The 57,671-nt window shown below is 51.6% G+C and carries 49 protein-coding genes and 1 riboswitch (2 of these 50 running past the window's edge); of the genes, 18 read left to right on the top strand and 31 right to left on the bottom strand.

What is annotated here, in order from left to right; translation table 11 throughout:
- Both F6V30_RS14470 and F6V30_RS14465 read left to right on the top strand, forming a co-directional pair.
- On the top strand, positions 1-346 hold the 3' portion of the coding sequence (locus F6V30_RS14470) for a DUF6088 family protein (RefSeq protein ID WP_151157666.1). 269 nt of this gene lie to the left of the window's left edge; the window shows 346 of its 615 coding nt (coding positions 270-615); its start codon lies beyond the left edge, outside the window; its stop codon occupies positions 344-346.
- Positions 339-1,322, top strand: a complete 984-nt coding sequence (locus tag F6V30_RS14465; RefSeq protein ID WP_151157665.1) for a nucleotidyl transferase AbiEii/AbiGii toxin family protein — start codon at positions 339-341, stop codon at positions 1,320-1,322. Before F6V30_RS14470 ends, F6V30_RS14465 begins: the two co-directional genes overlap by 8 nt.
- Before the next feature lie 411 nt (positions 1,323-1,733).
- Here F6V30_RS14465 and F6V30_RS14460 read toward each other — a convergent pair whose 3' ends face one another.
- The 3 genes from F6V30_RS14460 to F6V30_RS14450 all read right to left on the bottom strand — a co-directional run bounded on the left by F6V30_RS14460 (position 1,734) and on the right by F6V30_RS14450 (position 4,286).
- Positions 1,734-2,357 carry an NYN domain-containing protein gene (locus tag F6V30_RS14460; RefSeq protein WP_151157664.1) on the bottom strand — a complete coding sequence of 208 codons (624 nt, stop codon included), beginning with the start codon at positions 2,355-2,357 and terminating at the stop codon, positions 1,734-1,736.
- Positions 2,358-2,951: 594 nt separating this feature from the next.
- The gene (locus F6V30_RS14455; protein ID WP_151157663.1) at positions 2,952-3,608 is read right to left on the bottom strand and encodes a tetratricopeptide repeat protein; all 657 of its coding nucleotides are present in this window, start codon (positions 3,606-3,608) and stop codon (positions 2,952-2,954) included.
- A 33-nt stretch (positions 3,609-3,641) separates the two neighbouring features.
- Positions 3,642-4,286 carry a DUF4136 domain-containing protein gene (locus F6V30_RS14450; protein WP_151157662.1) on the bottom strand — a complete coding sequence of 215 codons (645 nt, stop codon included), beginning with the start codon at positions 4,284-4,286 and terminating at the stop codon, positions 3,642-3,644.
- 218 nt (positions 4,287-4,504) lie between these two features.
- On the opposite strand from F6V30_RS14450, the gene F6V30_RS14445 reads away from it, so the two are divergent.
- The 3 genes from F6V30_RS14445 to F6V30_RS14435 all read left to right on the top strand — a co-directional run bounded on the left by F6V30_RS14445 (position 4,505) and on the right by F6V30_RS14435 (position 13,005).
- Entirely contained in the window at positions 4,505-8,827 is a 4,323-nt protein-coding gene (locus tag F6V30_RS14445) for an NACHT domain-containing protein (RefSeq protein WP_151157661.1), read from the top strand.
- A 94-nt stretch (positions 8,828-8,921) separates the two neighbouring features.
- On the top strand, positions 8,922-9,455 hold the full coding sequence (locus tag F6V30_RS14440; RefSeq protein ID WP_151157660.1) for a Ros/MucR family transcriptional regulator: 534 nt from the start codon (positions 8,922-8,924) through the stop codon (positions 9,453-9,455).
- Between the two features lie 375 nt (positions 9,456-9,830).
- Positions 9,831-9,913, top strand: a riboswitch (cyclic di-GMP riboswitch).
- 242 nt (positions 9,914-10,155) lie between these two features.
- The gene (locus F6V30_RS14435) at positions 10,156-13,005 is read left to right on the top strand and encodes a C39 family peptidase (protein ID WP_151157659.1); all 2,850 of its coding nucleotides are present in this window, start codon (positions 10,156-10,158) and stop codon (positions 13,003-13,005) included.
- A gap of 144 nt (positions 13,006-13,149) precedes the next feature.
- Here the strand turns inward: F6V30_RS14435 and F6V30_RS14430 are convergent, their stop codons facing one another.
- From F6V30_RS14430 to F6V30_RS14355, 16 genes are all read right to left on the bottom strand, one after another.
- Positions 13,150-13,581 (bottom strand): DUF7673 family protein, encoded by a 432-nt coding sequence (locus F6V30_RS14430; protein WP_151157658.1) that lies wholly within the window; start codon positions 13,579-13,581, stop codon positions 13,150-13,152.
- Positions 13,582-13,614: 33 nt separating this feature from the next.
- A complete protein-coding gene (locus F6V30_RS14425) occupies positions 13,615-13,974 on the bottom strand; it encodes a hypothetical protein (protein WP_151157657.1) in 360 nt (119 codons plus the stop codon).
- Positions 13,971-14,174 (bottom strand): hypothetical protein, encoded by a 204-nt coding sequence (locus F6V30_RS14420; RefSeq protein WP_151157656.1) that lies wholly within the window; start codon positions 14,172-14,174, stop codon positions 13,971-13,973. Before F6V30_RS14420 ends, F6V30_RS14425 begins: the two co-directional genes overlap by 4 nt.
- Positions 14,175-14,791: 617 nt before the next feature.
- Complete coding sequence (locus tag F6V30_RS14415) at positions 14,792-16,228, bottom strand: outer membrane protein assembly factor BamB family protein (RefSeq protein WP_191965716.1); 1,437 nt, start codon at positions 16,226-16,228, stop codon at positions 14,792-14,794.
- A gap of 82 nt (positions 16,229-16,310) precedes the next feature.
- Positions 16,311-17,057, bottom strand: coding sequence for an Ig-like domain-containing protein (locus F6V30_RS14410; protein ID WP_151157654.1), 747 nt, complete (start codon positions 17,055-17,057; stop codon positions 16,311-16,313).
- A gap of 50 nt (positions 17,058-17,107) precedes the next feature.
- Positions 17,108-17,554, bottom strand: a complete 447-nt coding sequence (locus F6V30_RS14405) for a hypothetical protein (RefSeq protein WP_151157653.1) — start codon at positions 17,552-17,554, stop codon at positions 17,108-17,110.
- A gap of 30 nt (positions 17,555-17,584) precedes the next feature.
- Positions 17,585-18,004 carry a hypothetical protein gene (locus tag F6V30_RS14400; RefSeq protein WP_151157652.1) on the bottom strand — a complete coding sequence of 140 codons (420 nt, stop codon included), beginning with the start codon at positions 18,002-18,004 and terminating at the stop codon, positions 17,585-17,587.
- Positions 18,005-18,420: 416 nt separating this feature from the next.
- Entirely contained in the window at positions 18,421-19,287 is an 867-nt protein-coding gene (locus tag F6V30_RS14395) for a hypothetical protein (protein WP_151157651.1), read from the bottom strand.
- 19 nt (positions 19,288-19,306) lie between these two features.
- Complete coding sequence (locus F6V30_RS14390; protein ID WP_151157650.1) at positions 19,307-20,014, bottom strand: hypothetical protein; 708 nt, start codon at positions 20,012-20,014, stop codon at positions 19,307-19,309.
- Between the two features lie 27 nt (positions 20,015-20,041).
- Positions 20,042-21,058, bottom strand: a complete 1,017-nt coding sequence (locus tag F6V30_RS14385) for a hypothetical protein (protein WP_151157649.1) — start codon at positions 21,056-21,058, stop codon at positions 20,042-20,044.
- Positions 21,055-21,372: a hypothetical protein gene (locus F6V30_RS14380; protein WP_151157648.1), complete on the bottom strand. Its 318-nt coding sequence runs from the start codon at positions 21,370-21,372 to the stop codon at positions 21,055-21,057. Before F6V30_RS14380 ends, F6V30_RS14385 begins: the two co-directional genes overlap by 4 nt.
- Entirely contained in the window at positions 21,369-21,836 is a 468-nt protein-coding gene (locus tag F6V30_RS14375; RefSeq protein WP_151157647.1) for a hypothetical protein, read from the bottom strand. Before F6V30_RS14375 ends, F6V30_RS14380 begins: the two co-directional genes overlap by 4 nt.
- Positions 21,837-22,045: 209 nt before the next feature.
- The gene (gene mobF / locus F6V30_RS14370; protein ID WP_151157646.1) at positions 22,046-27,559 is read right to left on the bottom strand and encodes a MobF family relaxase; all 5,514 of its coding nucleotides are present in this window, start codon (positions 27,557-27,559) and stop codon (positions 22,046-22,048) included.
- Between the two features lie 12 nt (positions 27,560-27,571).
- Positions 27,572-28,879, bottom strand: a complete 1,308-nt coding sequence (locus F6V30_RS14365; protein WP_151157645.1) for a hypothetical protein — start codon at positions 28,877-28,879, stop codon at positions 27,572-27,574.
- On the bottom strand, positions 28,879-29,481 hold the full coding sequence (locus tag F6V30_RS14360; protein ID WP_151157644.1) for a hypothetical protein: 603 nt from the start codon (positions 29,479-29,481) through the stop codon (positions 28,879-28,881). The genes F6V30_RS14365 and F6V30_RS14360 overlap by 1 nt, the downstream gene beginning before the upstream one ends.
- Positions 29,482-29,928: 447 nt before the next feature.
- A complete protein-coding gene (locus F6V30_RS14355) occupies positions 29,929-30,729 on the bottom strand; it encodes a helix-turn-helix domain-containing protein (RefSeq protein ID WP_151157643.1) in 801 nt (266 codons plus the stop codon).
- A 365-nt stretch (positions 30,730-31,094) separates the two neighbouring features.
- On the opposite strand from F6V30_RS14355, the gene F6V30_RS14350 reads away from it, so the two are divergent.
- The 8 genes from F6V30_RS14350 (at position 31,095) to F6V30_RS14315 (ending at position 37,389) form a co-directional block, all read left to right on the top strand.
- Complete coding sequence (locus tag F6V30_RS14350) at positions 31,095-32,003, top strand: ParM/StbA family protein (protein ID WP_151157642.1); 909 nt, start codon at positions 31,095-31,097, stop codon at positions 32,001-32,003.
- A 384-nt stretch (positions 32,004-32,387) separates the two neighbouring features.
- Entirely contained in the window at positions 32,388-32,645 is a 258-nt protein-coding gene (locus F6V30_RS14345; protein ID WP_151157641.1) for a hypothetical protein, read from the top strand.
- A 252-nt stretch (positions 32,646-32,897) separates the two neighbouring features.
- Positions 32,898-33,146, top strand: coding sequence for a hypothetical protein (locus F6V30_RS14340; RefSeq protein ID WP_151157640.1), 249 nt, complete (start codon positions 32,898-32,900; stop codon positions 33,144-33,146).
- The gene (locus F6V30_RS14335; protein ID WP_151157639.1) at positions 33,139-33,570 is read left to right on the top strand and encodes a hypothetical protein; all 432 of its coding nucleotides are present in this window, start codon (positions 33,139-33,141) and stop codon (positions 33,568-33,570) included. Before F6V30_RS14340 ends, F6V30_RS14335 begins: the two co-directional genes overlap by 8 nt.
- A 27-nt stretch (positions 33,571-33,597) precedes the next feature.
- On the top strand, positions 33,598-35,493 hold the full coding sequence (locus F6V30_RS14330) for a type IV secretion system DNA-binding domain-containing protein (protein WP_151157638.1): 1,896 nt from the start codon (positions 33,598-33,600) through the stop codon (positions 35,491-35,493).
- Positions 35,494-35,948: 455 nt separating this feature from the next.
- Positions 35,949-36,512 (top strand): pilus assembly FimT family protein, encoded by a 564-nt coding sequence (locus F6V30_RS14325; RefSeq protein ID WP_151157637.1) that lies wholly within the window; start codon positions 35,949-35,951, stop codon positions 36,510-36,512.
- Positions 36,512-36,982, top strand: a complete 471-nt coding sequence (locus F6V30_RS14320; RefSeq protein ID WP_151157636.1) for a hypothetical protein — start codon at positions 36,512-36,514, stop codon at positions 36,980-36,982. Before F6V30_RS14325 ends, F6V30_RS14320 begins: the two co-directional genes overlap by 1 nt.
- A gap of 17 nt (positions 36,983-36,999) precedes the next feature.
- Entirely contained in the window at positions 37,000-37,389 is a 390-nt protein-coding gene (locus tag F6V30_RS14315) for a hypothetical protein (protein ID WP_151157635.1), read from the top strand.
- Between the two features lie 24 nt (positions 37,390-37,413).
- Here F6V30_RS14315 and F6V30_RS14310 read toward each other — a convergent pair whose 3' ends face one another.
- The 4 genes from F6V30_RS14310 to F6V30_RS14290 all read right to left on the bottom strand — a co-directional run bounded on the left by F6V30_RS14310 (position 37,414) and on the right by F6V30_RS14290 (position 42,587).
- Entirely contained in the window at positions 37,414-38,367 is a 954-nt protein-coding gene (locus tag F6V30_RS14310; RefSeq protein WP_191965715.1) for a PDDEXK family nuclease, read from the bottom strand.
- A gap of 857 nt (positions 38,368-39,224) precedes the next feature.
- Positions 39,225-39,521, bottom strand: coding sequence for an integration host factor subunit alpha (locus tag F6V30_RS14300; RefSeq protein WP_151157632.1), 297 nt, complete (start codon positions 39,519-39,521; stop codon positions 39,225-39,227).
- A gap of 14 nt (positions 39,522-39,535) precedes the next feature.
- Positions 39,536-42,289: a class I SAM-dependent DNA methyltransferase gene (locus F6V30_RS14295; protein ID WP_151157631.1), complete on the bottom strand. Its 2,754-nt coding sequence runs from the start codon at positions 42,287-42,289 to the stop codon at positions 39,536-39,538.
- Positions 42,290-42,389: 100 nt separating this feature from the next.
- A complete protein-coding gene (locus tag F6V30_RS14290; protein ID WP_275938147.1) occupies positions 42,390-42,587 on the bottom strand; it encodes a helix-turn-helix domain-containing protein in 198 nt (65 codons plus the stop codon).
- 248 nt (positions 42,588-42,835) lie between these two features.
- Between F6V30_RS14290 and F6V30_RS14285 the strand changes: the two genes are divergently transcribed.
- Positions 42,836-43,570, top strand: coding sequence for a helix-turn-helix domain-containing protein (locus F6V30_RS14285; protein ID WP_151157629.1), 735 nt, complete (start codon positions 42,836-42,838; stop codon positions 43,568-43,570).
- Between the two features lie 271 nt (positions 43,571-43,841).
- Here F6V30_RS14285 and thrC read toward each other — a convergent pair whose 3' ends face one another.
- On the bottom strand, positions 43,842-45,227 hold the full coding sequence (thrC, locus tag F6V30_RS14280) for a threonine synthase (RefSeq protein WP_151157628.1): 1,386 nt from the start codon (positions 45,225-45,227) through the stop codon (positions 43,842-43,844).
- Between the two features lie 73 nt (positions 45,228-45,300).
- Positions 45,301-45,915: a YdcF family protein gene (locus tag F6V30_RS14275; RefSeq protein WP_151157627.1), complete on the bottom strand. Its 615-nt coding sequence runs from the start codon at positions 45,913-45,915 to the stop codon at positions 45,301-45,303.
- Between the two features lie 81 nt (positions 45,916-45,996).
- On the opposite strand from F6V30_RS14275, the gene rpmB reads away from it, so the two are divergent.
- On the top strand, positions 45,997-46,188 hold the full coding sequence (gene rpmB, locus F6V30_RS14270) for a 50S ribosomal protein L28 (RefSeq protein ID WP_149309415.1): 192 nt from the start codon (positions 45,997-45,999) through the stop codon (positions 46,186-46,188).
- 115 nt (positions 46,189-46,303) lie between these two features.
- Here rpmB and F6V30_RS14265 read toward each other — a convergent pair whose 3' ends face one another.
- The 5 genes from F6V30_RS14265 to F6V30_RS14245 all read right to left on the bottom strand — a co-directional run bounded on the left by F6V30_RS14265 (position 46,304) and on the right by F6V30_RS14245 (position 50,957).
- Positions 46,304-46,684 carry a Rid family detoxifying hydrolase gene (locus F6V30_RS14265; protein ID WP_151157626.1) on the bottom strand — a complete coding sequence of 127 codons (381 nt, stop codon included), beginning with the start codon at positions 46,682-46,684 and terminating at the stop codon, positions 46,304-46,306.
- The gene (locus F6V30_RS14260; protein WP_151157625.1) at positions 46,681-48,831 is read right to left on the bottom strand and encodes a RelA/SpoT family protein; all 2,151 of its coding nucleotides are present in this window, start codon (positions 48,829-48,831) and stop codon (positions 46,681-46,683) included. The genes F6V30_RS14265 and F6V30_RS14260 overlap by 4 nt, the downstream gene beginning before the upstream one ends.
- A 103-nt stretch (positions 48,832-48,934) precedes the next feature.
- Positions 48,935-49,144 (bottom strand): DNA-directed RNA polymerase subunit omega, encoded by a 210-nt coding sequence (rpoZ, locus tag F6V30_RS14255; RefSeq protein WP_149309409.1) that lies wholly within the window; start codon positions 49,142-49,144, stop codon positions 48,935-48,937.
- 60 nt (positions 49,145-49,204) lie between these two features.
- On the bottom strand, positions 49,205-49,813 hold the full coding sequence (gene gmk / locus F6V30_RS14250) for a guanylate kinase (protein WP_151157624.1): 609 nt from the start codon (positions 49,811-49,813) through the stop codon (positions 49,205-49,207).
- 265 nt (positions 49,814-50,078) lie between these two features.
- A complete protein-coding gene (locus F6V30_RS14245; protein ID WP_151157623.1) occupies positions 50,079-50,957 on the bottom strand; it encodes a YicC/YloC family endoribonuclease in 879 nt (292 codons plus the stop codon).
- Between the two features lie 228 nt (positions 50,958-51,185).
- On the opposite strand from F6V30_RS14245, the gene F6V30_RS14240 reads away from it, so the two are divergent.
- On the top strand, positions 51,186-52,490 hold the full coding sequence (locus F6V30_RS14240) for an aminotransferase class I/II-fold pyridoxal phosphate-dependent enzyme (protein ID WP_151157622.1): 1,305 nt from the start codon (positions 51,186-51,188) through the stop codon (positions 52,488-52,490).
- Between the two features lie 108 nt (positions 52,491-52,598).
- Here the strand turns inward: F6V30_RS14240 and F6V30_RS14235 are convergent, their stop codons facing one another.
- On the bottom strand, positions 52,599-53,918 hold the full coding sequence (locus tag F6V30_RS14235) for a DEAD/DEAH box helicase (protein ID WP_151157621.1): 1,320 nt from the start codon (positions 53,916-53,918) through the stop codon (positions 52,599-52,601).
- 290 nt (positions 53,919-54,208) lie between these two features.
- On the opposite strand from F6V30_RS14235, the gene recC reads away from it, so the two are divergent.
- Together recC and recB are read left to right on the top strand one after the other, a co-directional pair.
- The gene (gene recC / locus F6V30_RS14230) at positions 54,209-57,421 is read left to right on the top strand and encodes an exodeoxyribonuclease V subunit gamma (RefSeq protein ID WP_151157620.1); all 3,213 of its coding nucleotides are present in this window, start codon (positions 54,209-54,211) and stop codon (positions 57,419-57,421) included.
- Positions 57,418-57,671 carry the start of an exodeoxyribonuclease V subunit beta gene (recB, locus tag F6V30_RS14225; RefSeq protein ID WP_151157619.1) on the top strand. Its footprint extends 3,418 nt past the window's final position, so only the first 254 of its 3,672 coding nucleotides appear in the window; it begins with the start codon at positions 57,418-57,420; its stop codon lies off the right edge, out of view. Before recC ends, recB begins: the two co-directional genes overlap by 4 nt.

Genomic DNA, 57,671 nt, shown 5'->3' with positions numbered 1-57,671 from the left:
CTCTGGAGATGCTGCTCTAAATCTCCTTGGCTTGTCTACCCAGGTCCTGGGCAAATATATTTATCTCTCTGATGGCCCGAATCGCACTTATAAAATTCTCAATTACACCCTGGAGTTCAAAAAAACCGCTCTTAAAGAAATTGGTTTTAAACACCGGGAAAGTGGAATCATTGTTCAAGCGCTTAAAGCACTTGGTAAGCAGCGGGTTAGCCCAGAAATAATGGATAAAATCCGTAAGCAGTTTAGCTCAGATATGTGTCCCAAAATTTTGAAAGATACTAAAACAGCCACTGGCTGGGTCTACGACTGCATCAAGGAAATTTGTCGGGAGAAGCCGAATGGATAAGGTTGCCAATTTATCTGCAAAACAGCGTAGCGATCTCTTTTCTGAAACGGCTGCCCGACGGGACATGACCCCAGCTATCGTGGAAAAGGATTTCTGGGTCACGTGGACTCTTGATAAGTTATTTGCTCACACGGACCTGTCCCGTATCTTGATGTTTAAAGGTGGAACGAGTCTCTCCAAGGTGTTTAGTCTCATTGACCGCTTTTCGGAGGACATTGATTTAATTCTCGATTGGACCACCCTCACGGGTGAAGACCCAAAAGCGGCCAGATCTAAATCGAAACAACAAAAGCTGAATAAGGATATAGACGAGCGGGGGCAGGCTTATATCGCCACAGAATTGCTGCGACAAGTGTCTGAATGTGTCGGTCCGATTTGTCGATGTGAAGTAGATGGGGGCGATCCTAATGTATTGAACATTAGCTACCCCGCCGCCTTCGACCATGACTATTTAAGACCAGAGGTGCGCTTGGAGATTGGGCCTCTGGCGTCATGGCTTCCCTATGCAAATTATACAATTCACCCTTATACTGCAGAGGTATTCCCCGCAGTTTTCGAGCGGAGTGAGTGTCCGGTTAAAGCCATCAAGGCTGAACGCACGTTCTGGGAAAAGGCAACAATTCTTCATCACGAAGCGTATCGGCCGGCCGGCAGTCCCCAACCACTGAGATACTCTCGGCACTACTATGACCTAGCAAAAATGGCGACCTCGTCGGTCAAAAATACTGCTCTGGCCGATTTGGATCTGTTGTCAGACGTGGTAGAGTTCAAGGACAGATTTTATCCGAGGGGTTGGGCCAGATATGATTTGGCCAAGCCGGGTACTTTACGTCTTGTGCCAAAGGGGCATGTCCTGGAATCGGTTACGGCAGATTACCGCGATATGCGCTCAATGATTTTTGGTGAATATCCTGACATTGGCACAATAATGTCTGCACTGGTGGCATTAGAGGGTGAAATTAATGGATCGATCTGATTTTTTCATACCGACCAGGCGCATCCAGGTAGGCACGAATCCGCCAATTAATGATGTCATGGCAAAAAAGCTTTCTGAGATGAAAGTCTCTACTGCTATCGTTGCGCGTGCAAAAGCCACAATCGAAAACAGCAGGATTCCTCGCAAACGTGCCCCTCTCGCTTAGCCTTAATCATATGCACTATGTACCCAATATAGGTACGTACTGCAAATACTTCTTCGGCGCTACCACATCATCCTGCCCAATGTAGATACTCTTAACCTGACAAACAACCCCCGGTTCCCGGCCGTCCCCCTCAACACAGACCTGACGAAAACCTGACAGAGTCCAAGATTGAGGGGTGGTTCTGGGCGCTGGGGTGGTCGAGAGTGTCAGACTTTGGGGAATGGTGTGATGAGGAAGAGAGAGATTTACCAGGAAGCGGGCTTACTGAAAGATGTCCCTGGGACTGGATTCGGCAATTGCGAATTGGCAAGGACGCCATTACGAATTTTCTTTACGTATGTCGCGTGTTTTTTTAATTCATTAGAGGGCATTTCGACAGGGCTCAAGAGACCAATTGTTTTCGTAGGATGGTGAAGCCTGACGAGTCTAAGGGCTTCTGCAATGTCGCTATCGTTTGAGATTAGGACTGCTGAATCGTATGCGTCCAGCCAAGCATCGTTAAGAAGGTGGACCGACAGATTTACATCGGAACCTTTTTCCTCGGTTTTCAGCACTTCAGCGTAATTTTTCCCATTGATAGGCGTGACTAGGCGAGCTATTTTGGGGTGGGTCTGAAAGCTGCCGTAGTAGAGTGTCATCTCAGGAATATAGTGCTGCATAGCGCGGAAATAAGTTTCCTGGCGAATGGGCTGATTTGGGTCAGTTCGACCGGAGACGAGGGCAGTAAAATATTTGATTGCCACTATCTGGTTGTAAGGTTTGAGGAGCTGTTCGCAGAGGCGTTTAACGTCAAGCCATTTATATGGTGAATTGTAAAGGAGGCGGTGGTATAGGTTGAAACCATCGATGTAGACGTAGGTTCTTACCAATGATGAACACCTCAGAAAATAGCAGGGGCGCCATTTTACTGGCGCCCCGCGCCCATGCTCGAAAGCGATGGGGTAGTAAGATGGTAGGGAAAATACCCAACGTCGGTTAGGATGTCAAGCATTTAATCCCTATCTCTGTGAATATTATAGCACAAAATATGGAATTCAATCCCCCTCAAGTACCATATAACTCCGATTGCCCGGCTGTCTGTCCACTTCTGTTTGTCCGCCCCTCCTCTCCATAAAACTCACACGGCGCGCCCGCATTTCTCCCGGCCATGTTGGCAGCCTAACCCATAACCCCCGGTCCCCGTTCCCCGTCCGTCCCCCGCATCACAGTCCCGACGAAAACCTAACAGAGTCCTAACAACAACCTGGCAGATCCCAGGGATCATTGGCCCTCGCGGCGGCCGGCGCCGGATCACGAGGATATCAGTCCGCAGACCGCAGATTTGGAGGGCGGTTTTGAGGGGTAATGGTTGCAGATGAAAGCAGATGGTTGCAAATGATATAATGTGGTTGCAATAGATTGCTGATGATTTCTGATGGTATATGTGTTATTTAAGGTTGCTGAACATTACAATATATAAGTTGCTATTTTTTAGAACTTGTTTCTTCCATAATTCTCAACTTCATCACTTCAACTTCTTGCTGAGCGTCACGATCACCCAGATCCGCGGCTCTCTGATACCACACAAGGGCTTCTTTGTAGCTCTGTTTTACACCATCGCCTCTACTATACATAGACCCTATTACATACATTGACCCGGCGTCACCTTGATTTGCTGCTTTAACAAACCATTTCAACGCCTCCTGTTTGTCCTGTGTTACTCCTTCGCCGTAGCTGTAACGTCCACCCAAGTTTCTTTGAGCGTCCCTATCACCCTGGTCTGCAGCTTTTCGATACCATTTCACAGCCTCAGCATAGTTTTGAGGGAGTCCTGTACCATCAGAATATAAATACCCCAACTTGAATTGTGCCACTGCATCGCCTTGGTCTGCGGCCATTCGGTACCACTTGGCTGCTTCAGCATAGTCTTGAGTAACGCCCCTCCCTTTTTCATACAAAAGCCCCATGTTGAATTGGGCGTTAATATTTCCTAAAATCGCGATTGGCTGCCATTTCTGTTTGGCGGTGACAAAATCCCCTCGTTTGGCGGCTGCAAGGCCTTCGCTAAAATAGTTTTCATCAGAAAATGCAGTAGTAGCCATAGTTGAAATCATAATGAGGGCGGTAATAAATATCTTCACAATGGCTCCTTTGGATTGTATTTTGCCAGTATCTCAGCAGTCCCCTTTCGATTGCACCGTGATAGTACGTACCTTGCCATTCTCGCCAGGGAATTCGGTGAAGAGCGCCTCTAGCATCTCCTCAAAGACACCCGCTATAACACTGCACATTCCGTTACTCTTTGCCCGGGCCTCGTAGACCTTTACGGCATGGCCTGCTTTCAGACTGGCAGCGTCCACAATATCCAGTGCGATAGACCTGGTATAGACAGTTTCTGAACTGTTCATCGAACCCACAATGCCGTAGGTTGGCATCGAATAGGAAGTGCCGGTAAATGAGGTCCCTCCTACTGATCCGTACGAATAGCTTGTGCCTCCACCTGTCTGGCCAAAGATAGGTGTCGAGACATTGGCGTTTTTGCCGGTGTCGATGCCGTATGACACAAATGCGATATATTGGGCTTCTGCCGGATTGCTCGCTATACTGTAGCCTTTGGACGCGAGCTTTTCCTCAAACTGCATTTTGTAGCGCGCAAATTCAAGTGAACTGTTTACCGCCGCTTCAGCAGCAACTACGGAGATTGACCCTCTAATTTTGAAATCCGGTGTGTAAAAGGCTGTTGTCTTGGTTTCTACCGAGAGGGGCGCGCAGCCGGCGAGGAATAGTGCTGCCAGCAGTAACCACAGAAGCTTTTTCATGACACCTCCTGATTTTCAGATGTAGCATCACACACTTCTAATATCACACGCCGGCGGGCATTTGAATTATTTTCCTTTTACGAGGTCAGCTCACGATTCAGATAAAAAATTGGTAGAGCCCCGAAATACGTTTTCTACGGCTACTCATTGTTGACCATCACCTTTCCTTCACGTATTGTTTAAATGCGTTTAAATTCCCGGAAAATGAAGGAACAACAATGCAATTTATCGAACTTAATCGATGCTTTGCGGTAATCAGCAAAGAACAAGAAAGCAACCTAGAGATCGGTATGGCATGGGGTCACAAGGTCGCTGGGTGGCTTAGATGGGAAGATTCACTGAAATATGACCGTGTAGTTCTGCTAGCGGAGGCATCAAGCGGTAAAACTGAGGAATTTAAAAATCAGGCCAGAGCACTTGCCGCTCAGGGGAAGGCGGCTTTTTTTATTCGAATTGAGGATCTCGCTGATGAAGGGTTTGAAGAGGCATTGGACCCGTCGGAAGCTGCGGCATTCGAGGTATGGAAGGAGAATCAAACAGGAGAAACTGGGTGGTTTTTCCTGGACTCAGTTGATGAAGCTCGCCTCAACCGGAAGAGCGTTGAGAGAGCTCTACGCCACTTAGCAAAAGAACTAGGCAGAGGGTTAGAAAGAGCACACGTCTATATATCATGCAGAGCAAGTGATTGGAAATGCGGAGAAGACCGCACTGAAGTTGAGCGCCTTCTCCCTGTATATCAGAAACCAGAGCCACCCGCACAACCAGAGGGTGAACACGAACGGCTGTTAAACCCAATTTTCAACAAAGAAAATCGGAAGAACCGACAAACCTATGAAGAAGAAGAGGAACCAGTACAAAAGCTTGGATACCTTTTGGTTGTGCAGCTCACTCCTCTAAGCGCCGCGCAACAACATAAACTTGCTGTTGCAGCAAGTGTTGATGATCCTGAAGATTTTGTAGCTGCTATTGTTCAGCATGGTCTTGATGCTTATGCTGAACGACCAGGTGACCTGTTAGACCTGGCTGAATATTGGAAGTGCCACAAGTCTTTTGGGTCATTGGTAGAAATGACAGAGAATAGCATTTGCAGAAAGCTTTCCGAAAGAGACAAATTCCGCGGAGACAATAACGATCTGACTTATGAAAAATCACGGACTGGTGGGGAAAGGCTGGCGGCAGCACTAACACTTGGTAAATCCTACACTCTGAGAGCAGCCGGCCATGAACCTGATCCATCTCTAGCCCAAAACGCACTTGACCCTACTAATATCCTGAATGATTGGACCGACGCTGAGCGCAATGCACTGACGCGTAGAGGAATTTTTGCGCCAGCCACCTATGGACGTATCCGGTTTCATCATCGTGGCACCCAAGAATACCTCACAGCTTGCTGGTTTGATAAGCTGCTACAGTCTGGCTGTCCTGAGCAGGTAATTTGGGATCTTATATTCAAGGAAGCCTACGGTGTTAAGACACTTGTACCCTCTTTACATGCACCAGCAGCTTGGCTTGCTATCAAACATCCATCATTCCGTGATGAGATTATTCAACGTGAACCCATTGTTCTTTTGCGTTATGGGGATTCGCGTTCTTTTCCATTGGAGGCTAAAGAACGCCTTTTGTTGAACTACGCCACACGTCACGCGGCCGGCGAAATATCAAATGATTCATTGGACCACAGATCAATATGGATGTTTGCTACACCTGAATTGAGCGTAGCCATACGACGAGCTTGGGAGCTGAATCATCGCGAGGATTTCAGATCCAACCTCCTGGGGTTGATAAGAGAAGCAAAAATCCTGGAATGCATCGATTTAGCACGCCTAACTGCCTTGGAGGAAAATGCAGATGACTATTTTCGGACTGTTGCCCTTCAAGCTCTTGTTAGCTGCGATGACCAGGATGGTTTGAGTGCTGCAGCAACCTGGACCAGGGGAGCTACTGGCCGGATTAGTCCGCGTCTCTGCCCGTATTTCGCAACAATACTCTTCCCATCTCACCTTTTAGTTGACGATTTGCTCAATATGATTCGTCACACACCGAAGGCCAGAGAAGAATCTCTCAGAGATATTGATCACGAGATTTATAGCTTATGGGAGCTGTGCCCTGCCGCAAGCAGGGAACAGCTAATGGATGGACTCTCAAATCTGGTTCTTTCACCACCATTCAAAGACTCATATAGACGAACATCCGCACAGCACCATGGTCTTGCGGTCGATTTCACCTTAATTGCAAAAGAAGTATTGGTCAATCAAGATAAAGTTGATGCGACCGATGGGCTGATTCATTTACTTATGGCAATAGAACGTTCTGATCAAAACATGTCGAAAAATGAAGATATGTTGGATATAAGAAAGTCCATTAATAGCAACAGATTTCTCAAACGAAAGCTGTTTTGGGCTGATGTTGGGGAAATCCGTCAGAACACTGACCATGAAGATACTCGTCCAGTCCTCGTAAATGAGATTTTCTTTTATGGGGATTCGTTGTGGGCTCTCGAACCTGATGATCTTGCCTGGTTATATGATGATATTTCTGGTCGAGACAACGAGCTGGAGCAACAAACGGCTTTAAGTGCTGCATTCAGAATTATTGCCTTTGCTGGTATACATGACGTCGAGCTGCCCAAATTGCGTGAACTTATTTTTGGGAACTCCATACTTGAGAGCGATCTCAATAAATACCTCACACCTGTTGCAATGATTGAAACCGAAGAGCACCGCAAGTTAATGGAAAAGCACCAAAAATATGTACTTGAAGCAGAAGAGAGGGAACGTAAAGATAAAGATTCTTGGGTCGCATTTTGTAGTGATCTGGAGAAAGACCCATCTGTCCTCTATGATTCTGAAAAATTGGCTTCTTGGTCTGCTGGAGCGTACAGATTACATAATCTTTGTACCTGGCTGCAACATCGGGCCTATGAAAGTCACCTAAAGGCTTGCATGCAATGGAGGCTAATTGAAGAGGGATTCAGTAGGCCGATCGCTGAGGCTTATCGGGATGGTTTAAAAGTTATTTGGCGCGTCACACTACCGGAAAGACCTACACATAAAGGGAATAACCAAATTACGGTGAAACACACAACAATTCTTTCGATTGCCGGCCTGGGAGTGGAAGCCGAAGGTAATGCTGATTGGGCCCAACGGTTAAGCGCCTCGGAGGCTGAACGAGCTGTACAGCATGCCTGCATATCAGAACAGGGATATCAAAACTGGTTTGATGACCTTGTACAAAGCCATCCTTCTATAGCCCTACCGATACTAAGAAAGACCATACAAAACGAATGGTCAGGAAACCACAAAGGACGTTGCGACTTTTTATCACATTATGCTGGGAAGGACGTCCAGATTCAGGAAGCGGTCAACCAAATACTATTTGAGACCATCACTGGTAAAAAACCTAGAAATATCGAAATACTTGGCAACGGAATAAGAATTTTACCTCGTCTGAAACTTGAAGAATTTCAGCAGCGTAAAATTGTTTCGCTTGCACGGCGGAGGCTGCAAGCGGCTCAATCCACAAGCGATGACAAGCTTATGATTCTATACATTACGATGATGTACCTGATTGATGCTGACGCTGCTACGCAAGAATTTTTTGCCTGGATTTCTAATCCTGCTATTATCCCTAATGATTCCCGAGTGGCTGGAGTTCTCGTTGCCCTTTTCGGCCGGTACAACTTTTCCGCTCCAAATCTTCTGGGAAAAGCCTCCGTAGCCTCCCTTGAATCCCTCCTCCGCTTAGCTCACAACTTGCAGATTCCAGTTGATGATTCGGATAATTTAGATGGAGCTTGCAATACCATCCTCAGCACATTGATCAATAGACCTGGCGCCGACGCTTACCGCGCTTTGCGTACTTTGGCTGATGATCCAGCTTTCAGAGATTTAAAGATCCGCTTCAAAGAGCTTGCGCGAGGTAAGGCCGAAATAGATTCTGAACCGTCCGCTTGGAATCCCTCAGAAGTAATCACATTGGAAAGCGAACATGTTGAGCCTGCAAAGACAGGTGATGCTCTTTTGAAAATTGTGATGGGAATCCTCTCGGACATAAAATTAAGTTTTTCCACTAGTGACGCCACTTCCCGGGCCTTGCTCGAACGGGCTCAGGATGAAGATGAAGTCCAAAAGTGGCTAGCAGAGCAAATGAGCCTGCGCTCACAAGGGCGTTTTCATGCTCACAGGGAGGCTCATATCGCTCTTGGAGACAAACCAGACATCATCATCTCATCCACTGCAGCTCAGTTCGAGGTTGCCGTAGAGATCAAAAACGCAAACATGGGCTGGTCGGTGCGATATCTCGAAAAAGCCTTGAAAAAGCAACTTGCGGAGGACTACTTGAAACCATCAACACGGCGACACGGTGTTCTGGTGATCTCATATCATAGGTCTCGGTCATGGCGTGATCCAGACACAAATGAAAAACTAGGATTTCGTGACTTGATCGACAGACTGCAACAGCTTGCATCATCGATTAATATGAATAAGCTTGGGGCTATAGAGCTGAGAGTGTTTGGCGTCGATACTACTGTTTCAAATTAGCAAGATTTTTTACTTAAATAATCTTGATATATATCAGACATAGTATATATTATAAACATAAGTATCATAATAGATCACTGAAAGGACTAAATTAATGGCCTCTTTAATGGAAATGGTAGCAGATATCGTATCGGCTCACGCATCCGCAAATCAAATGAGTAGTGATGATCTTCTCGCAGAACTCCAGAAGGTTCATTCAACTCTGAAAGCTCTTGAATCCGGGACACCCGCAGAAGGCATATCTGCTGAGGCAAAGCCGGCGCTCACCATAAAACAAGCATTCAAGAAGGACGAAGTGATCTGCATGATCTGCGGAAAAGGTGGTTTTAAAACCCTTACCCGCCACCTGAACATGGCTCACGGACTGAAGCCTGGACAATACCGCAAGCAATTCAATATCCCCTCGTCTCAGTCCTTGTCAGCCAAAAACTACAGTGAATCCAGGCGACAGGCAGCGCTAGACAGGGGGCTCGGTGATAACCTGGCAAAAGCTCGTAAGGTGCGGGCTGAGAAGATCGCTGCGGCGAAGGCGCCTGCGAAAACTGCTAAGGCCGTAAAGGCTGCGAAACCTGCTAAACCGGTAAAGGTAACTACCGCTGTGCGTAAATCTGCGGTGAAGGCAAAGTAACGTAGACTGTGCTGCTTAGGATTTGGTTGAGGGGGGGGACCTGGTTATTAGGTCCCCCTTTTTATCACTTCATTTTTCAATGTGGCCGGCCAGGGCCGATGCTTATCAATCGTGCTCAGTTCGCCGTCGGTCAAAACCACCTTCATAATCACTGACCGCGGTTTTCTTTGCAGAAGCCCAGGGGTTTCCCTCGCGTCCGATCCGAAACCTGCAAAAAACTAAATAGTGCAAAAAAGGTGCATAAAAATTGCGGTTTCAACTATCTAATATAATTATGATAAATTTGATAGTGTTAATTTTTTTAACAGCAATACAGTGTAACATATCAATATATAACTTGATTTCACCGATACTAAGGAGTATTTGAACAACAATTCCGATCTAGGGTAACCCTATCGCAAGGTAGGCACACAAAGCCACAGGTCCAGTTCATTATAATGGACAGCTGGGCTGCCGGATTTTTCATCTGGGGGCTTTTGTGCGCCTTTTAAGTCTTTCCAAATACAGTGATCTGATTTTAAAGGCCGGCACTACGGATTATTTCCGTGTGCCGGCATTTTATATTTTCGACCAGAAGCTATCCAAAAATACTGATGAATAGATAAAGGGCAACATCATTTTCTTCTACCGTGTCTTGTCTCATCGGATTAGAACTACCAAACCTATAAGCTTTTCAAATTTAATTGTTTAGGAGGCTGGAATGAAATATCGCCATTTCGTATATCTGGTGATTTCGCTTGTTTCATTTGTCGCAATGACAAGCTGTGGAGGCTCAGGTTCCAGCCCCAGTTCATCTGCTTCGGATGGACCCACTCTTGCGGGAGCAACCGCTAGTAACGAAGATAAGTTTATAGGGGTGATTGGCTCAGACAAAAGCAATTCCGTTGCAAAGAAAATTCTAGCAGCAAATAGTGCTGCGCCTACTACACTTACTGTGCCTTGGATCCCTCAAGTGCCTCCTGGTGATTGGGATCATACGGTAAACTGTGGTCCAGCATGTTATTTAATGGTAGCGTCCTTTTTAAATAACACACCTCTGACCTCGGATTCAAAGGATTCTAATGGGAATACTGTAAAAGGGAATGCTGAAAATAGTATTAAAGCCATTATCGATTTCATGGCGTCACATTATAGTAATTACAAGCCATCAGGCAATCCAGGGTCTTCGGAATATTATAATGGTCAATTGACTAATGATTCAATGTTGTTAGCATTGCTCAAAGATAAAGGTTTTGATGCTATGGTGGTCACAACTGACGATTTATCAGGAATTGAAGATGAAATCGACAAAGGGCACCCCGTTATTGTTTTGACTCTTACTCAAAAAGGTAACTTCAGTAACATAATGAGAAATGGGGCAGACCATTGGATGGTAGTAGTTGGATATGACGATTCAAATATTATCGTAAATGATCCCGGACAAGGATTATCACACGAGTCTAACGGGCATAATAAGGCTTACACGAGGAAGAGCTTTGAAGATACATGGGGTGGGTCGAAACATAAAAAAATAGGAATTGCTGTAAGACGCAAAGGCGAACCCTTGCCCTTGGCAATTTCAGACAAAAGTTTGTCTATGTGTCCTACATTAACTGTGGGTACATGGTATAGCCAGACACTTTCAGCTGTTAATGGCACAACCCCATATTCATGGAGCATAATTAACGGCAATTTGCCTGACGGTTTAAGCATATCAAAAGACGGAATTATATCAGGGACGCCAACCAAAGAAGGGACATTTACTTTTTCCGTCAAGGTGATTGATTTAGCAGGTGAGAACGTAAAAAGAGACTCTGCTATTACTGTTACAAGTGCACCAGGGAGCTCTACGTTGATAATATCTTCACCAAAGCAACTTCCTTCTGCGAGAGTTAATCAGAATTATTATTACAAATTCTCCAGCATTGGAAGCGTAATTCAATGTTTTTGGAATATTATAACCGGCAATCTACCCAGTGGTTTATCGCTTAATTTACAAGGTGAGCTCACTGGAAAACCAACTACGGCTGGTACATATGGATTTTCACTTTCTGCCGGGCCTAATGCTGTTGGAAAAACAGCTGCAGCCCAAGTCCGTAATGTGGCTGCTACCCCTGTGTCAAAAGATTTTAGTCTCGATGTTTTACCTGATCAAATCATCGCCCCCATAATCGCACAAAGCCCGATGTCGGTAGCGCAAGATGGCTTAATCACTCAATGGGGAACAGGATTTACCCCAAACAGTACAGCTGCCTTGCATTTCCGCAAACCAGACGGAAGCGAATTCACTCCATCGCAGCAAGTAATTAAATCAGACGGCAGTTTTTCAGTTGACTACACCGTGCCAAGCGACAGGATACCAGGTTCGTACACTTGGTGGGGAGTCGATGGCCCAACCGGGAATATCAGCAACATTGTCGTCTATACTGTAACTCAAACCGGAAATATCACACCAGCCGTAGCTCAAACGCCAATGACAGCTAAACAAGGAGATACGGTCTCACAATGGGGTACTGGTTTCAGTCCAAACAGCACGGCCGTTCTGCATTTTAAGAAGCCTGATGGAACAGAGTTCTCACCATCATCGCAAACTATCAAATCTGATGGTTCATTTTCTATAACCTACACAATTCCTCTGGACAGAACTCCTGGCACTTATACGTGGTGGGGGGTCGATGGCCCAACCGGGAAAGTCAGTAACACCGTTAGCTACACTGTGAATCAGGGCGTGAGCGTGAACCCGACGGTCGCTCAAACACCAATGACGGCAAAGCAAGGAGATACTGTCTCACAGTGGGGAACTGGTTTCAGTCCAAATAGCACTGCCGTCCTGCACTTCAAAAAACCTGATGGAACAGAGTTCCCGCCGTCATCGCAAACTATCAAGTCAGATGGATCATTTTCTATAACCTATACAATTCCTCTGGACAGGACACTAGGCACTTACACGTGGTGGGGAGTCGATGGGCCAACCGGGAAAATCAGCAACCCGGTGAGCTACACGGTGACCCAGGCAATAAATCCACAGATTTCTCAGACACCCTCGTCAGGCCCAGGTGGAACAACTTTCCAACAGTCAGGATCTGGATTTTCACCAAGCAGCACTGCGACTCTGAATGTGCAAAAACCAGATGGAACTGAATATACGCCACAGTCGCAAGCAATAAATGCTAATGGAGCTTTTTCAATCTCATACCCATCTACGACGTCCAAAGCACCAGGAACCTATACATGGTGGGTAGTAGACGGTCCAACTGGGAAAGCTAGTAATTCTCTAAGGTATACCATTACTTTGAACCCAACAATAGCACAATCGCCTATGTCAGGCCCTGCAGGGACAACCTTTACCGACTGGGGGACAGGATTCAGCCCAAATAGTAATGCTACACTACACTTCCAAAAACCAGACGGAACAGAGTATCCAACATCATCGCAACTTATAGATACAAATGGCACTTTTAGTGTGCCATATCCGTCCTCAACAAGCAAACCTTCTGGGACATATAGTTGGTGGGCAGTGGACGGCCCAAGTGGATTAAGGAGCAATACGGTGAGCTATAAGATAAATTGAAAGTAATTGTTTTGCAATTTAGCAAAAAGATAAAATATATTTAGTACATTAACGCCAATTATATATGTTGCCATATGGATCACTGTTAGCATTTCCTGCTTTTTAACAAGCCGATGGCCCAAGAGGTACATGTGCGGTTTTTGATCATGCACATCTACAAATTCTACCGGTTCCCGCACACCTCTCACACGGCTTTGTAGTCATATCGTCGTCATCATTCGTGTTTAGGAAAATTGCTCCGCGGCCATTGCAGTCAGGACACTCACGTTTTGCCCGTTCGACAAGCTCCAAACGCTCCCACTGTGTCCACAGCGCCCGGAAAATTTTGCCGCCATCCGAGACCATTTCATGCGGTTCACGGCCCACCTCAAAGCGCCCGCGGATTACTTTGAGGACGGTTTCATAATTGTCGTTGTCAAGGTTGCAGAGGCCGGACACGTCCAATTGAAACGAATCGCCGTTGTACGCGCTGAGTATTGCCTGGGCTGCGACACGGCCGCCGCCAGTTGATTGCCTTGCCAAATTGATACAGTCCACAACAGCTTTTGCATATTCTTCCGGGCTAATTCTATTCATGCTCACTCCCCTTCCCTATCGTAAGTATATTTCTCAGAAGATGAATACAAGTGAGTAGATTGCATGTTTGCTTGCTGCAGTACCGCCCCAGCGCCTGACCTGGAACCTGAAATCAAATTTATTCTCTGCCTCTGCAGCCTCGGCCATCAACAGCAGTTTCCTCGAATCAACGGGCGCCAGGTAAATCCTCATCTCCGTCCTCCAGTCGTCGCTGGAGTATGCCGGCACCCATGGTGGCCTCGGTGTTGGAGTTTGAGCTGTCGCTTGAATCTGCACAGTATCATGCCCCAGCACCATCCCCACAGCCTCGGTCTCCGTCTCCGCCCGCGCGGTGACCGCACAACAGCCGGCGAGGAGCCAGGTAATTACCAGTGTCCACACAAAAATACTCACGCTGCCATCCTCTCCGGTTCTGATTCCTCAAACTCTCGCAGATCTATCTCTTCCTCCAGGTCGACAAAATAAGCCTGCTCGGGCTCCAGATCGCAGGAATATGGCCAGCCGAGCTCTGCAAATAGCGCCAGCCAATAGCCATCGTCAAAGACAGACGGTTCGGTGTTGGTATCGATTTCGTATATTGTCTGTGTGGTCACGGATTGCCTCGAAAATGTTAAGCTACAGCCGACTGCCACACATCCGCAGTTGGGTGATTTATGTGCATTGCAGGCTCATGCTCCACGAGGGCGTACATCTGTTCCTCGACAAACGCCACTGCCACTACGGGCCCTGGAAGGTGAGGATTCAACTCCTGCCGCATTTCGCGGAGACGTGGCCCCTCGACAAGCATTCCCTTTGACTGAAAATAGAGATGAGCCTGTGTGTAACTCATTACCAGGACAAGTAATTTTGTTCCAGAAACCCGAAGGGTGCGGGATTTGTTGTCCCTATTGATTTCATACACATCGATCATATTGATTAACTCCCCAAAATGTTGTTGCGAGGCTTGGCCGGGTTTCACCGGCCGCCTCACATGGGACCTTGAACGCTCCGCGCAGGCCCCGCCCCTTTTTGAACTCGCCTCTGGTCTATGATAAACCTGGCCGGTGCCAGTGGCGGTCGTATTCGGGCATTCCTCAAGGAGATCACCGGCCGGTAAACGTTAATTTTTGAGCAACCTCTTTTCCGCCTCTGACAGTCGAAATTCAGCGGCATAAAACATGTGCCGGGATTTTACCGTCCCGGCGGCGGTGCAGCGGATGGTTCATTGCAACTACTCAATGTCGTTTAATCGGAATACTCCTGCCACCCCGCCGGTGCTATTATAGATAATACCCGCCGCATAAACAGCCGAACCGGAAACAGCAATTTGTGGAAGATTTAAATTGGAAATTTGAGACGTCCAAAGCAGGCTGCCGTTAGGATTATATTTGTTTATTACGGCCGCACCGGGGCCGTCAGACCCCACCGCGAAGTAGCCGCTGCCATCCGTAGCTGCAAACATGCCCTGGATATCTATCTGCGTGCCATTTGCCCAGAGCAATTGGCCGCCCAGATCTATTTTTGCAGCATAGCTTTGGTATGAACCTGGTACCAGGGGGTTAAGCATAACTCCAGCAAAATAGACGCCTGAACCATCAGTGGATATTGCATTAACAACTCCGGATCCGGGATTGCCATATTGATCTGTCATACTGGCGGGCGGAGAGAACGTTTTTTCGAACACTAAATTGCCAGAGGATTTATCATATTTGCTGACGAAATAATTCACCCCATCAGCTGACGTACCTCCGGCAAAAACCGAACCACCGTAGCAGGTGACGACATTGATATAATCCATGGTCGTCTGAGTAGTCCATTTCGAACTGCCATCAACGGTGTTGATAGCTACGATATTTCCTGCGTTAGTCCCATCACGGTTCATCCAATTTTCGAGCAAATACAGCGTTTTTCCGTCAACCGGGTCACTGGCCATTCCGATGCCCATTGCTGGATTATTATATATCCATCTCTGAGTGCCCGTTGTCACGTCATATGCCACTACCGCCGAACCATCATCAGAGTTACCAGAAAACATAATGTAGACATTGGACAAATCTACCTGCAGTGCACCATGAGTGCCGCTGGGTGCCATGTTTGCCGGAGAAACGATCACATGATCATACCGCAACGTCCCATCAGAGTTGTTCGCAGCAAGATGATAAATTGGCAGGTCGTTAGTAGTTTCGGCGTAGATCGAAAATGATCCGGCTGCCGAGGCAGTCATACTGACTGACCACGTTGACCCGATTGCAGCGGCGCTGGTCGCAGTCTGCGACATAGTCCACGATACCGGAACGGTACTCACCGTAGTTTCACCGGTGATCTGGCTCCCATCCGCGGCCGGCGCCGCAACCTTGACTTTATACACGCCGGTGCCGATAACCTTGGTTACAGCTGTTTTGGTGGTGGCGGACGTATCCACCGGTACAGCCGCTTGCGACAACGTCCCGCCGGAGGTCGAAAAAGTCGCCGTCCCGGTGGCCGACGCCGGTAGAACGGCAGTCAACTGGGCACTACCAGAGGAGGCCGATATTTTCCATTTCACGGCGGACGACTGGTTCGCGAACGTTGCATTTAAGGCCCCCGGCGTCCCGTCGGTCTTTCTTCCGCACCCCGCAAACACCACCAGGGTGGTGACCATCAATATCCAAACAAAAATCTTTTGCATGTTCGTTACTCCTTCTCCGCCCACGCGGGTTTGCATAGTTAATCCCCCCCGGCCGGAGCCGGGGGTTGAGGTGATAGTTGGGCTATTGTGCAGTTGCCGATTTCAGTGCGCTTTCGACCACCGTTACCGTCACCGAATTTGACGTAATCGCCCCGACGGCTGCAGTAATAGTCGCCGTCCCGAGCCCAGTGCCCGTCACCTGGCCGGTGGCACCAGTCGCCACCTGATGCGCCGGGAATCCGCTTATGACCGTGTTTGCTGCTGCAATGGACTGATCAGACGACGACCAGACAACACTGTTTGTGATATCGCCCATCGAGCCGTCCGCAAACGTACCCACCGCGGCAAACTGCTGGGTTGTGTTCTGGCCAATACTGGCGGTTGGTGAGGGTGTAATCGATATTGCCGTCAGCGTCCCGACATGCATCACAAATGGAGACGATGTAATCGCCCCGGACGTCACAGTGATAGTCGCCGTACCTGTGGCTACTCCGCTGATCTCCCCAGTTGTACCCGCGTGAGGGGGGAAACCTACGGTTGATTGCGCCGGCAGGGCAATTGTCGGATCCGAGGATACCCAATTTGCGTCGCGCGATATATCCGCAGTCGTGCCGTCTGAGTACGTTCCGATGGCGGTCAGCTGTTGGGTTGCACCGACCGCGAGATTGTTGGTGGCAGGGGTAATCGTGATTGCCGTCAGTGTCGGCGTTTGCTTTTGCGCTGTTGTAGATGCGGAGGTTTTTGCAGCATCCGACCCGCACCCCGCCAATGCTGCCATTCCGATCATCATCAAAAACCCTACTAAAACCTGTGCAAATCCTTTGTTCATGATGTTTTCTCCATTCGTTGAATGATTTGTTTACCGGAGCGTGTTGAGGGTCACTGGTACACCCCCTGATCGTAAGCAGTGCCAGCATGAGTTTTGGCCGCCTCCAGTGCCGCTGCCGCGGGGGCTGGCTGGTATCGGCTCCGGAAACCGATGTGTTCGCGATCGTAAGCGAGATGAATTACATCGCCGGCGGGACCAGTGCAGGTAACTTGAGCGGCCCGAATTTGAGATGCATCCAGTTTCATTGCCTCCGTGGCGAGTATCTTTTGGGCGTCCATCGCCTCTTCGATATCGCGGCCAGACACGGTGACGGGAACCAGGAACTGCGTGTCGATGTTAATGGTCTGTTCACTTGCCAGCCCCAGGGTTGCAATCTTTTTCCAGACGGGCGGGTCGACAGCCTGCACGCCGAAGCATTTGTACACATTGGACTGCTCCGCATGCGCCGCAGCTGCTATTGTGATGATTGCAACGATTGTTACGATGATTTTCCGCATGGTTTGTGTTCCTTTCTCGATTGGCGTGCGTTACCGCTTCTCTTCTCTTGCCACATCAGTCAACAGCCTTCCCGAAAATACCGGTTTCTCTCCGTTCCCATAAAAATCGATATACAGAACGTTTTTGCTACCATCTTCTGTGCAAAAAAGCCTGCCCTGCTCGATCTCCGATAAATTTTGTGACAGTATTTTATCGGCAAAAGAGGAAGCAAAGTCCTCTGCCCTCTCAACAGTCAAAAGTCCGAAAGTCTCAACAAATTCTGTTTTCCTCACAACTTTTGTCTCACTGATGATAAATGCAGTGGCCAGCCGCTGCCAAATCGGTGTCTTGATGACTGCCACCGCATCGCACCTAGTAAGGTGAGGAGTAATATCTGTTGCACCGGTGCCGGCATGCGCTGCCATTGCCGTCATTGTTAGAATTGCTACGATCATGATGATTTTCCGCATGGTCTTTGGGCTCCTTTTTGTTTAGTTTCCGATGCGAGACTGCAGATGCTTGATGAGCGCGTCATATCCGGCAACAATTTGTGCTGATTGCTCGTCCCCGGTTTCCAGGGCCCGCCGGCGGAGGCTGTGATATGCGTGGACGTGAGCGTCGTAATAGCGCTGGGTGTTGTCCCCTCTAGATATCCTGGGTATTTTGCAACCCCCGACGACAGCGCGGCGGGGATGTTCTATTTTTCTTACGGCCTTTAGCATCTTGAGACCTCCTTCAGATATTTTTTCCCTCTACATACAAAGAGGTTTTTCGACCCCTTCAATTTGCAAAAAATCTTTAGTGGTGCAAAAATAGAAATGAAAAAAGCCCCGGTGGAAGGCCGGGGCTTGAGTAGTTTTCTTTGTAGCTCTCTAGTTTACTGAGTTTATCGTGTGTTTTTTGCTTTTGCAAACTGGATCAGATTATCAATAGTGAATTGTCTCGTTTTATCATCAGGGTATTTAAGCATTATTCCGAACCATGACAGGGCACTGTGGCATCTATTTTTATCAATATCCAATATCGGGCAATCCCTCTCTATTACATTGAAATAGTCAACGAGCTCATTGCCAGAAGCTGTAAATGAACCATATCTGCTTGTATACGATTGCGTTATTGGGTCCAATTTGAGAAAGTCGAAATTAACCGATCTGACAATGAACGGCTCATTTTCTGAATTCTTGACGCCAGTCAGCGCATTATTCCGTCCGTCTGACACCGTTATCTGCACGGGATATTTGTGATTTGGACCGTAAGTGGCATCAAAACGGCCCCAGCCTGTTATTTCCTCACTTCGCAGTAACTTGCCGTCAGACATTGTAAAAGATCCGGTCTTAGTCGGCATAGTCCCAGAACAAACCTGTGGGTTGAAACCCGAAGGCCAGCTCCCCTGAACCGACTGCCATTGCGACTGTACTTGCCCGCCGAACCTTTTGTGCTGCATATTCATGTATTCCTCGGCGGCTATATTCTCACCAGGAGAATTGTGCCTCGACTGCCCTGAACCATTGAACTGAATATAATCGTTGTATGCAGTTTTGAAATTATCACATTGGTTGTTTATATTTTTTTCGTTGGCCCGGGCATCAGCTACAAATACTGACGGGAGATCAGTGCCTCTTAATGGCCCCGAAGATAAAGGTTTAGACTGTTTCGGAACCTGGTCTAATGTAAAAAAATTCGGCGGAGCTGCGAAAGTAGAAAAAGCCGTTGTGATGATTACGGCAATTATCGATAAAATATACAGTTTCATTTAAGCGCCTCCTTTTCTGTTATGGCTTCTCAGCTTCAAAAATCAATCCATTTTTGATGATTTTTATAGTATTCCCGTTTTTATCAACCTCAATATGAAAATCGCAATACAACTGAGTGCACATTGCGTTTCTGAGGGAATATCCAATATCATATCCTGATATATTGGCGCTTAAAACAGCAATCCGGGTAGGCCTTATCGTAGTTTGAGACATAAAATACGTTGAGTTATCCGAGTTTAACACTGATATCTGGAATTCTTTTTCAGGGACCCCCTCATGCATTAACAGGTATAATGCTATAGCTGATAACGGATACAGTTTATCCGTGATCTGTAAATTGTCCTCCAGGGATCTTTTGCCTTTTTCTTCTGTTATTTCTTCTCTTACATTCAGTATGTTACCTTTTATTGTTCCACCAAAATAGATCAAAGCATTGCTTTTTATATAAATATCAAACGATTTCAAAGCCAATGATTTATCGGTATTAAAATTTTCCTGCGTCTGCCTGCCATCGTCATACTTGTAGTCAATGGTAATATTGTATCCAGATTCCGATGATTTAATCGACTGATGCATGTTGCCAATTTTGGTTTTTCCAGTCTGATATTCTTCGGATTTTTCTTTATAAATACCGAAACTCTGATCAGAAACCGGAACGGTGAAGCCAGCAAAAGCGGCGGAAGAAATGGCAATGGCAAGAAGAATAGCGAAAATTGTGGTTTTCAATGGTCACCTCCAGTGACGGACTGAGTTTTAGTGTGAAGGCCCGGGCACAAATTTGCCAACCCCCATGTTTATTTTATTCCCTTTGCTCTTATTCAGCGTTTCACGGCGGCTCATAGCAGCTTCAAAGGCATTTCCGTTGCTTTCCATATCATCTGTTGACCGCCTATCCGCGTCAGACACGACTTTTGACCGCTCGTAGGCATCATGCAGGCTGACGCTCGAGGACACCCGCACATCGCCTGTCACACCAGCGAACGTGGACCCGTTGTAGAGAGGGATGTTCCCCAAGGCGAGCCGCGGCGGGTTGTCCAGCTCGATTATGATGTTGCCGCAGGAAATCCCATGATTCCCGGACAGGCGACAATTCCCGCCCGCCATCTCTTTCTGGTATCTCTCCCATATTCCCAAGAGATACGGCGCAGACACATTTTTTTCCGCGTCTGCGTAAGCCTGAGCGGCCAGGGGAGGGAGATCATTGATGCCAACCAGCACCGACGCATCAAGGGTTTTCCGGCCGTTCTTTGTGACGGCTTTTTTCCCGGCCAGGCGGCCGAGCCGATCCATGAGGTAGAGTTGCGCTTGAGCGGCAATCAGGGACTTGCGTGCCACCAGATCAATGTAGGCTTTGACCGGCGCCGGGTCTGTGACGGTCTCTACAGGGGCGTAGGAGGCCCACGCTTTGGCGTAGTACTCCTGTACATGTACTGTGATCCAGCCGCCCTTTTCAATCGGGGCGGCGAGCCCGAGATCCACGGGAAGCAGGGGTTTAAAGCCCAGATCCGGGAGCAGGGCTATCATGGGGATTGATACCGTATTGGAGGTGTCCCGGTTGATGTTGCGCGCACGGCGGTTTGTCGTGCTGTTGCTCGTGTCGTGGGAGTGGCTTGTGGTATCGGAGTGCCGATCCTCCAGGCTTTTCCGGATTGATAAGGCCCGTTCCCGCGAGATCGACTTGTCCTTACTGCTGTCAACCGAGAGATCCAGGGCGGAGGCCGCCAGGGGCACCGCCAGGGCCAGTAGGACAAAAAGGATGATATTTTTCACTTCCCACCCCCGTTCTCTTTTTTGAGATCATCCAGGGCATCGTTAAGGTTATCCCCTGCATTATCAACCCTTTGCTTATGCTTGGCCCCCTCCGCTCTGGCAGAGCTATAATCGCTTTGCGCCATGGTTGCCCTTGCCGCATATTTTTTCTTTTCGCCCGGAGATTTTGCAAAATGCTGCATACTCTCGTTCCAATCCCGGTCAAATTTCGCACTATCCTGAGTCATTTCGTTGTCGTTTTTTTGATACGAAAAATAAACGATGGCCAAAATTACAATCAGTGACGGGGCCAGTATTTTGGTTAGCCAGTTCATTGTTCAACTTCTCCCTTCATTCCGTCTTTAGTCACTTCCATAGCTGCTTTCCCACTCACCCACCCCCCGAAAATTGGGTTTTGGACAGCGGCGTCTGCAAATGTTTCATCCAACAGCTCACCGGAAACCCCATAGTGTCCAATCAGGCATTCGGCAGCGCCGCCGATTTCGCTAAAATCATCGCTACCGGCGGCGGCTTCGCAGGAAATCAACGAAATCAGATAACTCTTCAGAGCTTCTCTGATTCTTTTGACCGGATATTTTTTGCGGAGAGAGAGTGAATAAATAAGCCCGAAAAAAGTTGAGGACAAGCGCATTGAAGCTTGCAAATCTTCGCACGCCAGGGCCAGACCGAGGCGGAACAGGTGACGACCGACAAGGTGATCAAAAACCATCATGTCTCCGTCCGAGCCGACAGATATCCCGGCGCCGGCTGCAAAGTTTGAGTTACGTGTAGCTGCCATAAATTTCTCCTCCGAAATTTTGTCCTCTATATTCAAAGAGGTTTTTCGACCCCTTCAATTTGCAAAAAATCTTTATGGAATGAAAAAGAATGAAATATTGCGAAAAGCAATGGAGAGAAAAGTGAACAAATCATGACCGCAGAAAGAAGAAGCCCCGGCGGACGGCCGGGGCTGGGTAAAGTTGGTAATGTGGAAGGAAGTACGAAAGGTTATATCTCGAAATCCATTTCCCTCTCAACATCTCGTTCCCGGGCCTCATGTTGTTCGTGCTGCTGTTCAGCCTGCTGTACCTCGGGACCGAGTTTGTCAGCAACATCAGAGAGAGTCGCCTGGGCCTGGTTGCTGGAAATTTCTGTGTTAAGCTTTTCAATCGCTTCTTCAAGCAGCTTAGCCATTCCAGCTTCTGCAGACTGCGCAATTTCCTCGGTTAGCTGTCCTATCTCACCGGTGAGGATCTCGGCTTGAATGTGTGCAATTGTGTCCAGGGCAGCGTCGATAGCCTCTGGGATACTAAGGGTCACAGTCTCTTGGCTGTTGCCGTCAATCTCCAACTCAGATTCTTGCAATGACAGATTTTCGGTCGTGTGTTGTTCGTCGAGGTCATGTTCATTCTCGTCCTCCAGGTCATTCCCAGGGGCTTCAACCTGGGCAAAATCCTTGTCTACGGCCACCCCTTCGGCCGGTGGAATCTCAGGAGAGGAGACAATATCGGCTGCAGCGGCAACCTCGTTGTCTATCTCGGCCAAGGGAGGGGGTTCAGGCTGATCCTGGTCTATCTCGTGGGTCTGCTCGTGTGACTGCTCTGGGGTTTCCAGGGCAGCGGTTTTATCAGGCTCCGGCCGCACCTCTTTCCCGGCATTTTCCTCCGCATCCTTGAAAAATCCCGGAAGGTACGATTCAGAGAAATCCACCTCAAATTTTCCATCTTCGCCCAGATCCCGCGTCCATGCAGAGAATGACCGCAGTTCATCGTTGGCGTAGCGGCGGGTTTCGCCCGCCATTTCCGTGTCATCTTTCGCCCAGGCAGTCTCTTTGTTCAACTCGCCATTCTCGGCGAAATGCTGAGTTTTCCCGCTCATGTTGTCATCAGCATCTTTTTCCCAGGAGGATGTCTTAGTGGCGGCCCCATCTTCATTCAGGTGTTTTGTTTCACCCTTCATGGCATTGTCAGTGTTTTTCATCCATTCCGATTCTTTCGTAGCGTAATTCACCGTCAGCTTGTCGCCATTGTAGTCTTCCCGGACAAAATGCTTCGTATCACCCTTCATTTCCCCGGCGGCATCCTTTTCCCAGGTGGTATCCTTTGTGAGCTTCCCCACGCCGTCAAAGTGCTGGGTATGGCCCTTCATGGCGTCGTTGGCGAACTTTTGCCAATCAGTAGTTTTGTCAACTCTCCCGGCCTCAGTGATATATTTTGCAGTGCCGCTTGCATTCCCCTCAGGGTCCCGTACGAAATTGGCAATCTTGAATACCTTAGTGTCAGCATCATATTCCCTGGTCAGGCACGACATACTTTTATCTGTACTTCTGGCCCAGGCCTTGTCGGCACGGAGCTGGGATTTTGTAAATATCTCCGTTTTTCCCAGGACAGAGCCGTTTTGCTGATACCGCTGAGTTGTGATCTTGAGAGCATGGTCTCTTGTCAGTTGATTGCGGAGATCCCTGTATTCATTGGGGTCTTTGAGGAAAGTGATTGTTTGGATTATCGCGCGGACTCCTATATCGAGGAAATTACCGGTTTCCATTTTCGTCTTGGAGGCATCAAATTTAGTTTTTGTGGTCGACTCGTTGATCTGGAGATCCCCGTTTTCCCGCCTGGTGCCGGTCCACTCCGTCTCTACGATCCGGCCATCTTTATGATAAGTGGTTGTGGTGCCCTTGACCTTGTTGCCCCAGGAAGTTGACTTGATTAGCCGCTTTGAGCCGTCATGCAGCCTTTCCGTGCGCGTGCTGGACCGATACAGGCCCCCGAAGAGTTGTTGCGACCGCTCGGAAAACCGGACGGTTTCGGCTTGAATGACATTGCCCTGTTCATCCCTGGTTTTGTGGCGGTGAACCGCGCCGGAGGATTCAGACGACCGCGAAATCCAGTCTCCCCGGGAATGGGTGGTTTTCACAGTTTTTCCATGATCGCCGCGGATAATCTCTGTTGAGCGCTTCGACAGGGCGGTGTCGACGGTGGACCGGGTTGACGTAGAGAACCCGAAATCCCCAGCGTATTTAATCGAATATTCGTGACCGTCCCGGCCCTGGTGAGTAAAGAAGTCAAGAGGGGCGGCGGAGGCCCGGTGTCCGAACCGTTCACCAACGCCGGTCCAGCGGCCTGCCTCGCCGGAAAAGTCCGGCATGGCATTAATCACCCGTTCGGCGGTTTGCTCAGGGACGGCGACGGTCTGAGGAGGGTCGGCCTGCTTGTCAGTGTATTGTCTCCCAGGTTCTTCTACACCAGGGCCAGGCGGTTCAGTGGGGCCAGTGGCCCCTGCGTGGTCTTTGACTTCGGCAGAAGAGACCGAATCTATTGCGGCATCAGGTTGAGACTTTTCAGGCGGCTCCGCTTTGCCGGCAGCGGCAGGCTCCGCCTGTTGAGGCTCCACGGCCGCCGATATCTGCTCATCCAGATTCTCAAGCCGTTCAACCTCTTTCAGTATCTTTTCAAGAGCTGCTTCCTGGTGCTCGATGGACTGTTCAAAGATGTGATTCTCCCGGGCCACTTCGGCAACATCGTTACCGATAGACGCGGCGGCGGCTTCCACTTCGGCGGCTTCTGCAACCCCAGGGGGCAGTTCCTTTTCAGTTCCCTTTTCAGCGGCCCGGGCCTTTTCCGGCCAGACCATTTGGTTCTCTTTATAATCCAGGGTAGATGTTTTTTTCAGCTCGGTTTTGATTTCATCTTTGAGGCCCTTGAGGCTATTTGTGAGCAGTTTCAGATCATGGCGGAAGCGCGTCAGGGCGACGTTTTCCCCCTGGTAACTGAGCATGCTCTTGACGCCTTCTTTTATTGCGGCGAATATAACGCCAAAATCCAACGTTGCCCCTTGTAGTTTCGCGTCAGTCGCCGCGTAGGCGTGGTCGATATGCGCCCGTGAGAGGGCCATTTTGACGGTTCTTTGGCTTGACTCGCCTTCGTTAAAGAGTATCGTTGCCACTCCGTCATTGACAGCCTTTATAGTGCCGATATCGCCGTTTTTGACCTCGTGCGCCTGTTTATCAGTCGTAGGGATAATTTCTCCATTCCGGAACCGGCCGTTAAGCAGGTTCATTACCCTATCGCCTACGGCAAACAATTTTTCGTTGAGGTTGTATACTGACACATTCAGGGCCAGGTCAGCCGCAGAGAATTCTTCGGCAACAATCTTTGACCCGCCACGCCCGGTCATTTCGTACTGGATAGTCACCATGTTCTTTTCAGCGTTAATCTCTTTGACCAGGCCAGGGGTATTCAGGGGGATATTCCGGAACTGAGTTTGCTTGCGGGTATCGTCGTCACGGTACCCTGAGAACATGACTTTTTGGCCGGTCCTATAAGAACTTGCCATGACGTTGACGGAGGCCGTGTTGTATACCTTGAACTTGCTGCCCTCTTCGAGTTTCCCGGAGGCGACCAGCTCTTGTCGAATGGCTTTATTGAGTTCCTGCACTTCTGCGTTTGTGGTGCAGACGACAATGGAGGTAGCTTTTTGACCGGGTTTATCCGGGTTGTCCATTTGGCTATAGTTCAGGTATTCGGCGACCGTCGCTTTCACCAGACCCGCCCGGTCTTTTATCTCCACAATGCGGTTTTGATTTTCAATCATCCCCAGGGCTTCAAGGGTACGTTGTGCGATAGGGAGGGAGGTATCGTTCAGCTTAGTGGCAACCGGCCGGAGGCCGGAGGCAATGGACTGGCGTATAATCTCTTTCATCTCAATATAAGCGCCGAACTTATGGGTTATCTCTTTCATTTGCTGAAATGCCCGGCCGGCGGCGATAGACAGGCGTTGTTTGAGATCCCCTTGCAGGGACATTTTTATGGTAGCCCCATTCCCTTGAGCATCCTTCACAACCCGGAGCAGATGATTTATCTGGCGGGCGCTTTCGTAGGAGGCTTCATCGACCCGGATTACCTCTTGCCGGCGGACGCCATCTTTCTGTTCGCCGAGCTTAATCTTCCCGGACTCCAGGCGATTAAGGAAAGAATCCGTTGTATAACTTTCGCCGCCTGTCTTGGCCGCCATCTCCGCCGCAGCACGCCCGGTGAAACCGACATTCCAGACGACGTGTTCACGGCCGGAAGGCAGGAGGACTTCTTTATCAAATCGCGTGATGATCCCGAGGGCATAAGTCTTGCCGGTCCCAGGGTCACCATTGGCTACATTGAGGCCGTTCCCGTTCGTAAGTTCCTGCACAACCATATCCCGTTGACCTTTTGACAGGTCTATATGTTCCGTAGCTTTCAGGTGATCAAGATATTGCTCCACTTCCTCTTTCGAGGTGATTGATTTAAAGGTGCCCCCGAGGGACTCAGCCATGGTCTTATTGTTTTGCTCAATTTGGATCATTTCCGGAGTGGTATATTTCACACGCCCCTGGTTTCGCGCCACGTCGCCTAGCTCGATAGCGGAGGCCTGCACCGCGGCCACAATCTCCCTAAGGGAGTGTTGACCGGCCGACAGTTGGCAGCAGGTTTTGATTACCTGAGCCAGATCGATAACCGCCTCTTTGTTGTTATGGAACGACACGGCCTGTTCAGCTATTTTTATGATCGATTCTGCCCGTTCATCGGCAGGGGCCAGGGCGGGAGTTTCAAGCCGCGACCCAGACACGGACTGTTCAAAGCTCTTGCTCGACAGCCCCAGGGATGCAAACACTTTTTCCCAGATTTCCGACACCATTTCTTTTGTAAGATTCTTATCTTTCGCGGCCCTAGTGGCGAGTGTGGCTTTTTCCCAAATCTGCGCGTCAGTCAATCCCTTACCCTTGAGCTGGTCATATTTTCCTGACTCTTTCCACTTCTCAACTTTTGCTTCAATTTCTTCGCGGCGTTGGCTAAAAGTGGCAATCACATTTTGAGGCACGGCTTTCAGTTCGAAAAGATTTTGTTCACGATCGGTCCACCGGATTTCATACCCCATCTTCATCAACTGGTTTGCCAGCACTTGCCGGTAAAGCGCCCCGAGTACCTTCTGATCTTTGAAAATGTTGATAGGTTCATTGGCCCGCCACTGGCCGTCCTCTGTTTGCGTAACATTGAGCCCAAACAGGTGCGAGTGCAACTGCGGATCTACAGCCCGCGAGGTGGCGTGATCGAATTTGGCGGCGACCAAAGAACCCGACGCGAACCCCTCAGGGGTCCGAGCGTGACTGTAATACTTTTCGAGGTACGAGCACATGGCGTCCATGGCGGCGTCATGAGCCTCTTTCATGCCTGGTACCCCGGCGGCGTACGCAATGGAAACAGACTTGGGGGCGCTGAATGTCAGATCGTTGCCGGCGCGATGTTCCTCTATCTTTTCGCCAGTCTCTTTGTCTTTCGTAATCTTCGGTTTAACGAGCTGATCCCCCGAGGGGGAATATCCTTCGGTCAAGGCCTTGAAATCCTCTTTCGAGACCGGCCCGGAGAGGCCCAATGACTCAGCACCGGAGCCAACCCATTGAGAGGTTTCAGCGCCCTTCAAGTAATAATCATCCTTCTCGAAATAGGCTTGAATGGCTTGAGAGGATTTAGGGGTAGAAACGGAGAGCATAAAATTTCCTTTCTATGCGGCGGAGAGCTGGTAGCGCTGTTGAAGTATGTCGAGACAGGTCACCTTGAGGATCGACGAAGATGGATCGGGGTTGTAGAGAGACATTTTTGCACGGGCTTCCGACTCGATAGACTGTTGATCAGCAAGCCCAAGCGATTCCCAGCTGGCGAGCAGAAAAGCCTGCCGGCGGAGGTCCGCCTGTCGCTCGCGTTCTGCGGCTTCGGCTTCGCGCAGCTGGCGCTCGGCTGTCGCTGCATGTTGCTGAGATTTTGTCTCCGCCATTTCTGCATCTTCGGCGACGGCCCCGGTGATGGCTGAGTTGAGCCAGCCACGAGCAGTGGACACAGCAGAGTCACCGCGTTGGAGCTTTGCAGAGAGCCGGCGGAGACAGTCGAGGACGACAGCCACTGGGGCGCCGTTGGCCAAGCCGGCCACGGCACCGCCTTTTGCCCCTGATTGGTGTTTTAGGGGCAGTTTGGAGATTAGAGTCTCGATCTCTGGGGGGAGAACGGAAACCTGTACCGGAATAGAGGATACTGGCGTTCTTTCATCAACCGGGTTTTGGGGTTGAGTATCTAGAAAAGCCGAAGGCGAAGAAGCAGCAGCGGTTTCGTGACATTCTCCTGCTGCTGTCTCTGCATCTATACCTACACCTATACCCCTATAATCTATAGTCACACCGTTTTTAGTCGTATTTTCGGTATATTGCAAAGGCGCGTGACATTCACTAGTCACAATTCCGGTCACAGGCTTGTCACGATTTGTGACTGCAGTCGTCACCGACCAGATAATTTCGGGGGGTTCACAACCCCATTGGGAACGATAGCGCTCAAGGCGTTTCCGGTTGCGAGCCTCGCGCCGTTCGCGATCTTCTGTTTTCTCCTCTTCTGCTCCCCTATCCAGGACTAATTTAGGAGGGCTGGCGATCAATTTAGTGGATTTGCCTGGTAGTGCCCGGCTGACGTGTTTGAGTACCACTGGATCCGTAATAGTCCAGCCAAGGTCGTCGTTGCCGTCAGCAAGGCCATATTTCGCCAATATAGATGTCGAGTACTGCATAAGTTCCAGTGGTTCATCCAGGGCCCGTGCGATATCCTGCAACGACATCGGTTCGCCGGTCAGGTGGACCAGCCGCCCCCCCTGATTGACCTCTGCGGCCATATTGCGGAGCCTGAGACCTATGACGATAACCGCAGGCCCATCCGGCAGCCGGCGGATACCGCGCCAGTGCGATCCCTCAAGGTCACCGAGAGGGGTAATAATGTAATAAACACGACCATTATCACTCGTTGAGGAGGTTTTGGAGGATGGCTTTGTCATTATTTCCGGCCTCTTTTGGACCCGCGTAGGGGCACGCCGAGGGTCTCAGATCGACGAAAATCCGACCGAAACCTCTCAATCTTGGCTTCGATTGTCCGCCAATCAGTACCGTGCGTCCGGTCAACCCCCTCGACCTCGTACATAATCCGGTCAAGATACGCGCAGTACTCGGGCTCGCTCAGGTAACCCAGCTGCAGCAGGAGAGCGGCAGTACTTTCGGCATCTATGGCTATCTCAGCTGCATTGTGGTCGTTGATCGAGGGTTCCCCGGCTGCGCTGGTGAGACAGTACAGATCGCTGTCATCACCGGTTTCACTCAGCTGTGCGTACCTCTTGCGTACGCGCTCTTTACGTTGGTAATCCTTCGTAAGCAGTTTGCAGTAGCTGATATATTCGGCCATTAACATCCCAGGCTTGTAACCTGCAATAAACCTCTCGCATATCCAACCCAAGCAATCATCCTCATCATCGATTACTCCACCGTCCGAGTCATTTTTGTAGCCGATGTGACGGCGGACTATTTTCTCGATTGTCATCCATGCCAGCCAGGCCTCATGATGTACCCCAGTTTCAACTGCCCCCGCCTCAATCTCTATATTCATATTCGATCTCCTTTTGGTCGTTGGCCCTGGGTTCAGGCCGGAATTAACCCTTCAATATCCATATCAGTTGGGTGTCCATTTTATTCGTAACATCATATAAGTCGCTACGACTTTCCCGACATAAACAAATCTATAGAATCTGCTGACCAACGACCCTGCCCGTTGATCACCACTGTCGGCGGTAAGATTGTTTTTGACCAGGTACAGAGAGTATTTCTGCATATGTTGAGCCGTTTCATTACCTGCCCAGCCTTCAAAAACTCTTTATTTTCAGTTGATTGCTTATTATTTGGGTTCGTCATATTGCCCCTCCCCTTGTCGTTTTATTTTAAATTATCCCAAATCATTTTATTTGTCAAACGATAAGTCGTTGCGAGTATGAATAACAAAATAAAAAGGCCGACCTTCAAGGCCAGCCTTTTATAAGAGATGCATATGTAACTTAATTTATTTAATTTTTGAATTATAGGCCGTGACCAATTCGTTGGCTAGGCCGGTCACTGTCTCATTGTAGTCGTAGTCACACCCCCCCACATCGTCCGCATTGTAAATAAAATCGGCGAAGCTTTTTGCAAAGCGCTTAACATCCCCAGGCTCCAAACCTGGAAACTGCTCAGCGAGGCTCCAACCGGCCACAGAAATATAATCGTACTCTTGTGGGAGTATCCTGATGAGATGTGCAGAAAGCCGTGAATGGAGTATTTTAGCTGCATCTGGGGTAATTAGATCGAGTTGTAATGCCTTTTCAAGATAATTATAGCTGGGCTTAGACGTACCGGGCATCGCCAGGGACCCTACCGTCTCAATTACCCCACATTTTTCCAAAGCAGCCTGAATAGAACCTACCATCGAGGCTGTAGGCATAATCAGTATCCGTTGATTGATCGAATAAAGCGCTGTAGTACCCAGCTCAAGTTTTATTATTGATGACCCACTCCCAAGTAAGCCAGGCAGCACATCCATGAGTAGCAGATCAGTCTGCCCCATGAGGTCGGACTTTTCCTGATCATAGGGGATCCAGAGGACTATATCAGTTTGGCTAAATGGCCGTCCGTTTAAAACCTCAAGTCGGACTCCTATATTCCCGGTTAGGCGTTCAAGCAGGTCGGTGCCGCGGGGTTGACGGCCTTTTGTCTCCCATTGCGTATATGTGCTCAGAGACGTCCCAACGTTTTTTGCGATTATCTCCTGCGAAAACCCGGCAAGGATCCGCAGGACACGAAGTCTCCTCCCCCATTCAGCACTCATAAAAATCCTCCCAATATAAGATGTTACGACAAATCATATGATTTGTCGCCACATCTGTCAAGCGCCCCTGTGTAATGCCGCCAGACATAAATCACAACATGTGCTGATTGGTGTACTACTCAGTACACCAATCAGCACACTACCCACACCCAACTACCATCGCGCACAAACAATACATCCACCTGATATCATACATTTAATTTCGGCAAACAGATCACTCGTACATTGATTAGTACACTTAACGGTGTACCGGGCGGTGTACTGATTATTTTTGCAGCCGCGATATTTTTTTTGCAAATTGAAGGGGTCGAAAAACCTCTTTGTATTAGAGGGCAAAAAAACACTGACAAAAGGGGCTAATAAAAATGAAACAAACATTTGTAGTCGATCTGGGGTTTTCGTCAGCGAAAATCATGACAGACGATGATATTAAATACCGTATCCTGAGCGTGTACCAGCATTCTGCCGGCCGCGTCCTGGTCGGTGATGACGCACTCAACCACCCCGGTGGTGTCGCATATCTCCGCACCCCCCAGCACCTCGTCGAATACTACCCCGCTTTCGTGAACTCGGCCTTGGACACTGTCGGGGTGGACGCCACGATCCCGGTTGATCTCGCAGTTGGCCTACCGGCTCAGTTTTGGGAGGACCAGCAAGGAGCAGGCGGGGCAATTGAGACTCTGCAGCGCACGCTTATTTCTGATCGTGTAGGCAGCGTGACGGTTCTGCCGCAGGGGCTGGGAGGTCTCAAATCGATCGACCTCAGCCAGATTCATCAGGGTGGACTGTTGCTCGGGATTGATATCGGTCACAACACAGTGATTGTCACCCTGTTTGACCCCCGCCGCGGCGCGGTCGTCGCCAGTAAAACTCTGTATAAACGTGGCGTCTGCCAAATGGTGGAAAATCACCTGGCGCCGCGAATCACTTCATTCACATCCGGCCTCGCCACAACCCCCGTCGAGCTCGCAAAAATTGCCGAACTGGGATTCATCCAGGCTGGCCTGGACCGCCACGATCTGACACCGGAAATCAACGCAGCCGCGGAGGAATACTGCAAAGTTCTCCTCGACGAGATCATTGAAGATATGAGGGGGTTTGTATCAATTGCCAATCCCATCAGTCAGGTCGCTTATTTCGGCGGCGGAGCGGTCCATTTTGCAAACATCGGTCTCAATTCTGACAACCGCATTCCCCAGCTTGTTCTGCCCGATCCAGTTTTCGCCAATGCCCGAGGTTTCCTTGAATTTCTGCGCGGCAGCGAGGCGGCTTAACGATGGAGTTTGTAATCCGCCTGCATAGCAATGATGTCGTCGTAATTGATGCCCTCAAAGCAGCCCAAGCCCGTCGGCAGATGGCGGGATTGGTAGGGGCCGCCCTGTCATCCTTTCTCCGTTCCGAGGAGGGTTGCCGCGCGTTGCAGATGATCGTCGGGGCCCCGGCAAAATTGACGAAAAGGAGGGGATTTCCGGCAAGCAGGAATGCCGAGGATTCGAGTGGAGTTGGCAGTGGGCGTGGTGAGGGTTTTCGTGCGGTTTCTGGTGAGGGTGAGGTGGGAAAAATAGAACGGCGGCAGGCGCCGGGGGCTGGGAAAGGAAATTCGCAGCCGAGGACTTTTGATGGGTTTCTGAGTAAATAAAGAAAGGACGGATACAGATATGGCACTGGCAACAGCTGAGAAAAAAGCAAAACTGGTTGAGAAAAAGGAAGGAATTATTGAGCAGATCAAAAAGCTCCAGATCAAAATCAAGACTATCAATGCTGAGCTTGAGGATATTGATAATGCTGAGGCTATTGACTTGGCTAAGCAGATAGTTAAAGCAGGTAAGCTGGAAGATATCAAACGTCAGCTGGTTGGTAGCCAGGCAGTTGTGTCGAAATCTGTTAAGTCAGCTTCTGAATCTGAGGCTGAGTAGTAGTCACTTTTTATTGGAGTATGGAGATTATCTCTGCCTCCCTTAGATAATATTTGATGGAAAAGATCAAAAATCAAAATCATAAAACCTGTAGGTTATTTTTCTCACACCCCACGCAGCCCGTTGGGCTACCGGGAAAGCTAACCACCTGAAAAGATTAAAAGCCTGGTGTGCACAAAACCGACAGCAACGGAAGACAACTAATTGAAATCATTGCGTGCACACCTGTGCACAGGGAAGAAAGGATAAGCCATGAAAAAAGACAACATCGAGAAGGTCGGAATTTCGGAACTGATAGGGGCTACTTATAATGAAAAGGACTTGCAAATGATATTGAATAACGTCGGCTCTGTACTGACTATACCGTTGGATAAAACGGATACAGCCAAATTTTTTTCCGACCTTTTGGGCTATGCCAATTCCCAAGAACTTATTCACGATACTATGGGAGAGTTTGTTGAGCAGTTCTACCAGCAGGAAGGGGCGAATAATAATGGATAACCAGACAGGTAAAACAGTGTCTAGGGGGATACGGTTCCAAGCCTCGAAACTGGAAGCTCTTCAGGCGAAAGCCGACGCCGAAAACGTGACTTTAAGCAGCCTAGTTGAGGCCGGGATTGACCAGGTTTTGGCAGGAGCCAACTGTAATGCGGCTATCGTGGAGAGGGTTGAATCTCTCGAAAAAAGGATGCTCCTGCTAATCGATCTGCTGACCAAGAGCGATACCTGGGACGGGAAGTGGAAGGCAAAGCAAGAGGCCCGAATTTCGTTTATGACGGACAAAATTTTCAAGACCACCGTTCAAGCAAATCTGATCTTTCAGCATCTATTAGCATTTCAGGCCGGCACCCCGGAACAGGTAGAAAAATTCCGGACTATACACGCCAAACTTATGGAAGAAAGTAAGAATATTCAGCTACCGTAACCACCGGTTTTAGAGAGGGATGAAGTGATGAAAATTCAGTTCCCAAAAATCAATTTCCCAGGCACTTCTTATCAGGGGTATGAGCAAAAAAAACATCAAGCCGAAATGGCTATTAAAATGTACCTTCAAATCGGCATGGTGTGCTGCCCTTTGCAGGGGTTTTTGTTCGTTATCCTCACACAGTTATTATGCATAAACCCCACCGCTCCTGCACTTGTCTGGAGATACCCAATTGCACTTTTGTCATATTTGTTCCGCTGGGATATTACTTTTTCCGTACCGGTTAATGGACATATTAAACATGTCGGGGATATCCAGATTCTTTCTACTTCCCTCTGGAAAATTTATGGTAATCCCTGCGTGTTGTTATCCATAGCAATCTCTTTATCAGCTTGGATTCTTTTTCCGGTAGCACTGCGGTATTTTGCGGCGGCCACTGAGAAAATGAAAGCTGATGAACATATACGGGGAGCAAAGCTTATCACGGAAGAAGAATTAAAAAAGAAAGACGACGGCTCCGGGATTCTCCCTTTGGCGTCATTCCACATCCCCTATATGTATGAAATCCGACATATTTTAATAACCGGCCAGACCGGTGCTGGTAAATCGGCGCCAATTCAGCGAATGATTGTAGCTGTCCAAGAGGCATGCCGGCGACAAATTATTCATGATATTAAGGGGGAGTTTACTGAAAAAAATTACAGACCAGGGAAGGATCTTATCTTGAACCCGCTGGACGCCCGCGGACTCGGATGGACGATTCTTAACGAAGTTAAGACAATGATTGATCTATCAGCAATTACGGGGTCGTTGATACCCGCTTCCCAGGGAGATGATAGATTTTGGTCCGCCGCTTCTCAGGATGTTGCCAGGGGAGTTTTTGCATACAATTTTACCAACAACAAGCGACTCAACAGCGACTTATGGAAATCGTTTACCTCACCCATTAACGATATCGCCGATATGTGCAAGGCCACACCATTAGGACAGGCCGGTTATGCCTATATTCAAGACGCCTCCAGTAAGCAAGCGGCCTCGGTTATCGCCGTCCTTATGTCATATATCAGTTGGCTGGAGTGGGCGACAGACGGGCCATTCTCATTGCAGGATTGGGCGAAAAATTCGACAGATCAATCCGTCTTTGTCACGACCGTTGAAGAGGTCGCGACGACGCTTAAACCCTATTTATCATTGTTCATCGACTTGGCCGGCAAGCGTCTTTTATCATTACCCGACAGTAAAGACCCGGCACGGATTACTTATTTCGTTATTGATGAAATTGGGAATCTCCAAAAACTCCCCACGATTAAGAAATTTTTGACTTTCGGACGCGGCAAAAACATCTCCACAATTATTGGCGTACAAGAATCTGCAGGGCTTGAAAGTATCTACGGTGACAAGGACTCACGCACGATGATTAATAACTGTTCCTCGGCGCTGATAATGCAAATGCGCGATTCAGTGACTACTAGATATTTTTCAGATATGTTGGGCGACGAAGAATATTGGCAGAGTAATACGACGTACAGTATTTCCCAAGACGATAGTAGGGGCGGTGAAAACCATAGTAGGCAGAAAGCAACTCGAAAAATTGTAATGCCTTCTGAAATTACGGGGCTTGAAATTGGAGAGGGATATTTTTCATTCCCAGGTGGGATCACGGCAAAAATAAAAATACCATGGACGGCAGAGAATAATCGGCCAAAACGGAATGAAGGTTTTATACTCCGTGACGGACTTGATTTTGGTTCGGTCCATTCTAGGGCAGAGGAGGTTGAAACCGAAGCACAGATGATTATAAAGTCTCCTACCCCGGAAGAATTACGGCACCAAGTTGAAGCCACCGAACTCGACCGCCGGAAGATCGAAGCACAGGTGGAGGCGGAGATCGAAAACAACCTGCTTGACGGATTTATGCTCTGATCACCGCACCCTTGGTCACATCCACCCATCTACCACCCAGCCCCCTCATACCGAGGGGGCATTTTTATTTTCAAAACTGCTCTCAAATAATATTTACAGGCCATAAAATATTCATTGACAATATTTTTAGGCCATAGTATATATAAATCATATTTGAGATGTGTGGAGTCAAAAATGATGAATTACTACCAAATATATCGTGAGGACAGGAACTTAGACTTTGCGAGCGGGATGTACGCTGTAAGATCACAAATATATATTCGCCAAGTCCCGACTAGCAAATATGGGACTCTGAAATCGAAACCCCAATACCTGTATTCACAGTGGCACAGTACTGGGGATTTGAATAGTGACTCTGCAGCCGCTCGGGCAGAACTCGAGCAGAAGGTGAACAATCTGATTAAACGCTGGGATAAGGCTTTGGCGAAAATCGAGCGCTCACGGGGAGGATCCAGATGAGTACCGAACAGCAGCAACCTAAAAGAGGCCGTGGCAAGCCACTTGGCACCAGGAAAGAAAACCCGAGGGAGATTATTATGAAAGTTGCTTTAACCCACGACGAGGACACCGAAATTCGCGAAGCCGCAGCCGTGGCCGGCGAGAAACCCTCCGCATTTGTCCGTTCGGCCGCCCTGGCCCGTTGCCGGAATACCCAGGGATTTTTTCTCCTGGAGGCCATAATTACAATTACCCTCCTTGGTATGGTCGCAGCGATCGGCATCACCCACTTTTCGTCACCTGTTGACCAGGGCCGGCAGTTCGCCGCCAACATAATCGCCACCGAGGCCTCCGCCCGGGCAGCCCAGGCAGGACCCAACCAAGAACTCGCCGAAAAACTTTACGGCAAGCCCCAAGCTCAGGCCCCGGCCGGGACCTTTCCTCCCTTGGCATCGGTACAACCACAGAGGCCGCAGGCTCCCAAACAGCCATCAATTTTTGATGCGTGGACGATCGGATTTATGGTTATCGTGGTCGCGATTTTTGGCGGAGCTTACTGCAGATCGAGGAGGGATCAATAATGTCACTGTCCAAAAAAACTAAGCGTGATTTGGGTATAACTGTAGCCATTCTCGCAATTGCTGCGGTCGGAATCCTATCTCCACTCATCGGTCGCAAATTGATGCATTCGACTCCGCCTGAGGTTCTTGCCAAAATCGAACTCTACCGCGGCAAAGCCTTTTTCAGTCTCAACTGCCGGGTCTATAACACACTATATGCCCTCAAGCATCCCCACAGCCTCATTCAGGTCGGTTACCTGGACCTGCCAGACGGGACCAAGGCCAAACACCTGTGGGTGGTTGAGGATGGCCAGGTCGTCGATAGGGTGGATCCAGCCAACTGGTCACGCCAAGCTTTCGCAAAATGCACAATCCAGAACAATTTTATTTCATGCACCCCTGCCGCCCCGCAAAATGACATTGAAAAGAAAGATTACGAGTGGATCAGCCGTTATCTTAACTCGTTCATCAGCAGCTACAGAGCTGCCTAAAGGAGGAGGCTACCGATATGAAAAGTCAATTCTTTCGCACATTCTTTGCCAGCTTGGGCATGGCATTTATATACTCCCTGCTCTTTCACCCGTCTTATATTTACCGGGCATTTGATTATATTGGTGGTAAAGCCAGCCACCAGTCCACAAAAGCATCACATGTACCCTCGAACGCTCCGGCGCTTAATACCGACCAGCGCCAGGAGTCCACACAGCCTCAGGCGGTGAATAGTGAACCTAAGAGCTATATTTTTAACAGTTTCCCGGGACCCGGCGACTGTCGACGCCAATCAATCAAAGCAGCATCATCAAGCACCGCTGGCCAAACTTATGCTGCGGCGGATGATACAGACACCACTACTGTATCCTCAAATTATTACTCGGACGTCAAGGCAGACTCCAGATAACTGGACGCATAGTGGTCCTCGTTGTTATACTTGATCCACCCCGAGCTCAGTAAAGGCCTTGTTCGCGAACTGAAGTGCCTCAGCACGATGGCGTTCAAGTATTTCACAATATCTATGTTCAATCATAAAAGTTGGGCAGTCAGCTTTATCACACCCGCATGGATGAATTTTACCTGTTCGGATACCATCATCGAATGATATTCGAAGTAAATTTAGTGCATCCACACAATTACCAAGGGACTCTCGGACGCTGGTACTTGGGAACGATTGGCGTGAAGGTATTCGGTAGATCATCGCCCCCTCTCTGTCTCTCCAGATACCGGTATTAAGGGCTCCAATTGTATCAGAAATTGCTTGATGAAACGCTGGCAGCGAACTTTCACTGAAAATGGGGGTGCTGAAAGCGGGCCTCTTAAAGAGAAGCGCGACGAGCTCACCAGCCTCACGCTCAGTTGATGGATCCAATTGCAGTACAGAGGTCTGCAGGGCTTTAGATTCATCTGGAAGGGTCTCCCCTTTGAAAAATCGTTCCAGAACAGACGCAGCATGAAACCTCAAACGTTCTTCAAACTCAGAACCGGACCATACCGTAGTGACAGAAACTCCCTTTGCTTCTGCATGTTTTCTACACTTTTCTTTTGTTGCCCCGCTCACATCGTTTCCAGCAATGATAATAACCTCATGCGGAGGCTCTGGGAGTCCTTTAACTATTTTATCAATGTCAGAATTTCCTTTTGCGACAGCAAAGTTCTTCCAATTTGCACAGGCGACGACAACTGTTACCTTATTGCCATACTCGTCATCACGAGTCCCAATTATATCACGCCCCTTATCACCCCCCGTCTGACCATACCAATCGAGAGTGTGCCAAGCGTACATTCTCAGAAGTGTTGCAAACACAAGACGTTCAAATTCATTACCTGAAAGATCGGAAAAGTTAATTGGATGTACTGTCTGGTTGAAAACGATCGTAGTCATCTGCATTCCTCCAATTTCAGATTGGGGATCTCTTGATTGTTCTGCGTAATATCTCTCACAAAACTCGATTATTGTCCTGAAATATTTGCAAGTTAACTCTCAGCCAAGTATTTATTAAGGTCAAATCCTAGTGGTGCCTAATATTTCGTATATATCTGTTTTATATAGTCATTACACTAGAATTGAAAATTTTGCTGCCCCATCCATCCCTACAAAATTCACTCATATTACGTCAATATTTCGTAATTATTCCACAATGTCAGTATGTTAAGTTGCGTAAAGTCTCTCACAAAAGACTGGCGGGCATGTCTTGCATGATCGTATGATTGAGTATCGGGTCGGACTCAGTGCAATTATTTGGTCGGTTTCCGCTTCTGATCGGGCTTCGCAGGGCCTTTGGCGGGGCTCTCATGCGGCCCGTCAGCTGGAGCCAGAGGGAGCTCAATCTGTTTCCAGGTGAACTCGACTTTGCGGGTTGTTGAGGAGAAAGGATAGTAGCGGGGGCACTTGGCGACGACGGCATTTTGAGCCTGCTTGCAGGTGCGCCGGCAGGAAACGCAGAGGAGGTTGCTTTTCGTGGGGGCTTTGGGCATATCCAAATTATTCCAGCTTGAGCGCTACGCATTCCTCGGCATGGTATTTGACCACAAACGCACTGTTCCCGCACTTACAAGCCTTGAGTTGAGGCAATTTGTGATCGCTATAAGAGATCGATCTGTTGCACTCAGAGCAATAAACCCGAATAGTGAAATTCAACTTTCTCCCGGGCTCAAATGGTGATTCCATCTTCGGGAAATCCGGGGCCTTTGGCTTCTCTCCATGTAATTTCATCGACGTCACAATCGTCTGTTTCATTTCTATACTCCCTCCCCGTCCGATATCCCGTTAACAGCCTTCCTCAGCAGCACGCTTGATTTGAACGTCACGACCCGCCGGCCGTTCAGCATAATCGATTCCCCCGTTTGCGGATTGCGACCGCGGCGGGGGTTCTTCTGCTTGACGACGAAACTGCCGAAGCCGGCGATTTTGAGGGTTTCACCGGAATCAAGGGTTTCTTTCATCAACTCAATGACACTCTCAAAGAGTTCCAGCGCTTCCTTGGTGGTTACCCTAAGTTTATCCTGGATCCGTTTTGCAATGTCCGCTTTTGTCATATACAGATTCCCTATTATTTTTTTCTTCGAGCGGTCTTCCGTGCGGAAAGGCTTTCCAACGGCGACGCCAACCTCTGATACAGCTCAAATAAATAGGCAACTCTCTTGGCCTCAGAAGCGAAGCCTTTTACACCATAGGCTGCGTCCACCGCCCGATCGAGGGTATGGTGAGCTTTAACCAGATCCGGGGGCATGGTGGTGGGATCATAGAGATCCGCAAGGGACGACTCGGAGAATCGCTTTCTCACCTCAAGAACCCCCTGCGCTGCTACCTCCACTTCTAATTGCTGTTTATCGGTAATCCTGTCAGGCCAAGGGAAGTTGTTATAGACGATCCCGGCGGAATACTGATAGTCACTCTTCATCCGCCCGCAAACTGACCTTGTCCAGGCGTTGTGCATTATTGAAGAGAGAACTCCGAAGTGATAAAGCCCGGCTCCAGGGATAACCAACAGACTACCGCTTGCGATATAGTCATGAGGTAAAAACGCCATCGGCAGGTAATAGCGCCGCTCTGATGAAACCTTGGGAATTGCAAGATAATCTGTGGAAGGTTGTCGATTTTCAGAGAAGAGCGTCGGGAAGTCTGCCCATTCCCGGGTCCTCTCTTTCCCACTCTCTAGCCGTTTCGCTTTGACATTGGCAACCCTTTCCATAACTTTTGGCATGGTTTTCAGAAGGCTTGGCGATATATCTGTGAGCCAGAGACACCACCGGACGGTGTTGTTAAGCAGCTCTTCGCCACCTACCAACAGTCTCATCCACGGTTCAATCTCGGGTTCTGTTGATAATAGGTCCGTCTTTTCCTCAGGCGACATAATAAGGAAACCGAAATCAGTAGCTTCGCTCCCCTTGTTGATCGCCAAAACCGGGCTAATTGGCCTCGAGCGCCTCTCAAGCACAACAGAAGGCCCGTCGGTAAGATAAGCGTTGATGTTGTTGACTTGACGGCCTGTAGGCTCCGATTTCTGCGTCTCATATTCGTACAGCCACATCTCGGAAGCCTCGGTATAACCGAAGCCGATTATGACACAATGAACTGCGGCTTTACCGCGGGCTTCACTGCTCCACTGGAATGTCCGGTGTGCGAAGTGCAGTTTTATGCCTGCACGAAAGAGCCCTGGCCAGAGAACTCCAACTTGCTCCCCCTGTGTAATTGAATTGGTTGAGACGAACGCACATGAGATTGCCTGGTTTTCCTTTGCATAATCCGCCGCCTTGCGGTACCAGCAGGACACATAATCAAGGAGACCACACCCTTTGACGTCATGGAATATCTGAGCAAGCTCGGCTTTTTGGACCTTGTTCTGTTCCTTCTTTCCCACAAATGGAGGATTTCCAACGATGTACGACAACTCCTCCGGCTTGACAATCTCCCGCCAGTCCAGTCGCAGGGCGTTACCATGCACTATGTTGGGCGCCTTCTTCAGCGGCAGTCGAACGAAATACTGGCCAAACTCCTCTGATACCAACATATTCATCTGGTGGTCTGTCAGCCATAAGGCTACCTGGGCAATTTGAGCCGGGAATTCCTCGTACTCGATACCATAGAACTGGTCAACATCAATATAGACAATATCGCCAACATCCAGGAAACCAGATTCCTTCTTTTTGTGCAGCTCGCGCAGAACCTCAATTTCCAACAAGCGAAGCTCACGATATGCAATGACGAGGAAGTTCCCACATCCACACGCAGGATCAAGAATCCGAAGTGAAGCAAGCTTATTGTGGAACTCCATCAGCCGTTTCTGGTCTCGCTTCACACGCTCAAATTCAGCCCAAAGATCATTGAGGAACAGAGGGCGAAGCGCCTTGAGAATATTGGTCTCAGTGGTGTAGTGCGCTCCCAAAGCGCGGCGGGCAGCCGTGTCCATAATCGACTGAAATAGGGATCCAAAGATCGCCGGTGAGATTCTGCTCCAATCAAGGGCGCAGCAGTCCAGCAAGGTCTCGCGCATAGCCTTATCGAAGCCAGCCAGGGGGAGTTGTTCGGCAAAGAGCTTGCCGTTGACGTACTGAAACGAAGCTATCTGTTCGTCCAAGACCTTTGAACGTTTGTCGTGAGGAGTGTTGAATATTTGGAAGAGCTGCCCCAGGTGCATACCCAGGTCAGATCCATCTTCCGCAGTACGCTTATCAATGTACTCGCTAAAAGATCCCTTCTCAAAAATTGAGGTGTCTTCGGCAAAAAGACAGAAAAGTATCCGAACCAGGAATAGTTCCAGCTCGTGCCCCTCATAGCCGGTTGCTTTCAGTTGGTCGTGGAGCTTGCCCAAATGCTCGGCGGCCTTGATGTTGACCGGATCTTCCTTGCCAAAGGAATGTGTCTCATAGCCGGCAACAAAGCCGAAGAGGCGGACATGCTTGTAGAGGTCTTTGAGGGGAAATTCGTAGTGTTTGTCGGTTTCAAGGTTATAAAGACGAAAGCGGGCAAAATCGGAGACCAGAATGTATTTCGGTAAATCGCGGTCCTTGAGGCCTGGGAAGTAGTCCATTGCCTGCTTGAACGCCCGGTCCAGGTTCTTGCCTCGGGATTTGTGCTCTACAAGCAAGGTCCCTTTCCAGAGCAGGTCGATGAAGCCCCCGGAACCATCTCCCTTCTTTACCGGGGTCTCAAAGGAGGCAACCCGTCGCCGGGGGATTCCGAAGACATAAAAGAAAGCATCCCAGAAGCTTTTTGCTTCTGCGTCCTCACTTGATTCATTGGCCCATTCGCGAGAAAAGGCTACGGACCGATCGCGTATTTCATTCCAGGATAAAGGGGCCATGGGCCGATAATATCTTATGGAGGCGGGGCATGCAACTTTGTTTTGGGGAGACGAAGGTACTCCATTGCAGTAAAGTCATACAGCGCGCGGATCCCCTACCCTATGCCACCCGATGCTCTTCAAGAAATCGGTCTAAGTCATCGCGCAAGTAAACAATTTTCCTATTGATCTTGCAAAATGGCGGAGATAGTCGCTTGCCTTCATCCCTAGATGTTTGGCAGCGAGCCTGTCGGAGCGAGTTTACAGCCATTCCAAGATATTCCGCTGCTTCTTTTTCGTTTAATCCACGTTTGGTCATCGTATCCCTCCACATAATATTACTTTCTGTTATCTATATCAGTATGGTGTCCATTTTTTGTTAACCTATCTTTTGTTAAGGTTAATTACTTTGTCCCAAAAAAGGCGGTTCATTTGTGAACCGTCACACTGTCATCACAACTTAACCTTAATCATGGATATGTTAAGCGTCAAGCCCTATTTTTATATACCCTTTACTTTGTATTTATCATAGTGTATCTCAGCATAACGAGGAGTAAGGAGGGGGAGATGGATAAGAAAAAAAGGTTTAAATTGCTCAGAGTATTAAATGGTTATAGCCAAAATGATGTTGGGGAATTGCTGCAAGTACCGCGGTCCTCAATAAGCATATGGGAGGTCGGAAAACATGGCCCCGGGACAGATGCTGTTATAAAATTGGCTGATATTTTACACGTTGACCCTGGATATCTCACGTATGGGAAACCGCCTATCTCTCATGCCGTTTGGATACCATTGGTTCCAACTCGATCAGACCACATAAAGACTTTATCAAAAGAGATAACTTCCCTTCTTCCCAGTTTTTTGAATGAAAACTTACTCCAAGAAGTTCATGTTTATCAATTATCGGATCTTGGTGCCGTATTTTTGTTAGGTGCGAATAAGAAACACTTGATTATAGCTGACAGACAATTAGTTGATGGTTTTATAAATGGATTTAAGCAGACGGAAATACCAATCAATAAAAAAGCTAAATTAGATACAACTGTTGATTCATTTAATGGTCTAATGCTTGCCACTGTATTTAATTTAGATTCAGACCAGTGTCGCTTGCTACAAAATGACCTTGATATAGTTATGAAGCAAAAAAAACAGCTCACAGTATCTGTATCTAAAAGCCAAGAAGACCCGCGTTACAATCAAGTTTTAACGTTATTGCAGGATTTTTGGAATGAATCGAACGAAACTCAGAAAGACGCGTTATCCCACAGTCTCAAACCTTGGCTCAAGGGCCTTAAAATATGACCGATGGAGAATCGACGTATCTGTTTGCATCTATTTGTAACTGAGTATATCCTGCGTAAGTCAACCAAAAAGTCAACCATAAAATCAAAAAAGGGTTTAGCTGATTTAGCTAAACCCCTAATATTTATGATTTCACTTTTTTATGTGTGCCAGCTTGGGAAGCTGACACTCTACCACTGAGTTATTCCCGCGATGGACTTTTATAAATGCCAAGAGATGGCCATTTTGTCAACAATTTATTTACAGCCTTGCCCTCTTTACGAAAGCAGGCCTACCCAATAGTGGCCACAATGAATTCACGGACAGCAGCCAGGTCGGCATCCATCACCTTGCAACGGGTCGGCAGCCCCTCCAAAGCGGCGATGGCGGGCGGGACCGGGGCCGGTGTGCCGGTGGCCTTTTCCACCGCCTCGCCGAACTTGGCCGGATGTGCCGTGGCCAGGCAGACGCGAAGAGAGTCGCCGGGCAACTGTTCCAGAGCGGCGCGCACCCCGACCGCGGTATGGGGGTCGAGCAGATAGCCGGTTTCCTTGTAAAAACTGCCGATGGTATCCAGGGTCTGTTCCTGATCCACCGAGGCCGAGCAGAAATCGCGGCGCACCTGGGCCATCTCTTCGCTGCTGAAGGTGATCCGCCCCTCTGCCTTCAGTTCGGCAAAGGCAGCCCGCACCCGGACCGGATCTTCACCAAAAAGATGGAACAGGTAGCGTTCGAAGTTGGAGGCCACCTGGATATCCATGGAAGGGGACAGGGTGGAGACCACGCCGGCCAGGGAGTAATCGCCCTGGTTGACGAAGCGGGTCAGGATGTTGTTCTCGTTGGTGGCCAACAGGAGTTTTTCAATGGGCAGCCCCATACGCTTGGCCACGTAGCCGGCAAAGATATCGCCGAAATTGCCGGTGGGAACGGAGAACGAGACCGGCGCCTCTCCGGCCTCCGTTACCCGCAGCCATGCATAGACATAGTAGACCACCTGGGCCAGCACCCGCGCCCAATTGATGGAATTCACCGCGCCGAGAGCATACTTTTCCTTAAACTCCAGGTCGTTGAAGAGCGCCTTGACCATGTCCTGACAGTCGTCAAAGGTACCGCGGATGGCGATGTTGTGGACATTGGCATCGGTGACGGTAGTCATCTGCAGGGCCTGCACCGGCGAGGTCTTGCCGTGGGGATGCAGAATGAAGATGTTGATCCCCTTCTTGCCGCGCACCCCGTGAATGGCGGCGCTGCCGGTATCGCCCGAGGTTGCACCGACGATATTCAGGTTTTGCCCCCGTTCGGCCAGGATATATTCGAACATATTACCCAGGAACTGCAGGGCAACGTCCTTGAAGGCCAGGGTCAGACCGTGGAACAGCTCAAGGATGTAGACCCCGTTTTCCCTGACCACCGGGGTCACCTCAGGGTGGGTAAAGGTCGCGTAGGAGCGGTCGATCACCCCCTTCAGGTCGGCGGGAGGGATATCGTCCACAAAGCGGGAGATGATCTCGAAGGCCACCTCCGGGTAGGAGAGCCGCCGCCAGGCGTTGAGCTGCTCCGGTGTAATCCGGGGATAGGATTCGGGCAGGAGCAGACCGCCATCGGTGGCCAGTCCCATCATGACGGCATCCTTGAAGGGGATGGGCTGAATGCCGCCGCGTGTACTGAGGTAACGCATGTTGTGGTTCCTTTCGGGCTTCGGCTGAAGTGCAGAATGAATTTAGCAGAAATTCGCCGATTAGGGAAGCGTCTCAGCCACCGGAAGCTCCGGGCAGGATGCTTTCGCGCAACTCGCCGGGCGCGAGCAGGAAGAAAAAACGGAACATGCAATATTTGTAGAATTCGCTGAACAGGAGATGAAAGCTGCCGCCGTGGTTCCACCAGGCCTCTTTGAGATTTTTGCTGTCAACCGGATAGGGGTAGATGGCGACATCCTTGGGCAGTGCGTTGCGGAAGAGGATTGCGGCCCGCTTCATGTGATAGCGCGAAGTGATGAGCACGATGGATCGGACATCGGCACGCATGATGACGTCACGGCCATAAATGGCGTTCTCCAGGGTGTTGCGGGAGGCTTTTTCCAATATTACCCCTTCGGACGAGGGGTCGCCGGTCTGGGGGCGATAGAGGTCGCTCTTACGGACGGAGGGATCGACCCCGATCAGGAAAAGATGGCTGCCCCGTTGCTCCCGGTACAGCCGCACCCCCTCCTCCACCCGCCCCTTGCCGCCGGCCAGCACCACGATGGCATCGGCCTTGACCGGCCGCTGTCGGTAGGAGAAGGTCTTGTAGGTAAAGTCGATGAACAGCACCGCAACGACGAGAAGCAGAATAATGACGAGCGTTATGAAGGCCTTGATGATATTCATGTGTTGTCCATTTTTCCCTTGCAACCGGCCAATTAATCTGCTAAAAATCTTTTTTCAGCAATTAATGGAGGTTACCACCATATGTCAAGAAAATGTGAAATCTGCGGAAAAGGCCCCAGCTTCGGCAATAACGTGAGCCACGCCAACAACAAGACCCGTACCGTCTGGCATCCGAACATCCAGAAGGTCAAAACCGTTAAAAACGGCACGGTTGCAACCATCAAGGTCTGCACCCGCTGCATCCGTTCCGGTCTGATCACCAAAGCGCTCTAATCGCGGCGCCGCATCAGCCGCTTGAACGGTCTGCGATTTGAAGCCGTGGCACATCAGGTGTCCACGGCTTTTTGTCGTTTTCCCGCCGGAGGTCGGCACCTCCCCTCCCCGAATGTCACGCCAGGGCAACGATCTCGATTTCAACCAGTGCACCGCGGGGCAGGCTCTTGACCGCCACGGTTGAACGGGCCGGCTTGTGATTGCCGAAACAGCGCCCGTAGATTTCGTTCACTACAGCAAAATCCCCCATATCGGCAAGGAAAATGGTGGTCTTGACCACCTGCGACAACCCCACGCCGGCAGCGGCCAGTACGGCGGCAATATTCGCCATCACCCGTTCGGTCTCCGCAGCAACGCCCCCTGTCGCCAACTCGCCCGTTGCCGGGTCAAGCGCTATCTGCCCGGAGCAGAAGAGCAGCCCATTGGCCCTGATGGCCTGCGCATACGGCCCGATGGCAGCAGGGGCCTTGTCTGTCGCAATTGTTTCACACGTCATTGTTTTAGCCTCTCCACTTTGATGACACCCTTGATCTTCATAATGGCGTTCATCACCTTCCGCAGGTGCGCCAGGTCGCTGACATTCACCTCGAAGGTATTTTCGCCACGCTGGTCAATGGTGCTCTGAATATGGGCGCTGGCGATATTGGCCTCGCTGTTGGTAATGGCCATGGTGATGTTTGCCAGAATACCCTTGACGTCGTGACAGATGACCTTGATCTTGACCGGAAGGGAGGTGGTTTTGATCTTGTTCCAGGCCACATCGATCTGTCGTGCGGGATCGCTCTCCAGGGCGAACTTGCAGTCCGCGGTGTGGATCGTGACCCCCTTGCCGCGGGTGATAAAGCCGATGATCTCGTCTCCCGACACCGGATTGCAGCACTTGGCGAAGCGGACCAGCACATCGTCGACGCCGCTGATCTCCACCGCACTGGAAGACTTGCCCTTGAGCTTGTTGATGACCGCCGAGAGCCGCGACTCCTTGCGTTCGGTCCGTTCCTGCAACTTTTCCGCGGGCACGAGCTTCCCGATGATCTGGCCGCTGGAGATCTTGCCGTAGCCCACCGCCGCCAACAGGTCGTCGTCTCCGGCAAAACCGAACTCACCGGCAATCCTTTTAAAGTCCCCGGCCTTCTGGATTTTTTGCAGGTTTATGGAGTATTTGCGGAAGTCCTTTTCACAAATCTCGCGCCCCAGAACGATGCTCCGCTTGCGCTCCTCGATCTTGATCCAGGCGCGTATCCGGTTGCGGGCCCGGGAACTATGGACGATTTTGAGCCAGTCCTTGCTGGGGGTATGGTGGGGCGAGGTAATGACCTCGACGATATCGCCGTTCTTCAATTCGTACTTGAGCGGCACCAGCTTGCCGTTGACCTTGGCCCCCACACAGCGATGCCCCACGTCGCTATGCACGCTGTAGGCAAAATCGATCGGCGTGGACCCCTTGGGAAAGCCCTTCACATCCCCCTTGGGGGTAAAGACGTAGACCTCCTCGGGGAAGAGATCCACCTTGACCGAATCCATGAACTCCTTGGAATCCTGGAGCTCCTGCTGCCACTCCAGCAATTGCCGCAGCCAGGCAAAACGCTTGACCTCCTTCTCGTCGTACCCCTTGCCCTCTTTGTACTTCCAGTGGGCGGCAATGCCGGCATCGGCCACGCGGTGCATCTCGTGGGTGCGGATCTGCACTTCCATCCTGTCGCCGTGGGGGCCGATGACCGTCGTGTGCAACGACTGGTACATGTTCCCCTTGGGCATGGCGATGTAGTCCTTGAAACGCCCCGGAATCGGCTTCCAGGCCGAATGGATCAAACCAAGCACCTCATAGCACTCCCGCACGTCCTCCACCAAAATGCGGATGGCCAGGAGGTCGTAGATCTCCTCGAATTCAACGTTGCGCTTCTCCATCTTGCGATAGATGGAATAGAGGTGTTTGCTGCGGCCGGAAACCTCGCCGGGGATCCCCTGGAAGGCCAGCTTGTCGGAGATGATCGATTTTGCCTCTTCGACGTACGCCTCCCGTTCCTTCTTCTTCATGGACACCTTGCGGGCCAGGTCGAAGTAAAGATCCGGGTTAAGATAGCGGAACGCCAAGTCCTCCAACTCCACCTTGACCCAGGATATGCCCAGGCGATTGGCGATGGGGGCGTAGATATCCATCGTCTCCTGGGCGATGGTGCGCTGCTTGGTTTCGGGCTGGAACTCCAGCGTGCGCATATTGTGCAGGCGGTCGGCCAGCTTGACCAGGATGACGCGGATATCGTTAGCCATGGCCAGGAGCATCTTGCGAAAATTCTCGGCCTGGCTCTCCTGCTTGGTCTTGAAGTGAATCTTGCTGATCTTGGTGACCCCATCCACCAGCCTGGCCACCTCTTCCCCGAACATCTCCACCAACTCTTCGTAGGTCGTCAGGGTGTCTTCGATGGTATCGTGGAGAAAACCGGTGACGATGCTGGGGACGTCCAGGCGCAACTCGGCCAGCAGGCCTGCCACCTCCATGGGATGGATGATGTAGGGCTCCCCGGACAGGCGCGTCTGGCCCTGGTGTACCTTGGCGCAGTACACATAAGCCTTGCGGATGATATTGAGATCAGCCGTCGGGTTGTACGCCGTTACCGTGTCGAGAATGTCGTTGAGTCTGATCATGCGCCGTTATCTACTCGCAGGACGAAAAGGATTGGAAAAGGTACGGGGATGGATACAAAAAGGGTGAAGTCGCACCATTTGCGATTTCACCCCAGTACGGCAATTAATGGGCTTGCTGTTTCTTGTTGATTTCGAAGTTGACCTTGCCGGCGGCGATTTCCCGCAACGCGGTTACCACCATGCGGTTGTTCTTCGCATCGATAAGCGGATGAGCCCCCTTGTAGAGCTGTTTGACCCGCTTGGAGGCCAACATCACCAGAAGAAAACGGTTATCGACCTTTTTGAGGCAATCTTCAACGGTTACCCGTGCCATAGCGTTACTCCTTCCTGCTACTGATAGAAAAATGGAACATTATTTTTACATGACTTCATCTCAAATATCAAACAATTTCGCCACCTGCTCCAGCATTCGGGAGGTCCGGCGACGATGGGCCAGGACGATGGCCGACAGTTCCTCGGCGGCATCCTCGAAGCGGTCGTTGATGACGATGTAATCGTACCAGCGGCACTCCTTGATCTCATCCGCGGCCCGTGCGATACGGCGCTCGATAACCTCGCGGGCGTCCGACGAACGGCTCTCCAGACGATGGCGGAGCTCTTCCATGGTCGGCGGCAGGATGAACACGAACACGCCGCCGTCGAGGCGTTCCTTCAGGATCATCGCCCCTTGGCAATCGATATCCAGCACCAGGTCGATGCCGTTGCGGCGGGCATCCTCCAGGGTATGCAGCGCCGTGCCGTACAGGTTGCCGTGTACTTCAGCCCATTCGGCAAAGGCATCCTCGGCCACCATGCGTTCGAATTCCGGCCGGGAGACGAAAAAATAATCCCGGCCTTCCACTTCACCGGCCCGCGGCGGCCGGGTCGTATAACTCACCGACTCCCTCATGGCCGGAAAACGTTGCAGGAGTTCATTGCAGAGGGAGGTTTTGCCGGCCCCCGAGGGAGCCGATATGATCAGGATCAGGCCTTCGCGTTTCATGGGACGTCCTTCCCGGAAATTTTGCAGAGGGTAGCACAGAACAGCCGCAAAAAGAAAGTTCCACCCGAAGGGCCGCCCATTTTACCTTCATGATTCACGCGTTATACGAATCTATAAGTATTAATCAGGCTGCTGAAAAGCCTAGGTTGTTCAAAAATAGTCAGATCGTCGCACCCGCAGAAAACCCCGCGGAGGCGTAGCAGCGCTACGCCGCACAAGGCGGTTTTCGAGGACGGCGACGAGATGGCTGTTTTTCAACAACCTCTTATTCGATGTTCTGCACCTGCTCGCGCATCTTCTCCATCTCGGCCTTGATCCGGATAACCAGCGAGGTGATCTCGGCGTCGCTGGATTTTGAGCCGATGGTGTTGACCTCCCGGTTCATCTCCTGCATCAGGAAGTCCAGCTTGCGCCCCACCGGCTCCGGGAGGCGCAGCGCCTCGTCGAACTGGGTGAAATGGCTGGCGAGCCGGACCAATTCCTCGGTCACGTCGCAGCGGTCGGCCATCAGGGCCACCTCCTGGGCCAGACGCGCCTCGTCCATCTCCGTCCCCTCCAGCAGTTGTTCCAGGCGCGCCTTCAACTTCTGCCGATACTCGATCACCACCGCCGGCGTACGTTCCCTGATCAAGGCGGTCCATTCCGCTACCTGGGCACGCCGGGCCGCCAGATCGGCCGCCAGCGCCTCCCCCTCCCGGGTCCGCATGGCGTCCATCGCCGTCACGGCAGTCTGGACCGCCGACAGGAGCTGATCGCGGTAATCGTCCTCGGTAAGGGTCGTGCCCCCCTCCCGCAGGACCCCCTTCTGGGCGATCACCAGGGAGAGCGGCACTTGGCCCAAGAGCCCCAACTCGCCCGCCAGGTGATTGAACGTGCTAAAATAGGCCCGCGCCAGGGCCGTGTCGATCCGGGGCAGCGATTCACCGGCCAGAGCCTCTTCCCACTGTACGGAAACATCGATCTTGCCCCGCTTGAGCTGGGCGGAAACGGCCCGCTTGACCTCGTTTTCCAGGGCCATGAAACCGCGCGGCATCCGCACCGACACCTCGCCGTAGCGATGATTAACCGAACGGATCTCCACCGTGAAGGTTCCTTGCTCTGCTGTCGCTTCTCCCTTGCCGTATCCGGTCATGCTCTTTAGCATCGAGACTCCTCTTTCCATGGTAACGTCAGATCTTCGGACCATACAACATCCCAAGCGTTTCATCAACGACAGGTTTGAGGATGCGAAATGTTCCGGTCGCAGGAGGTGGTTTCCTCATATTCCCTATTGACAAAGAGGAACCGGTACTGTTCAATTATATCTTTACGGTTTGGAACCACTCAGGATTGTGTGTGAGACAATCTTCAAATCAGCTCCAGGAGGAACGCAATGAACCCATTGGCACAAGAACTGAATGACCTGCTTGCCCAGCACAATCCGCATGTTTTGGAAATGCTGTCCGATCTCGGCAAGAACCTCTTCTTCCCCAAAGGCATTCTGACCCAGTCGGCCGAAGCCAAAGGAAAGGCGCACAAATACAACGCCACCATCGGCATCGCCACCGAGAACGGCGGGCCGATGTTCCTGTCGTGTATCCAGGACAAGCTGTCCGCGTTTGACCCCAAGGATATCTTCCCCTATGCCCCCCCGGCCGGCAAGCCGGAACTGCGTTCCCTGTGGCGGGAAAAGCAACTGCGGGAAAACCCGAGCCTTCAGGGCAAACATTTCAGCAACCCCATCGTCACCAATGCACTGACCCACGGTCTTTCCATCGTCGCCGACCTGTTCATCGACAAGGGGGATCACCTGATCCTTCCCGACATGCTCTGGGGCAACTACAACCTGACCTTCGGCACGTGCTGCGGCGCGATCGTCAAGAAACACCCGACCTTTACCGTGGCCGGCGGTTACGACATCGACGCCTTCAAGGCGGTCCTGAAGGACACGGCCGAAGAGAAGGGCAAGGCCGTGGTCCTGCTCAACTTCCCCAACAACCCCAGCGGCTACACCCCGACCGTGGCCGAAGGCGATGCCCTGGTGGCAGCCATCAAGGAAGTGGCTGAATCCGGCTGCAACATCGTTGCCGTGACCGACGACGCCTACTTCGGCCTCTTTTACGAGGACAGCCTCAAGGAATCCCTGTTCGGCAAGCTCGCCAACCTCCACCCGCGCATCCTGGCGGTCAAGCTGGACGGCGCCACCAAGGAGGAGTTCGTCTGGGGCTTCCGTACCGGGTTCATCACCTTTGCCGACGGCAACGAATACGAGAATACACCGGTCATGACCGCCCTGGAGAAGAAGACCATGGGAATCATCCGCGCCCGCATCTCCAACTGCCCGCACCCCTCCCAGACCTTCGTCATCGAGGCGCTGCGTTCGCCCCAGTTCCTGGCCCAGAAGGAGGAAAAATTCCAGGTCATGAAGGGGCGCGCCCTGAAAACCAAACAGGTACTCAACAGCGGCAAATACGACTCGGCCTGGACCTACTACCCGTTCAACTCCGGGTACTTCATGTGCCTGAAGCTGAAACAGGTGGATGCCGAAAAGCTGCGCGTCCACCTGTTGGACAAGTACGGGGTCGGCGCCATCTCCACCAGCAAGACCGACCTGCGCATCGCCTTTTCCTGCATCGCAGAGGAGCATATCCCCGAGTTGTTCGACATCATCTACCAGGGTGTTCAGGACCTGACCTGATGCACGGCGTGGTCCGATAATCCACAGGAACCCCAAAAGGGCCCGCATCGTGCGGGCCCTTTTTGTTGTTCTCAGAATCGGCATCGTGATCAAATCAGGGGGCAGGCTCTACCGCACCGACCTGCTCCCCCGGCGGCCGGTCTTGGGGGCGGGCCGTTCGGTCACCGGCTTTCCCCGTCGCGGGGTCGTATTCTTGGGGGCTGGAGTCTGCGCCTGCCTGTCCTTTGCCTTCCGCGCCTTGGACAGTTTATCGGCCTGCTTGACCTCCTTGACCCGGACACTCCTCCTGGCGGCTACAGGGGGAAATTCCGCAAGCGTCCGGCGCGGGATGGTATTTTTGAGCAGCTTCTCGATGGCGACCAGCAGCGGCCGCTCCTCCGGGCAGACCAGGGAGAGGGCGATCCCCTCCTCCCCGGCCCGGCCGGTGCGGCCGATCCGGTGCACGTAATCCTCGGGGACCTGGGGCAGATCGTAATTCACCACATGGGGCAGATGCTCGATGTCGAGCCCGCGCGCCGCCACATCGGTGGCCACCAGCACTCGCACTTCCCCCCGTTTGAACTCCGCCAGGGTGCGCGTCCGAATGGACTGGCTCTTGTTGCTGTGGATGGCGGCGGCCTTGATCCCGTCGAGGAGCAGCTCTTCCGTCAGCTTGTCCGCGCCGTAGCGGGTGCGGGCGAAGACCAGCACCTGATTCCAGCCTCCCTGGCGGATCAAAAGCGAGATCATTTCCCGTTTGCGGCTCCGTTCCACCTCGTAGACCGCCTGGGTCACCGCGTCGGCGGCGATATTCTTGCGCGCCACCTCGATCCGCCGCGGGTGATCGAGCAGTTGGTCGGCAAGCTGCTTGATGCTCTGGGAATAGGTTGCCGAAAAGAGCAGGGTCTGGCGTTTGGCCGGCAGATATTCCGCAACCGCCTTGATCGCGTCGATAAAGCCCAGGTCGAGCATGCGGTCGGCCTCGTCCAGGACCAGGAATTCGATCCGGGAGAGGTTCACCGTGCCCCGCTCCGCATGATCGAGCAGACGCCCCGGCGTGGCGACCACGATATCGACGCCGCGGTGCAACCGCTCGACCTGCGCCTGGATGGTCACCCCGCCGTAGATCATCGTGGAACGCAGCGCAAGGCGTCGGGCGAAATTGTTCATCTGCTCGCTGACCTGGGCCGCCAGTTCCCGGGTCGGCACCAGGACCAGCGCCCGCGGAGCCCGCCGCTTTTGCCGGGGGAGATGTTCCGCCAGCCGCTGCACGATCGGCAGGGCAAACGCCGCCGTCTTGCCGGTGCCGGTCTGGGCGCCGGCAAGCAGGTCGCCCCCCTCGAAAATCACCGGGATCGCCCCGGCCTGAATGGGGGTCGGCTCGGTGTAGCCCCGGGAGGCGATGGCGCTCAGCAGTTCGGCGCGCAGGCCGAGGGATTCAAAGGACATGGTTCGGACTCCTTACAACGGATTGTTGTCTACAAAAACGACACGGCAGCGTCATCATCGTCCGCACAATTTCGTGTCTCTTGCGAAGAAAAGACCGCATCGGTTGCTTCAGGAAAACAAAAACCACAGGAATGGGCCCTGTGGTTCAGATGTGTTCCCTGTATAGCATGCCTTTCCCTGCAGCGACAATGGCTTTCTTGCAGAGGCGCCAGGCGACACGATGCCAGGCGCGGGGTTGACCTCCACTTCCCGCTTGTTTGTCCTGCCGGTTCCGGTGTAGTCTAGCCGCCATGGGCACACTCAAGGTCATTACCAGCAACTCCCTCACCCGTCTGGCCGCTTCCCTGGCGGGCGACATGGCAGGCTCCCCTACCCCGCCCCTGGGACGGGACACGGTGGTGGTGCTCAATCCCGGCATGGCCCGTTGGCTCTCCCTGGAACTGGCAACCATCCGGGGGGTTGCCGCCGGCCTTGACTTCCCCTTTCCCAACCAGATCCTGGATAGCTGCTTCCGCGCCATGATCCCCGGCTTGCCCGACAGTTCGCCCTTTACGCGGGAGCGCATGTCCTGGCGCATCGCGGCCCAACTCCCCGCCCTGCTGACCCGTCCCGGCTTCGAGCAGGCGGCCGGCTACCTGGGCGCGACTGCCGACGACCGCCGGCTGCTCCAGATTTCCCGTACCCTGGCCGACCTGTTCGACCAGTACGTCATGTTCCGTCCCGAGATGGTCCTGGCATGGGACCGGGGCCGCGATGACGGCTGGCAATCCGATCTGTGGCGGGCGATCTCCGCCGACTGCGCCGGACAGCATCGGGCGGCGCACCTCAGGATGTTTCGGGAGCGCATCAAAGCGGGAGCACAACCGGTCGGCGCGCTCCCGCACCGGATCAACCTGTTCGGCATCTCCTACCTCCCCCCCTTCCACCTGGAGGCATTCTCGCTGCTGGCCCACACGGCCGAGGTGGTTTTCTACCTGCAAAATCCCTGCGGCGCCTTTTGGGGCGATATCGTTTCCCGCAAGCGGCTGGCGGAACTGGCCCTGCGGGAGTCCCCCGATGCCGAGGAGTACTACGACACCGGCAACCCGCTGCTCTCCTCCCTGGGAACCATGGGGCAGGAGTTCCACGACATGCTGCTGGAATACGGCTTTGACACCACTGACCTGGACGACGGCGGCGAACAGCCCGGCGCCACCCTGCTGAAGGCTATCCAGAACGACATCCGCCAGTTGCGGGACAGCGGCGGCCGGGACGAACGGATCGTCGTAGCGCCGGGGGATCGTTCCCTTCGGGTGCACTCCTGCCATGGCCCGCTGCGCGAAATGGAGGTACTCTACGACAACCTGCTGGCCATGTTCGATGAATTGAGCGATCTGGAGCCGCGCCACATCGTGGTGATGATACCGGACATCGAGACCTATGCCCCCTACATCGCCGCCGTGTTCGGCACCCAGGCCGGGGGCCGGCCGGCCGTACCGTTCACCATTGCGGATCGCAGCCGGCGCCGGGAAAACCCGCTCATGGAGTCCTTTGCCCGTATCCTGGGGCTCCCGGCAACCCGCTTCGGGATCAACCAGATCATGGAACTGCTGGAATCGCCGCCGGTACTGGAGCGGTTCGCCATCACTCCCGACGAACTGGAGGCCATCAGGGGGTGGCTGAATGAAACCGGGGTGCGCTGGGGCTTCGATGCCCAGCAGCGGGCCGAACTCGGCTTCCCTCCCTTTGAAGAGTTCAGTTGGCAGGCCGCCCTGGACCGCCTCTTCCTGGGCTACGCCCTGGAGCCGGACAACGACCGCCTGTTTCACGGCATCCTCCCCTTTGGGGATATCGAAGGGCGCTCCGCCGTGCCCCTGGGCAAGCTGGCCGAGTTCCTGCTGGCAGCGCGCACGGCGGTCAAGCAGCTGTCGGGGCGCCATTCCCTGGCCGCCTGGGCCGATATCCTCACCACCATCGCCCAGGACCTTCTCCGTCCCGACAACGGCGATGATGGGCTCAAACCGCTCTTCGACAGCCTCCAGACCTTACGTGAAGCCGAGGAACTGAGCGGTTTCAGCTCCCCCATCACCCTGGAAGCGATGCGCGAAGCCCTGAACGGCCTGCTGGATGATTCCGGCGGCGGCTTCGGTTTTCTGGGGGGACGGGTCACCTTTTGCGCCATGCTCCCCATGCGCAGCATCCCCTTTCGCGTGATCTGCCTGTGCGGGATGAACGACGCCATCTTCCCCCGCGGCAAACGCCAGCCCGGTTTCAGCCTGCTGTCGGGAAAACGCCGGCGCGGCGACCGGTCCCTCAGGGACGAGGACCGCTACCTGTTCCTGGAGACCCTCATCTCGGCCCGGGAACGCCTGCACATCAGTTACACCGGCCAGAGCGACCGGGACAACTCCGTCATCCCCCCCTCGGTGGTGGTTGCCGAACTGCTTGACTACGTGACGCGCGGCGCGGTGGTCGCCGGTCTCCCCGAGACCGCCCCCCCCGTCCTCGTCAAACACCGCCTGCAAGCCTTCAGCCCCGACTACTTCAGCGCCGACGCCAACGCCCCGCTGTTCAGTTACTCGACCGAATACCGGGACGCCCTGGCGGCACGGCAACTCTCCGGCCCCGTGACGCGCCGTTTCATCACGGCACCGCTGCCGGACGATCCCGGCCTGGTGCAGGAGATCGAACTCCGGGAGTTGCAACGATTTCTGGGCAATCCCTGCGCCGTTTTCCTGGCTCGGCGCCTGGGCGTACGCCCCTTCGGTCCCGACGAAGAGGTGCAGGAGCGCGAAACGTTCCGCCTGGACGGCATAACCGCCTACGGACTCAGGCAGGATCTCGTGCAACAGGCTCTGTCCGGCGCGGAGACAGGCAGCAGCTACGAGACGGCCCGGGCCCGCTCCCTCCTCCCCCCCCTTGCCGCAGGACAGACCGCCTTCAGAGAGGCCCAGGATGAGGGCCGGAGGTTTGCCGATCTGGTGACGCCGTACCTGGATGCGGAACAGGAGCCTCTGGCAGTGGCATTCGGGCACAGCGGCATGATGCTGAAGGGCATCGTGAACGGCATTCGTTCGGCACGGCACCTGCGCTGGCGCTGCGCCGCCATGAAGGCGAAAGACCGCCTGGAGTTGTGGGTCGAGCACCTGATCCTCAACGCCCTGGCGCCCGCCGGGTATCCGCGCCAGAGCCTCCTGCTCTGCAACGACCAGTCCCTGGCCCTGGCGCCGCTGGACAACGCCGCCGCCATTTTGGGCGACCTCCTGGAGTTGTACCGCGAAGGCCTGAGGAGACCGCTCCCCTTCTTTCCCCAAGTTTCCTGGCTCTACCTCACGGAGAACAGGGACAAGGCGGAGGGGCGGTGGACCGGCAGCGACCACGCCCCCTATCCCGCCGAATCGGCCGAGCCGTCAATCTCCATCTGTTTTGGCGATACAAACCCGCTGGACCAGGAATTCAGCGAACTGAGCCGCCGGGTGTTCGAACCGATGCGGGCGGTGGCGACCGAGGAGAAGGTGGCATGAAAACCCTCGACCTCCACGAAATAGGCACCTCCGGCCTGACCTTGATCGAGGCCAGCGCCGGCACCGGCAAGACCTGGACCATCACCGCGCTTTACATCCTGCTGCTCCTGGAAGAGCGCATGCGGCCGGAGGAAATCCTGGTGGTGACCTACACCAAGGCCGCCACCGCCGAACTGCGCGACCGCATCAGGAAGCGGATCGCCGCCACCCTGGACCTGTACGTTACGGGCCGGGAACCGGCCGACGAGTT

This window comes from Oryzomonas sagensis (assembly GCF_008802355.1).
In the GTDB taxonomy this organism is placed as follows: domain Bacteria; phylum Desulfobacterota; class Desulfuromonadia; order Geobacterales; family Pseudopelobacteraceae; genus Oryzomonas; species Oryzomonas sagensis.
The sequence above is the reverse complement of the archived record's forward strand: the minus strand, read 5'-3'. Positions and strand labels throughout refer to the sequence as shown.

Excerpts from the sequence above, each read along its gene's own strand:
- F6V30_RS14465 (WP_151157665.1), top strand. The coding sequence starts at position 339 with ATGGATAAGGTTGCCAATTTATCTGCAAAACAGCGTAGCGATCTCTTT.
- F6V30_RS14450 (WP_151157662.1), bottom strand. The coding sequence starts at position 4,286 with ATGAAAAAGCTTCTGTGGTTACTGCTGGCAGCACTATTCCTCGCCGGC.
- F6V30_RS14445 (WP_151157661.1), top strand. The coding sequence starts at position 4,505 with ATGCAATTTATCGAACTTAATCGATGCTTTGCGGTAATCAGCAAAGAA.
- F6V30_RS14440 (WP_151157660.1), top strand. The coding sequence starts at position 8,922 with ATGGCCTCTTTAATGGAAATGGTAGCAGATATCGTATCGGCTCACGCA.
- F6V30_RS14435 (WP_151157659.1), top strand. The coding sequence starts at position 10,156 with ATGAAATATCGCCATTTCGTATATCTGGTGATTTCGCTTGTTTCATTT.
- F6V30_RS14430 (WP_151157658.1), bottom strand. The coding sequence starts at position 13,581 with ATGAATAGAATTAGCCCGGAAGAATATGCAAAAGCTGTTGTGGACTGT.
- F6V30_RS14415 (WP_191965716.1), bottom strand. The coding sequence starts at position 16,228 with ATGCAAAAGATTTTTGTTTGGATATTGATGGTCACCACCCTGGTGGTG.
- F6V30_RS14410 (WP_151157654.1), bottom strand. The coding sequence starts at position 17,057 with ATGAACAAAGGATTTGCACAGGTTTTAGTAGGGTTTTTGATGATGATC.
- F6V30_RS14405 (WP_151157653.1), bottom strand. The coding sequence starts at position 17,554 with ATGCGGAAAATCATCGTAACAATCGTTGCAATCATCACAATAGCAGCT.
- F6V30_RS14400 (WP_151157652.1), bottom strand. The coding sequence starts at position 18,004 with ATGCGGAAAATCATCATGATCGTAGCAATTCTAACAATGACGGCAATG.
- F6V30_RS14395 (WP_151157651.1), bottom strand. The coding sequence starts at position 19,287 with ATGAAACTGTATATTTTATCGATAATTGCCGTAATCATCACAACGGCT.
- F6V30_RS14380 (WP_151157648.1), bottom strand. The coding sequence starts at position 21,372 with ATGAACTGGCTAACCAAAATACTGGCCCCGTCACTGATTGTAATTTTG.
- F6V30_RS14375 (WP_151157647.1), bottom strand. The coding sequence starts at position 21,836 with ATGGCAGCTACACGTAACTCAAACTTTGCAGCCGGCGCCGGGATATCT.
- mobF (WP_151157646.1), bottom strand. The coding sequence starts at position 27,559 with ATGCTCTCCGTTTCTACCCCTAAATCCTCTCAAGCCATTCAAGCCTAT.
- F6V30_RS14365 (WP_151157645.1), bottom strand. The coding sequence starts at position 28,879 with ATGACAAAGCCATCCTCCAAAACCTCCTCAACGAGTGATAATGGTCGT.
- F6V30_RS14360 (WP_151157644.1), bottom strand. The coding sequence starts at position 29,481 with ATGAATATAGAGATTGAGGCGGGGGCAGTTGAAACTGGGGTACATCAT.
- F6V30_RS14355 (WP_151157643.1), bottom strand. The coding sequence starts at position 30,729 with ATGAGTGCTGAATGGGGGAGGAGACTTCGTGTCCTGCGGATCCTTGCC.
- F6V30_RS14350 (WP_151157642.1), top strand. The coding sequence starts at position 31,095 with ATGAAACAAACATTTGTAGTCGATCTGGGGTTTTCGTCAGCGAAAATC.
- F6V30_RS14345 (WP_151157641.1), top strand. The coding sequence starts at position 32,388 with ATGGCACTGGCAACAGCTGAGAAAAAAGCAAAACTGGTTGAGAAAAAG.
- F6V30_RS14340 (WP_151157640.1), top strand. The coding sequence starts at position 32,898 with ATGAAAAAAGACAACATCGAGAAGGTCGGAATTTCGGAACTGATAGGG.
- F6V30_RS14335 (WP_151157639.1), top strand. The coding sequence starts at position 33,139 with ATGGATAACCAGACAGGTAAAACAGTGTCTAGGGGGATACGGTTCCAA.
- F6V30_RS14330 (WP_151157638.1), top strand. The coding sequence starts at position 33,598 with ATGAAAATTCAGTTCCCAAAAATCAATTTCCCAGGCACTTCTTATCAG.
- F6V30_RS14325 (WP_151157637.1), top strand. The coding sequence starts at position 35,949 with ATGAGTACCGAACAGCAGCAACCTAAAAGAGGCCGTGGCAAGCCACTT.
- F6V30_RS14320 (WP_151157636.1), top strand. The coding sequence starts at position 36,512 with ATGTCACTGTCCAAAAAAACTAAGCGTGATTTGGGTATAACTGTAGCC.
- F6V30_RS14315 (WP_151157635.1), top strand. The coding sequence starts at position 37,000 with ATGAAAAGTCAATTCTTTCGCACATTCTTTGCCAGCTTGGGCATGGCA.
- F6V30_RS14310 (WP_191965715.1), bottom strand. The coding sequence starts at position 38,367 with ATGACTACGATCGTTTTCAACCAGACAGTACATCCAATTAACTTTTCC.
- F6V30_RS14300 (WP_151157632.1), bottom strand. The coding sequence starts at position 39,521 with ATGACAAAAGCGGACATTGCAAAACGGATCCAGGATAAACTTAGGGTA.
- F6V30_RS14295 (WP_151157631.1), bottom strand. The coding sequence starts at position 42,289 with ATGGCCCCTTTATCCTGGAATGAAATACGCGATCGGTCCGTAGCCTTT.
- F6V30_RS14290 (WP_275938147.1), bottom strand. The coding sequence starts at position 42,587 with ATGACCAAACGTGGATTAAACGAAAAAGAAGCAGCGGAATATCTTGGA.
- F6V30_RS14285 (WP_151157629.1), top strand. The coding sequence starts at position 42,836 with ATGGATAAGAAAAAAAGGTTTAAATTGCTCAGAGTATTAAATGGTTAT.
- thrC (WP_151157628.1), bottom strand. The coding sequence starts at position 45,227 with ATGCGTTACCTCAGTACACGCGGCGGCATTCAGCCCATCCCCTTCAAG.
- F6V30_RS14275 (WP_151157627.1), bottom strand. The coding sequence starts at position 45,915 with ATGAATATCATCAAGGCCTTCATAACGCTCGTCATTATTCTGCTTCTC.
- rpmB (WP_149309415.1), top strand. The coding sequence starts at position 45,997 with ATGTCAAGAAAATGTGAAATCTGCGGAAAAGGCCCCAGCTTCGGCAAT.
- F6V30_RS14265 (WP_151157626.1), bottom strand. The coding sequence starts at position 46,684 with ATGACGTGTGAAACAATTGCGACAGACAAGGCCCCTGCTGCCATCGGG.
- F6V30_RS14260 (WP_151157625.1), bottom strand. The coding sequence starts at position 48,831 with ATGATCAGACTCAACGACATTCTCGACACGGTAACGGCGTACAACCCG.
- rpoZ (WP_149309409.1), bottom strand. The coding sequence starts at position 49,144 with ATGGCACGGGTAACCGTTGAAGATTGCCTCAAAAAGGTCGATAACCGT.
- gmk (WP_151157624.1), bottom strand. The coding sequence starts at position 49,813 with ATGAAACGCGAAGGCCTGATCCTGATCATATCGGCTCCCTCGGGGGCC.
- F6V30_RS14245 (WP_151157623.1), bottom strand. The coding sequence starts at position 50,957 with ATGCTAAAGAGCATGACCGGATACGGCAAGGGAGAAGCGACAGCAGAG.
- F6V30_RS14240 (WP_151157622.1), top strand. The coding sequence starts at position 51,186 with ATGAACCCATTGGCACAAGAACTGAATGACCTGCTTGCCCAGCACAAT.
- F6V30_RS14235 (WP_151157621.1), bottom strand. The coding sequence starts at position 53,918 with ATGTCCTTTGAATCCCTCGGCCTGCGCGCCGAACTGCTGAGCGCCATC.
- recC (WP_151157620.1), top strand. The coding sequence starts at position 54,209 with ATGGGCACACTCAAGGTCATTACCAGCAACTCCCTCACCCGTCTGGCC.